The organism is Ruminiclostridium cellobioparum DSM 1351 = ATCC 15832 (genome assembly GCF_000621505.1).
GTDB classification, from domain to species: Bacteria; Bacillota; Clostridia; order Acetivibrionales; family DSM-1351; genus Ruminiclostridium; species Ruminiclostridium cellobioparum.
Map to the genome: position 1 here is coordinate 1 of NZ_JHYD01000026.1, position 57,671 is coordinate 57,671.

The window sequence follows — 57,671 nt, forward strand, 5'->3', positions numbered from 1 at the left end:
TTTATATTTTTTTAGTATTTCAGGAGCTGTATACTTTCCGTTCAGATAATCATTGACAGCTGACTGTTTTAATACGGAAGAATATCTACTTGCTTGACTACTTGTTCTTAATCCTTCAAATCCAAAAGCATTGTATAGACGGATCCAACCCTTTAGTGCGCCTTGACTCATTTCGTATATACGACATAATTCTCGAAATCCATAAGTGTTGTTAAGATATTCAATAATAATTTTCTCTTTTTCAGCGTAGGAATATTTGTGTTTAAATGCCATAAAATATACTCCCTCCTAAGTGACAAGTTTTTATTATTTTAATTGTCTACCTAGAAGGGAGCATATCATTTTACGACACTCCCAAATAACTTTGTACTTTCGGTGAAAAACAAGCATTTTTGCCGTTAAATTGACAGGAGGTCAATTTGAGCAGCATGCGAGACCCGGATGGTCGAGTCGCTGCGACGGCAACAAAATACTTGCTTTGAATCGTGCTATTTCTTCAAGCTTTCCAGCCTTTCAACAACCTTCAGATACATATCCTTGTATTTTTCTCTCTTTGCCTTTTCTTCTTCAATAACCTTGGCTGGCGCTTTTGCAACAAATCCTTCGTTATTGAGCTTGCCCTCGACTCTCTTCAGCTCACCTTCCAGGTTTGCCTTTTCCTTGTTCAGTCTCTCGATTTCCTTCTCAATGTCTATAAGTTCATCCAGGGGAATAAATATTTCCGCACCTGCTATGACAGTGCCTACGGCATCTGACGGAATTCCCGCCCTGTCGGCCTGAACCATGACCTCCGATGCCCCGGCAAGTCTCTGGAAGAAGGAGGTTCCCTCCAGAAGCGTGGCCCTCTCGGTTTCTCCGGCTGCGACGAATATCATTTTAGCCTTTCTTGAAGGCGGAACATTCATCTCGGCGCGGATATTTCTGGTGCTCCTGATGGCGTCCATAATAATATTCATTTTTGCTTCATCGGCTGCAGAGTTCAGTGCCTCATCATATACAGGCCATTCTGAAATCATGATGCTTCTGCCGTCATTTACAAGATGTGTATATATCTCCTCGGTGATGAACGGCATATATGGATGCAGCAATTTCATGGCATTGCCCAGAACAAAGTTCAGAACATACTGTGCCTCCAGCCTGCCTTCGCTCTCCCTGTCATAAAGTCTCGGCTTGACCATTTCAATGTACCAGTCGCAGAACTCCTCCCATATGAAGTCATAAACCTTCTGCAAGCCCAGTCCCAGCTCAAATTTATCTATGTTTTCCGTTACTTCCTTTGTTACGGTGTTGATCCTGCTCAAAATCCATTTGTCGGCAACAGTAAACTTGTTTTTATCAACCCTGCCGAAGTCCAGATTCTCGTCAAAGTTCATGAGAACAAACCTTGATGCGTTCCAGACCTTGTTTGCAAAGTTTCTGGAGGCTTCGACCTTTTCGGTGGAGAATCTCAGATCATTTCCCGGTGAATTGCCTATGGTCAGTGCAAAGCGCAGGGCATCGGTGCCGTACTGGGCAATGACCTCCAGCGGATCAATGCCGTTTCCGAGGGATTTGCTCATTTTCCTTCCCTGGGGGTCTCTTACTATACCGTGTATGAATACATACTTGAAAGGCTCCTGCTTCATATGCTCCATACCTGAGAATATCATTCTTGCGACCCAGAAGAATATGATGTCATAGCCGGTTACCAGCACATCGGTAGGATAGAAGTACTTGAGATCCTCTGTCTGCTCAGGCCAGCCCAATGTGGAGAATGGCCACAAAGCCGAACTGAACCAGGTATCAAGGGTGTCCGGATCCTGTTCGATCCTTGTGCTGCCGCACTTTGGACATACATCTGGATCGGTGCCCGTTACCATCATATGTCCGCATTCCTTACAGTAGTATGCAGGAATTCTGTGTCCCCACCAGAGCTGTCTTGAAATACACCAGTCCTGAATATTTTCCATCCAGTTGAAATATATCTTTGAAAATCTCTCGGGTACGAATTTAATGGTTCCGTTTCTTACAACGTCCAGGGCAGGCTCAGCCAAAGGCTTCATGCGAACATACCACTGTTTTGATATAAGCGGTTCAACAACAGTCCTGCATCTCTGACAGGTACCTACATTGTGGGTATGACCTTCAATCTTGACCAGTAAACCCAGTTTTTCCAGATCCTCCACCATTTTCTTTCTGGCTTCGTATCTGTCCAGACCTTTGTATTGACCCGCATTGTCATTCATTATTGCATTGTCGTCCATAACCCTTATCTGAGGAAGGTTATGTCTCAGACCTACCTCGTAATCGTTTGGATCATGGGCAGGTGTTATCTTTACACAGCCGGTGCCAAATTCCTTGTCAACATAGGAGTCGGCAATAACAGGTATTTCCTTGTTTACCAGAGGCAAAACCAAGGTCTTTCCTATCAGATGTCTATACCTTTCATCTTCAGGGTTAACTGCTACGGCAGTATCTCCCAGCATTGTTTCAGGACGGGTGGTTGCAACGATGACAAATTCCTCGCTGTCCTTTACAGGATATTTGATATGCCAGAAATGTCCCGCCTGCTCTTCGTATTCGACCTCTATATCGGATATGGAGGTATTGCATTTAGGGCACCAGTTGGTTATTCTTTCACCCTTGTATATGAGGCCTTTATCGTAAAGTTTGAGGAAAACCTCCTGAACAGCTTTGGACAGGCCCTCATCCATTGTAAAACGTTCACGTTCCCAATCGCAGGAGCTTCCCAGCTTTTTAAGCTGCTCAACGATTCTGCCCCCATAAACCTTTTTCCATTCCCATGCCCTTTTCAGGAATTTTTCACGTCCCAGCATTTCCTTGGTGATACCTTCCCTGGCCATGGCATCAACAATTTTTGCCTCGGTAGCTATACTTGCATGGTCTGTACCGGGAAGCCACAGGGCACTGAAACCCTGCATCCTCTTTGTTCTTATGAGAATATCCTGCAATGTATTGTCAAGTGCATGTCCCATATGGAGCTGCCCCGTGATATTGGGCGGCGGAATTACAATAGTGTACGGTTTTTTATTGCTGTCCGGGACTGCATGAAAATAGCCATCTTCCATCCATTTACCGTATAACCTGTCTTCGACCTGACTGGGGTCGTATTGTTTTGCGATGTTTTGCTGTTCATCCATAGTCATATCCTCCATTTATTTTTAAACTGCCATCTCTTGAGATCAATAAAATCGATTTACACCTTAATAATGCCTGTAAACTTACAAATTATCTAAAACTGATGATAAACAAAATCAATCCGGGTATGGAAATTATCAGTCCCATTAACTTAATATTGAATACAGCCTTGCTGAGCTTATAGCTCTGTATTTCCTCTTCCGACATCTGACTTGCATTGACACATTTTTGTTTTTCAGCAAGCTGAAACTTTTTTACAATTAATTTTGCCGAATATACAACAGCAAATCCTATGGCTATAATGACCAACGAAAGTATTTCCTGTAAGTTCATATCTGTTCTCCTTTCCTTGCACCGGTGCAACATAAAAAGCCCCGTCCATTATTTGGACGAAGCTGCTGTTTCGCGGTACCACCAAAATTTCACAAGTTCTATATGACTAAATATGCCTAAAAACCGGTGTGAATCTCTCAATCGGATAACGTCCGAAAATCCGCTGCAGCCTACTTTGAAACCGGATATCATATAGTGGACTATATGGCAGGTACTTCTTTCGGTGCAGAGCTCCCAAGCTACCTTCGGCAGGCTGTTTTCCGGAACCTCTCACCCTGGGGCACTGTAACCCGACCGGTTCCTCTCTGTGGAAATCCAACTGCTTACTCCTCTTGCTCATCGCCTTTGTATTTATCTTCTTTTAATTTATCTTAACATTCTTAAATTATGATATAAAATCTGCCCGCTTCTGTCAAGAGCGCAGATCATTCCTGCTGTCATCATTATTGGCAGCGCCTTTATCCTGGTCCTTGACCATATCATTCTCGAGAGCTGTCTGTTCAATTTGGCTTTGGTCCTGAATTTCGTCAGGGGCTGCATTTTCTCCGGTGCCGGCCTTTTCATTCTTCCCGCTCTGATCACCGCGGCTGAACAGGAGTCCAAAAGCCAGTATCATCAATACCATGGCCACATTATCTACAACTTTTTGATCAACATTGAATTTAAAAAACTTGTCAAGCACTCCGTACAAAATCATGGCAGCAGCTATTCCGATGATTATCCTAAGCTTTAATTTTCTGGAAAGTTTCATACCGTCCTCCAACATGTAAATTTAGCACTGTCTAAAGTATTGACTTTTAAAGCTCAAAATATGACCGGTGCCTATAGCAATATAATAATATGCGTGACTTCATTATGGCAAGGAGATTTTGTGCCGGTTGGTTTCTGCAAAATAATTTTTTTATTACGGGGTACTCCCGTTACAAGCTTCAACCAATAACTGACAAAATAACTTGATGCTTCAAAAAAACCAACAGGCACAATGCACTGCTCAAAATTTATACAATTATATCTATTACTCTTTTAAGTATTACCTTTATCATGGCTGTCACCGGAACCCCCAGAAGCATGCCCAGAATGCCAAAAAATTCACCGCCTATCAATACTGCTATTATAGTTGTTATGGGATGAAGCCCTAATTTACCTTCTATTATTTTAGGTGATATGAAGGCGTTGTCGATTTGCTGTACTACTATAAAAACCGCTGCCGCCAGCAGCGCTTTTGTAGGGGACTGGAGCAGTGCCAGCGCAACAGCAGGTATGGCCCCAAGCACAGGTCCGAAAAAAGGGATTATATTTGCTATTCCTCCGATAACACCGAGTATAAACGGATATTTGACATGGACTAGATAAAGTCCGATGGTCTCAAGCAAACCCACAATCAATGCCGTTATCAGCTGTCCCCGGATGAAATTTGTAATTATGGCATTGAGTTCCCTTCCCAAATTGATCAAATCGTTGCGCATTTTTTTCGGAGCCAGCATAAGAGTGGATCTTTTAATGTCTTCAATATCCTTGAGCAGGTAATATGCTATTATCATTGATAAAACTATATTCATGAATATGCCTATTGACGAGGCCAGTATGGCAAGTGACTTTTTCATAGCCCGTGAAGCATAATTCTGAACAAAACCGGTGCCCACGTTCAGCTCACCAAAAATCATATTTTTAATTTCATCAGGCCATCTGCTTGTTTTTATCCTGGAAATGTATGAATTGAACAATTCCCGGTATCTGCCCGCAATATCCGGCAGGGTATTGAACAGCTCTTTGGCATTGCTTATAACATGCGGCATTATAAATATAACAAAAAATGCGAGTGATAATGCTGCAAAAATATAGATTATTATGATCGCATAATGCCTTTTGACCCCGTTGCGCTCAAATCTGACAACCATAGGATAGATTGCATAGGCTATAAAGACAGCCATAAACAACGGAGACAAAATTTTAAAAATTTTATCACCGTAATAATAGGCAAACAATATCATACCTGCAACAAGCAATACCAGTATTATGTAAAATACTGTTTTCTTCATATTTCTCAATATGCAACCCTCCTTAAACCACTAAAAGCCAAACATAAACTGTTCGGCTTTTAGTGGTCTTCTCTCCTGATTATCTGAACATATGCATCATGTCACCAAATACATGGTTTGATCTGTGCCAAATCTTTCTTCCCGACTTAATCATCTTTCTTCTCATATGCGGGTCAACTATTTCAGGATTTGTCAGAACGCTGATGGACGCTCCTATTAACCCGCCTATCACAAGTCCTCTGGTAAAATTTCTCATCATAATATATTTCCTCCTTGTTATAAAAAATTAGGTTTCCAGCCGGCTTTTCAAACCGCCGCCCGTACTCATCATTTCCTCAACTGCTTCATTTTCCACCAATATATTGCTATTGCCAATTTCAATCTTTCCGAAAAACGGAAGTATGTTCCTGCCCATTATAATGTCCTGAACCAGTCCGTCCGATACCTGAACTCCTTCAACTTTTCCTGTTCTGTAGTCAAATAATACATCCTGCACTACTCCCAGATCTTCACCTGTATGTGTAAATATCTTCAGGCCCCTCAGATTTTTTCTTTCCTGAAGCTGGTATAATTTTTTAAACCGTCTGTATTCCAGCAGGTTCACAGGATCATCAACAATCACGGCATCGTTCCCGAGACTTATGATACTTCTGAGCAATATGACATTGCCCTTAACAGCATAGCTGCCTTTTTCCATAAGGAAGGCGAGTATGCCTTTATTATCCGCGCTGAATACCATATCCTTAACTGTTCCGATTTTTAGACCGTCTCTGGCTGAAATTACCGGCAGTCCTAAAACCCCGCTGTATTTTTTCAGCATCTCATCCCTCCTTTTAACAAATCTTTATACTAAAGTACAAATTCCAAATTCATAAACCGCCGATAATATTATTTGTAATTGTAGTGTAAAAAATTCAATTAAAAATTATTTATACTTTTTATTTTTTTAAACAATTTAAACAATGAAAATTGACTAAAAACAGAGATTAATGTAAAATTGTTGAATACATTGAATACATAAAGAAAGTATTGAAATTAATATTTGGGAGGTTAAAATGAGTAAGCTCATTAATACTTTGTCGAAATTAGGTGTACATATACCCCATATAATGCTCCCTGCAAAAAATGAAGCTTTGAATAAATGGGCTGTTGTAGCCTGTGACCAGTACACTTCCGAACCCGAATACTGGAAAGAGGTTGAAGAACTGACAAAGGGCAGCCCTTCGACTTTTAATATTATTTTCCCCGAGGTATATCTGGAAGGCGGCGACAGCAGCAGCAGAATCTCAGACATCAATGCCACCATGAAACAATACATCGACGGCAGAGTATTGTCCGAACTTGACAAATGCTTTATCCTCACAGACAGAAGGACCTCCCATGCACAATCAAGAAAGGGCCTGATAATTGCCCTGGACCTGGAATGCTACGATTATAACAAAGGTTCGAAGGCATTGATACGCGCTACAGAGGGAACGGTACTGGACAGGCTTCCTCCCAGGATTAAGGTTAGGCAGGATGCTCCCATAGAGCTCCCTCACATAATGGTGCTTATAGATGACCCCGGTAAGACAGTGATCGAGCCCCTGTTCCAAAAAACCGCCCGGCTGGAAAAGCTGTACGATTTTGATTTGATGATGAACGGCGGGCACATAAAAGGCTACAAGATTTCTGATGAAAAGGATATGAATTCAATAGCAGACGCTCTTTCAAAACTTGCACAAAAAGATGTGTTCTCCGGCAAGTACGGGGTTTCTGCAGACAAAGACCTGCTCCTGTTCGCCGTTGGCGACGGCAACCATTCCCTTGCCTCTGCAAAGGGACATTGGGAAAATCTGAAGAAATGTCTGACACCTGGGCAGCAGGAAAATCATCCTGCAAGATATGCCCTTGTGGAACTGGTCAATGTGCATGACGCAGGCCTTATATTCGAACCCATTCACAGAGTTCTTTTCAATGTCGGCGCAGATGATCTGTTACGGGAGTTCAGAGCCTTCTCCGGCAAAACGGCCTGCCAGGGTTCAAAATGTTCGGGCGGCACCGTCCATACCTTCAACTATGTGACAGCTGCCGGTAAGGGAACGGTGTCCATAGAAAACCCTGTCAGCAATCTGGAAGTCGGAACTCTGCAGGCATTTCTGGACAGCTATATCAAGGAACACCCGCAGGTCAAAATAGACTATATACACGGGGAGGATGTAGTAACAAAGCTTGGCTCACAAGCAGGAAATATGGGTTTCTATCTCCCGCCCATGAATAAGATCGACCTTTTCAAAACGGTTATACTGGATGGAGCCCTGCCCAGAAAGACTTTCTCCATGGGAGAAGCCGAAGAAAAGCGCTTTTATCTGGAATGCAGAAAAATAAAATGACACTCTGACAGGATTAAGGAATGGATAAATATCCGTTTATCCATTCCTTAATCGGCAACTATCCATAAACAGCAGTATGGGACTGCATATTGTAAATTTCATTTCTGATATTTTTGATTATACCTTCCAGATAATCACTTCCACAGGCCAGTATTCTTATTATTATACCGTATTTATATGTTGCAGATATTCCGGCTTCAATACCGTCATATGTTTCAATTACCGTAAAAAGCTTTTCCACAGCGGCTTCCCTGTCCAGAGCATCATAAAAATATGCCAGAGTAGCCTGATGAGTATAGCCTTCAAAAAAGCCAAGGCTGCTTAACGCTTGAGTTTCGGGCGTCAATTCCTGATTGTCAAGGAAAATCAACTGATTGCAGTAAAATACCCTGTTATAATTTTTGTATCTTCTGAAATGAAACTGTTCTCCGCTTTTTTCCCTTCCGCAGGATAATATTTCGGAATACAGGTATTTGGCTCCCTTATACAAATAACAGGTGCTCCCCGAAACAAAGTCCGAAGCTCCGAAGGGTATGACCGGCTTGGGATCATAGTCGAAAAACCCATCTTCCATAACTCTGAATATATTTTCCTGTTTTACATAACCTTCCGCCATTTTATGTATCTTGGTGTAGGATTGTCCCTGCAGCGATAATGCACAGGCTCTTCCAACTTCAATTTCAGTGCTGTAGCAGTCACCTTCCATTACACCGGCCGATGCACTCATAACCATGATTTCCGCCATATTGCGGTCATTATTGTAAAAGGGCTTCACAATCTTGAAGGGGGCTGTAAAGTAGGAGTCTTCAACTACTGTTCTGTTGTTTGAGAGTACGGTTTTAATATAAAGTCTGCTCTCGGACCCGAACATGTTAATCAAGGAATCCCCTCCAGAAGTACACTGCGCCTTATCCAGCCGATAACATTCTCCAAACCCTCATTGGTATTCAGATTGGTAAAAACAAAGGGCTTGCTGCCTCTCATCTTCCTGGAATCCCTGTCCATTATCTCCAGGCTTGCCCCTACATATGGTGCAAGGTCGATTTTGTTGATTACGAGCAGATCGGACCTGGTTATGCCCGGGCCGCCCTTTCTGGGTATTTTATCCCCTTCAGCCACATCAATGACATATATTGTGGCATCCGCCAGTTCTGGACTGAAGGTTGCCGACAGGTTGTCTCCTCCGCTTTCAATAAAAACTATCTCTATATCCTTGAATTTGTTTGTAAGTTCCTCAACGGCTTCCAGATTCATGGAGGCATCCTCCCTTATGGCGGTATGCGGGCAGCCTCCCGTTTCAACACCGACAATTCTCTCTGCCGGCAAAGCACTGTTTTTTATAAGGAATTCCGCATCCTCTTTGGTATAGATATCATTTGTAACAACCCCGATACTGTACTGTCCCGACAATTTTCTTGTAAGTCTCTCTATCATCGCCGTCTTTCCCGAGCCTACAGGCCCTCCGATTCCTATTTTAACGTATCCCATAATATACTGTTCCTTTCAAGAGATATAAATTCTGGTATATAGTCTCTCATGCTGCATGGATCTGATATCAAAGCCTATGCTGCACATGCCCGTATCCTCCGGCTTCAGTTTACCGGCTTTTTCAACCAGCTCTTCAATAAACGCCTGTGCCTCAAACAGTATTTTTTGACCGTCCATCTGGCTGATGGGTATCAGTTTTGCACAATTGTTTATTATTGTTGAAGCCGTATTATATGAAATGGCAATCATAGACTCCTCTTTACCGATATTGAACAAATATGCCGCCATTCCGTATATAACACAGTAATTGCTTTCACATTTACCGGCTTTGACTGCCTCAAGATACTCAATAAACAAAGCCTCTCCGTTTAATTGAGTTTCAATAATTTTTATCAGCCGCAATCCCAGTTTTGTGCCGGCATTGCGCAATTCCCGCGGCCCTTTGGCCGCACATAATATATTGTTTAATTCAACAATTGCCTCAATATTGCTTTTATCTGCATATTCCCAGGCCAACCGCATGGCAAGCAGCTCATTATACAGAAAATTATGCCTCAAATAGGCTACCAGATATTTTTTCACCAGAGAACTGCTATTCACCAGTTCCTTCTGCACATATGTTTCAAGACCATAGGAGTGTGTGAAGCCCCCTATGGGAAGAAGCGGATCGCTCAGGTGCAGCAGATGCAGACATGACCGCAGCCTGGCCCTGCTTTTACCGGGTGGAATTTGAGAGCTCATATGATTGCCCCTGTTCATGTATGTGGTGTTGGTGTTTGCAAACAGTCTCATGCGTGTGTTCATGTCCATGGGAATGTCCGCTGTTCCCGCCGCCCAAAGGCCTTATCAGCCTGGCGGAACATTTGCATGCCACAAATCCGCATTTTTTCAAAGCTTCCAGCAGAGGCGGATCATATGGCATCAGCAGCCTCTCCTCCTGATAAAACAGAGGGGAATGTCTGTTGCCGATTTCATAGCAGGCCTTGCCCATGGCAGCCAAAGTTTGTGGCTCCAGGGCAATACATTCACACTCCGGAATTTCAACAATGATAGCACTGTTCCCCTCCATGTGCAGAATATCCCCATGTCTGAGGGCACGGTCAATATTCAGCTTTATTCCGACCTCCCTGCCTTTCTTACTTGTTTTATGAAGAATTTTTTTTGATACCTCATACCATTCCACTTCAACATAATCCATATCAAAACCCGTCAAGTCAATCTTTTCAGGTTTACTGCAAATAATACTGTCAATCAGCATGGCTAACCTCCTATACTCTAAAAAAGAAAATATCGCTGGGCAAGTGAAAGCTCTTTCAAAGGCCGGCAGGTTATATGCTCACCATCCACCCTTACCTCATAGGTCTCGGGATCCACCTCGATTACAGGTGTTGCATCATTCATTACCATATCTTTTTTGGTAATATTTCTGCAGTTGACCACAGGCACCAGCTGCTTTTGGAGCTTAAGGCCCTCAAGCATTCCCGAATCAAGCGACAGCTTTGATACAAAGGTCATACATGTAGCTCTTACGGCACTTCCGAAAGCTCCAAACATGTTCTTATAAATAACAGGCTGCGGAGTGGGAATAGATGCGTTGGCATCTCCCATTTTACTCGCCATGATAAACCCGCCCTTTAATATCATTTCGGGCTTGACGCCAAACATGGCAGGTTTCCATAAAACTATGTCAGCCAGTTTTCCCCGTTCCAGAGAACCCACATATTGTGATATTCCATGGGTTATTGCCGGATTTATGGTATATTTTGCAATGTATCTTTTAATCCGGTTGTTGTCATTTCCGCTGCTGTCGGGTTTCAACGGGCCTCTCTGCTTTTTCATTTTATCTGCCGTCTGCCAGGTCCTGATTATAACCTCACCCACTCTTCCCATTGCCTGTGAGTCGGAACTCATCATACTGAAAACTCCCATATCATGGAGGATATCCTCTGCCGCAATGGTTTCAGGCCTGATCCTGGAATCTGCAAAGGCCACATCCTCCCTGATCTTGCTGTCCAGGTGATGGCAAACCATGAGCATATCAAGATGCTCGTCAATTGTATTCACTGTAAACGGCATCGTAGGGTTTGTTGATGACGGCAGAACATTTTGAAATGCAGCTATTTTGATGATATCCGGAGCATGGCCTCCTCCGGCGCCTTCAGTATGGAAGGTATGAATGGTCCTGCCGTTTATTGCTCTGACGGTATCCTCCACAAAGCCGGCCTCATTCAGTGTATCGGTATGTATTGCAACCTGGACATCATACCTGTCGGCCACGCTCAGACAGGTATCTATGGCTTTCGGGGTAGTGCCCCAGTCTTCATGGAGCTTTAACCCTATGGCACCGGCCTGGATCTGCTCTATCAGAGGTTCCGGGGAGGAGGCATTACCCTTTCCCAGGAAGCCCAGATTCATCGGAAAGGCCTCGGCAGCTTCCAGCATTCTGAACATGTTGTATTTTCCGGGTGTGCAGGTTGTGGCATTGGTTCCGTCGGCCGGGCCGGTGCCGCCTCCTATCATTGTTGTGATTCCGCTGTACAGCGCAGTTTCAATCTGCTGGGGGCATATGAAATGTATATGGGTATCTATTCCCCCTGCAGTTGCTATAAGTCCCTCTCCGGCAATGACCTCGGTGGATGCTCCTATTACAAGTCCGGGAGTCACCCCTTCCATGATATCCGGGTTCCCCGACTTGCCTACCGCCACAATCCTGCCGTCCTTTATACCGATATCTCCCTTGACTATGCCCCAGGAATCTACTATTACCGCATTTGTTATCAGCATGTCCAGCGCCCCGCCGTCCCTTGAGACCGACGAGCTCTGACCCATACCGTCCCTGATGGATTTTCCTCCGCCGAACTTGCTTTCATCACCGTAAACCGTATAGTCCTGTTCTATTTCCAAAATCAGCCCGGTATCTGCCAGCCGTACTCTGTCACCTGTGGTGGGACCGTACATGTCGGCATAATCCTTGCCCTTCATGCTGTAACTCATTTGTATTTCACCCCTTTGAATCCAAAATCGGCCGCTTTGGCCAAAGCACTTTCAAAGACACCCTTATCTTCAAGGCTGCCTGAAGTAAGTCCATTCAAGCCGAATACGGCTTTATTTCCGGCAAATTCAGTCAAGGTAACGGTTTTTTCTTCACCGGGCTCAAACCTGACGGCAGTTCCGGAAGGAATATCCAGCCTTTTCCCATAGCATTGCTCCCTGTCAAAATCCAGGCACCTGTTTACCTCAAAAAAGTGAAAGTGGGAGCCTACCTGGACCGGCCTGTCTCCCGTATTGGAAACTCTGACTGTAATTGTCGGTCTCCCGCGGTTCAAAGTAATGGTTTCATTCCGTACAATATATTCTCCGGGCTTCATAGTGAATTACCTCCTATCTTATGGGATTGTGCACCGTTACCAGTTTTGTTCCGTCGGGAAAGGTTGCCTCGATCTGAATTTCATGAATCATGGATTCCACTCCCTCCATAACATCCTCCGCAGTTAACAGGTGAGTCCCCAACCGCATAAGTTCCGTCACCGTCTTACCGTCTCTGGCGGCTTCCATAAGCTCGGCACTGATATAGGCTATAGCCTCGGGATAATTCAGTTTCAAGCCCCTGTCCTTTCTTTTTCCTGCCAGCTCCCCGGCAAAATGCAGCATAAGTTTTTCTGTTTCCTTTGGTGTTAAATGCATATGAACCTCCCAATCCATATAGTTGACACAAAATATTGATTAGGCCTCATCTAAATGGCCATCTTTTCCTGAATCTCATTTGGGTCTGTACCGGCTGTGCTCCCCTCCATTATTATCCTGCCCTTGTCGATGAGATAGAAATAGTCAGCCACCTCCAGCACAAACTCCAGATACTGTTCCACTATGATCATAGTCATATCGCCCTGACTTTTTAGCTGCTTGATAACCCTTGCTATATCCTGAATAATGGAGGGCTGAATTCCCTCCGTGGGCTCATCCAGCAGCAGCAGCCTTGGTTTTGATACAAGTGCCCTGGCTATTGCCAGCTGCTGCTGCTGACCACCGCTCAGATCTCCCCCCTTTCTGCTCAGCATTGTCTTTACTATGGGGAATAGTTCATAAATGCTGTCATCAATACCTCCTTTATCCGGGCTGCGTTCCAGACCCAGCAGCAGATTTTCATAAACGCTCAATTGAGGGAAAATATCTCTTCCCTGCGGAACGTAGCCTATTCCTTTTTTAGCCCTGCTGTATGCAGGCATTTTTATGATCTCTTCACCCTCCAGTTTTATGCTGCCTTCAGGAGTTTTAACAAGTCCCATTATGCTTTTCAGGAAGGTGGTCTTGCCCACTCCGTTCCTGCCAAGCAGGCAAACCACCTTTCCTTCTTCTATCTTCATACTCATGTTTCTTAAAATAACACTCTCACCGTAATAACTGCTCACATTTGTCAATTCCAGCATATGAACCTCCCATACCAGTCTTATTCTTCAAGTCTTTCCCGTTCTCCTCGGCCGAGATATACCTCTATTACCTTTGGATTTTTCTGGACAGATTCCATATCCCCCTCGTCCAGCAGCGCTCCTTCATGGAGCACTGTTACCGTGTTGGCACATTCCCTTACGAATTCCATATCATGCTCTACAACCACCACCGAACACTGCCTGGAGATCTGTCTGAGAAGTTCGCCTGTCTTTTCGGTCTCTTTTCTTCCCATGCCTGCCACCGGTTCATCCAAAAGCATTATTTCGGGCTGCTGGACCAGCAGCATGCCTATTTCCAGCCATTGCTTCTGTCCGTGTGAAAGCTTGGCGGGAAAATTATATCTATCCTCATATAAACCGATTGTGTTCAATACGGCTTTTATTCTCTCATTCTGTTCTTTGGTAAGCCTTGCAAAAAGCGAAGAATACAGGGACCTGACTTTTACTGCGGCCAGTTCCATATTTTCGTATATGGTAATGCCGTTAAAAACCGACGGTACCTGAAATTTCCTTCCTATACCCAGTTCGACTATCTCATGCTCTGAAAGCTTTGTAACATCGCTTCCGTCCCGGAAAATTATATTGCCGGCCGCCGGTTTGACTCTTCCGCATATTGCATCCAGAAGTGTTGTTTTTCCAGCGCCGTTCGGACCTATAAAAAAATGGATATCCCCTTTTTTCACCGCCGTGCTTAAATTATTAACAGCTTTAAATCCATCAAAGCTGACGGTTAAATCATTTATTTCAAGAACCGGACTCATAGCTATCACCCCTTATGCCGCTTCATTCCATCAGTATTTTGTCCTCAGCCGGATTGGCCGATTTATTTATTTTGATACTTTTCAGTTTGCTCTTTAATTTATTGAAAGCTCCCACCAGCCCGGACGGCATAAATATAACCACAACTACAAAGGCAATACCTATAAAATATGACCAAACCGCCGGAAACTTTTCACTGACACCGCTTTTCATGAGATTTACAAGTATGGCACCGATTATTGCTCCGTTCAGACTGCCCCTTCCTCCGATGGCCACCCATATTACCATTTCTATGGACGGAACTATTCCCATTTCAGCCGGTGATATTATGCCCACCTGGGGAACATATACGGCACCTGCCAGACCTGCCAGCGCTGCCGAGATGCAATATACAAAAACCTTGTAAATGGTTGGATTATAGCCCGAAAACCTGGCTCTGTTCTCCCCGTCCCGTATTGCGATCAAAACCTTACCTACTCTTCTGTTAATGATGAATTTACAGAAGAAAAATGCCAAAAGCAGAAAAACAACTGAAATATAGTACAACCAAAGTTTTGTGCTGCCGCTTGCCAAAGAAAAATGGAATATTGTTTTAAAATTTGTTATACCGTTGGTACCTCCGGTAAATTCCTGCTGTCCTACAAAAAGTACAACAAATATAATTGACAATGCCTGTGTTAAAATTGAAAAATAAACACCTTTGATTCTGTTTTTAAATGTCAGGTATCCTATAATCAGAGCGATCAGGGTTGGCAGTACCAAAGCCATTAAAACAGCAACAGGAGCTATTTCAAAGGGCTTCCAAAACCAGGGCAGTGATTCCCGTCCGCTCCAGGACATGAAATCCGGAAGTTTTCCGCCATCGGCCTCCAGCTTCAGATACATTGCCATACAGTACGCACCTATACCAAAATAAACACCATGCCCAAGACTTAATATGCCTGTATATCCCCAAATCAGGTCTATTCCCAATGCCAGAATCGCAAATGCCACAAATTTTCCGAGAAGGTTGGTTCTGAAATCTGACAGGAAAACCGGGGCAATACATAAAAGAAACATAATAATTATTATAGTAATATTATTTTTTCCTGCTTTATTTAAATTGCCGATTTGCTTCATGTTACCCCCTATTCTGCTGTTGTCCAGCAAAACAAATAGTCATAAAGCACTTGTGCAGCCTTCATTCATCAAGTGCTCTGCTGTTGATAGTAAAAAATCCCTGCGGTTTCCACTGGAGAAATATGATGACCATTAAAAAAACAAGCACCTTGCCCAGGGAAGCATTTGTGAAAAATTCAAAGGTTGTATTTCCTATGCCTATAGCTGCCGAACCTGTCACTGTTCCCACTATTCTTCCCACTCCTCCCAGTACCACAACCATAAAGGTATCAACAATATAGTTCGTTCCAAGAGTGGGGCCTATGGAGCCCAGCAGGGTCAGAGCACCCCCGGCTATACCCGCAAGACCTGCTCCCATGGCAAAGGTAATGCTGTCCACTTTTCTTGTATTAATTCCCAGGCTTTGAGCCATGGATCTGTTTTGCATAACAGCTCTTATTTTTCTCCCGTAGGCAGTGCGGTAGAGAAAAATATATACACCTGCGATACAAGCTATTACCAATCCGATTATAAACAGTCTTTTGTAGGGCAGCTGCGTTCCTCCCAGCACCAAACCGCCTTCCAGCCAGGCGGGACTTTTGACGTCCACATTGGGAGCACCGAAAATACTTCTGGCCAGCTGCTGCAGGATGAGACTGACTCCCCATGTGGCAAGCAGGCTGTCCAGCGGCCTTCCGTACAACCTTTTTATAATGGATATTTCAAGCAGATATCCCACCAGCGCTGCTACCACAAAAGCACCCGGCAGAGCGATAATATAATATAAGCTGAAAATACTCTTATCAAAATACTGTATGAATATATTCTGAATAACATAAGTAACGTAAGCTCCGATCATGATCAGTTCGCCGTGTGCCATGTTAATGATTTTCATAAGCCCGAAGGTTATGGCAAGACCCAGCGCGGCCAGCATTAAAATGGAACTTACGCTTACACCGTTAAAAATCTGCAGTAGATATGTGCTCATTGAACAGCTTCCCTCCTTTTTATTGTTATTGTATAAAAGTGCAACTTACGTAAATGGGAAGCTTTGTTAAAGTTATTTGTTTGAGTTTGTCGGTTAAGCATAGAGGTTTTTACCGGAAAACCTACACGACGTAGGTTTTAGCGAAACGCTGAAGCATGGATGCTGAATGTGAGCGACGGTAAAATAATCTATGATTAAACGTTACAAAATCATCAAATAACTTGTAAGCAACCCATTTAGGTAAGTTTGCGCCGATGTACAATAACACTAATTACTTAGTCCTTTTGCCCAATCATAGGATTTCAGGTATGGATCAGGCTTTACGCTTTGGGCAGTACTCCAGATTTCCTTGATAAGTCCGTCGGGCTGAACTTCGCCTATCCTGACCGGCTTCCAGAGGTGCTGATTTTCACCTTCGATTTTCACTGTTCCTTCGGGAGCTTTGAATTCAAGCCCTTTCGCAGCTTCCTTAACTTTTGCTGTGTCTGTTGATCCGGCCTTTTTAACAGCCTCCGCCCACAGATATACATTTATGTATGCGGCTTCTATGGGGTCATCAGTTACTCTGTCGGCACCGTATTTAGCCCTGTACTTTTCAACGAAGGCCTTGTTCTCAGGAGTATCTGTTGTTTGATAATAGTTCCAGGATACAAGGTGGCCTGCCATATTATCTGCACCTATGCCTCTGATTTCTTCTTCGGCAACGCTAACCGAGCAGGTTGTAAGGTCATTTGAAGTTATGCCCGAAGCCTTTAATTCCTTGAAGAATGCTACATTGCTGTCACCGTTGAGGGTATTGAACACAACGTCGGGTTTGGCTGCCTTGATCTTGTTTACAATTGTGCTGTAATCCGTATGTCCAAGCGGAGTGTATTCCTCTGCAATCAATTCACCGCCCTGGGCAGCCAGCTGCGCCTTAATGATTTTATTTGCCGTTCTCGGGAACACGTAATCCGAGCCCAGCAGGAAGAATTTTTTGCCCTTGTTTTGCAGTAGCCATTCTACAGCCGGCACGATCTGTTGATTTGGAGCAGCTCCCGAATAGAAAATATTCGGAGAGGATTCCATTCCTTCATATTGGACCGGATACCACAGAAGCCCGTTATTTTCCTCAAATACCGGCAGGACGGCTTTTCTGCTTGCCGAAGTCCAGCAGCCGAACACAGTTGCTACCTTGTCATTCTGTAAAAGTTTCTTTGCCTTTTCAGCAAACTTCGGCCAGTCGGATGCACCGTCTTCCACTACAGGCTCGATCTTCCTGCCCAATACTCCGCCTGCCGCGTTAATCTCTTCTATTGCCATCATTTCCGCATCCTTAACCGATACTTCACTTATAGCCATTGTGCCGCTCAGAGAATGAAGTATTCCCACCTTGATGGGATCTTCCGAAACTGTTTCGGCTGATGAGGCCGCTGCTTCGGATGAAACCGCAGCCGATGCCGAGGATGCGCTTGATCCGGCTGCAGTGCTGCTGCCGCAGCCTCCCAGCAGTGCGGATAATGCTATTGATATACTTAAGCCAAGTGCCAGCCATGTCTTTTTCATAATTTTGACCACCTTTCCGAATTGGATATTTTAAATAATAACTGGTATTAAGTGTAAGAATGATTAATACAAATACATACAATTTATGGCCATAAACGTATAAACTCTTTGCCGCAGCTGTCGTTTATCCCCAATGAACAGTGTTATTGATTTTATTGGACGGATTAAACAAAAAACGCTATAAGCTATGGATTTACGGCAGACATCAGGTCTGCGCGCAAGATCTCATTTCTTATAGCGCCCTAGCTACTTAACCTTGTTAAATTTTATGAACTCCGGTTTTATATACCGTCGTGTTCCTTACACATTAATAATACAGCCATATGTAAAATTAAAAAACACCAAAAAAAAGTAATTTTACCCCTCAAATCTGCAATTCTGAAATTCAAAAATTGCTTTTCTTGTATTCCATGGGTGTAAGTCCCGTATAGTTTTTAAATAACGATGAAAAATAATCCGTCTTTTTATATCCAAGTTTTTCACTTATTTCATAATTTTTGTAGTCCCCTGATACAATTAAATATTTTGCATGTTCCATCTTTATTTTTGTCACGTAATCATTGAAATTGCACTCCACCTTCTGCTTAAAAAGCTTACCGACGTAATCCCTGCTTATATGCACCTCATTGGCGATAACTTCAAGATTGATTTCCTTTTCTATATTATCAATTACACACTGGCATATCTTCCTGATTATGCTGTCAGGATGATTGAGCTGATATTTCCGGACTTTCTCCAGCATTTCCCTGAGCCGTGCCATAAATTCCAGTCGGATGGCTTCTGTTCCGGTCAATTCCTTTATATGTGAAAAGGCAGCTGTTCCTTCAATTTTTGCAAGCCAGGGAAACCTTTCATCAATTTTTGTCCGGATATTGAATAGCAGTGTGTTTGCCAGAACCCGTACTTTTGCGGCATCATAGTCATATAGGGTGCAAATTTCAGTAAATGCTTCATTTGCAGTATTCTCAAGCTCTGTGTCGGCATTTATGATTTGTAAAATAATCAGTTTTTCATGCTCCCCGGGGTAATACGCCTTGTTATCCTCCTCATAGACCTTCTCCAGATTATTAATTCTCTCTTCCTGTTCTTTTTTGGCATCAATAAACCTTTTTGCCCTTGTTAAAATATCCGACAGGGCTGATTCTTCCAGTGGTTTTGTCATATATTCAAATACCCCGAATCTGATACCCTGTTTTGCGAACTGAAAATCACTGTGTGTGCTTAATAAGATTACGCAGATATCAAGGTTTTGTGCTCTCAACTCCTGAATAAATTCTATCCCGTCCATACCGGGCATCTTGATATCGGTTATTATAAGTTCATACCTGGTTTCAGCAAGCTTCTGCAAGGCCTCTTTTCCGTCACAGGCCTCTCCCGCAATAAAAAAACCGTATTGCCCCCAGTTTTTAAACCTTTTAAGCATATATAAAGTTGCAATATCGTCGTCAACAATCAATACCCTGTACATTCCCCTTTAACCTCCCAATCAATGATAACTGCAAACAAAACTAAACGTTTGCAGTTATCATGTTCAGATAAATTTCAGCCTGTTCAAAATCAAACGCCACTATGGACTTCCTGAGCTCCAGATAAGTACCTTCGTCAATGTTTTTCATTAAAACCCTTTGGTTTTCCTCAAAGTAATCTTTTGCATCGGAGTCAGCAATGACCACGTAATTATGAAGAGTAGTTATAATTTCATGGAAACTGCCTGCAGTTTCTAATGAATCTTCTTTAATTCCTTCTGTTTGACTGCCCGTATACCCGGCAGCCTCATCGCACAACCTGTGCAGCCCTTCCATGATACCAATTATCAGGTTCTCAACCTGCTGGTCAAGCCTGTCTCCTTTTATGATTTTTTCCAGATCCCTGCAAAGCCCGAACAATCCTGTTGCGCCAAGATTTCCTGTCAAACCCTTGAGCTTGTGAACCATATCTCCCATTGCAGTAAAATTTTTTGCTTTAAACAAATCCTGTATTTGCTCTCCGTCCCATTTGTGCCCATCGATAAACTGCTTGAGGATCCCGGCATATTTTTTCCTGTTTCCCCCAAGTTTTGCCGCTCCCTTTTCAAAAACGGAATATGCCGGTTCATAACTGTAAATCTCCTTATAGCCAGTATCATATGTATAGCCGGAATCTTCCGCCCCGTCGTCACCGGTACCTGTAAACTTTTTTATCATTCTTGAAAGCTCTGCGGGATACAAGGGTTTGGTCAGGAAGCCGTTCATTCCTGCCAGCTTTGCCTTTTCCTCGACACCGTCAACTGCGTCTGCGGTAAGAGCAATTATCACGGTATTCCTTCCTGTTTCAAGCTCCCTTATGGTTTTTGTTGTTTCATATCCGTCCATATCTGGCATACGTATATCCATAAGTATAACATCAAACAAATTCTCTTTTACAAGCTGTATTGCGGCATGTCCGCCGGCAGCCGTATAAGTCCGGAAACCCAGAACCTTCAATATTTCTCCCGTCATCTGAAGGTTGATAGCATTATCCTCCACCAAAAGTATCTTTTTGTCTTCAAAAGCCCTTTCGGAAAGATTTTTCTCCATTTCCCCCCTGAGAAGAGCTTTGCCTGTAACTACTTCAAGCTGCGCTGTAAATACAAAACAGGAGCCCTTTCCCTCTTCGCTTTCAACACTTATTGCCCCGTTCATCAATTCGGCTATGCTTTTGCTGATTGCCAGACCGAGACCGGTACCTCCATATTTTCTTGTGATAGAAGCATCTCCCTGTGTAAAATGATCAAAAATAATTTTTTGCTGTGCTTCCGATATCCCTATGCCGGTGTCTTTTACACTTATAGAGGCAATTATCCGGTCATCTTCAATGGGTATATAATCCAGACTGATGGTTATTGAACCCTTTTCGGTAAATTTTATGGCATTTGACAGCAGGTTCAGTATTACCTGCTTTACCCTTGTGACATCACCCGACAGCACCCCGGGAATATGGTCATTTATATTTAAACTTAGTTCAAGTCCCTTTTTTGCGGCTTCCACACCCACCATACCGTATATATCCTGAACTGCCTTTACTATGTCAAATTCTACCTCCTCCAGAAACATTCTGCCTGCCTCAATTTTTGAAAAATCCAATATACCGTTGATCAGGCCCAATAAATTATTGGCAACCATCCCGATTTTATCACTGTACTCTTTTTGTCTTGTTTCAAGATATGTATCGTTCAGCAGAAACTGATAGCCTATTATGGTATTCAACGGCGTCCTTATCTCATGGGACATGCCGGCCAGAAATTCGCTTTTTGCATTATTTGCAAGTTCGGCCTCTTCTTTTGCTGCTCTCATGGTTTTTTCGGCTTCCATTCTCTTCTGAAGCTCATCATGAAAGGAAAAATACAGTTCATTAAATGTATTTGCCAGCTGCTGCAGCTCCAATGTCCCTTCAGGATTGAGGCTGAACCTGTCATCCTCAAAGGAAAATTTTCTTAGCAGCTTGGTATAGCTGTTTATGGGGTTGGTAACATATTTGAAAAGAATGCTGATCAGTACGGCTATGGCACCGATTATTATCAGGGCCAGCACTATCTGCACCGCAGCAGCTGTGGAGGTGGCATCCCTTGCTGCTTCCAGTTCGTTTTCCAGTCGTGCATTCATGACCTCCTGAAATTTGGCTATGGGATCCATGATGTCTTTTTTATCGGCGTCATATTGGGAATCAAACATTATCTCTCTGGCCTTATTCAGTTTTTCTGCATCTCCAAGTTTTCTGTCCTCCGGCTCCAGCCCGAAGGATGCCACCTCGGGCACCATATCCTTCTCCGGTACCTTCAAGGCCTCCAGCACCAGCCTCATGGACCTTCTTTCAGTATTTACAAGAGCATCGGAATGCTGCTTTGCATTTGCCAGCAGTTCCAGTTCTTCTTCGGGAGATTCCAATTCTTTTACCTTTAATATTACCTTGTCCCTTGTCTGTGTATCATTGATCTCCTCCCAATATTTCTGGAGGTGCAATATATCGGTAGTGATGGCATATTTACGCGCCTCATCTGTCAGATAATCGGAAGCGTCTGCCAGATCCATGCCCAGCTGTTTAAATTCCATCCTCCGCCGTTCGGCCTCCTGCTCCGACTCTATACTGGAGCGCATATAAACAATGCTTCCGATGAGTAAAACAGATATTAAAAAAAAGATTCCAAGTATAAGACTGCTTATTGTCGATTGTTTTATTGCTATCCGGGATTTCAAGCGTATCACCTCCTGCCGTATACATCATCCTATCGGATAAAAACGAAAAAAGCGCTCAAGTCAATGCAAATGTGCAATAACCTAGCGCCGTTGCCGTTCTGATTTTTAATTATATTAATTATACAAGCTTCAGAATTTCCTGTCGACTACTTTAATTAATTATTATAAAATGTTTTACATGGTTTTATTTCTTGCATCTACCGAAACCGATTATATTATTAAGGAGACTGTATTAAATGAACAGAGGCAGCGCAATTGATAAATACGAAATCCTGATAGTTGACGATACTCCCGAACAGATTGAAATGGCCATGCTGGTATTGAAAAACAACAATTACAAGGTTCGAGTTTCCACAAAGGGTGAAGCAGCACTCAAACTGCTGGAACGGCAAAAGCCGGATTTGATCCTTCTGGATATTTTTATGCCTGAAATAGACGGTTTTGAAATGTGCAGAATTATAAAGCAAAATGATGAGTTTAAAAATATACCGGTCATATTTCTCACTTCAAGTGATGATGAACAAAGTATAAAGAAAGGTTTTGAATCAGGCGCACAGGATTATGTAACAAAACCCTTCAACGCAACCGAGCTGCTTGCCAGAGTGAACACTCATATCAAACTTAAGGAACAAACCGAATCTCTATATCTTGCCAACAGGGAGCTTGACAGTTTTTGCTATTCCATAGCCCACGACCTTAAGGCACCTCTCCTGTCAATCAGCAAACTCATAGAATATCTTTCCCTTGATTACTATGATAAATTGGGAGATGACGGAAACAGCCTGATAAAAAACATACAAAAAAAGTCCACCGAACTCACGGCAATCATAAACCATCTTCTGGAATTCTCCCGCATGTGTGAAATGGATATGAAGTTGGAACCAATAAATCTGAATAATTTGATACAAAGTGTTTTTGATGAACTTATGCTGGCACAGCCTGAACGGACAGCAGTACTGGATATGCCCCGGCTTCCCGAAATAACAGGTGACGGCATCATGCTTGGAATACTTGTAACCAACATATTGTCAAATTCACTTAAATACACTGCCCGGCGGCAGCGGGCCGAGATATCCGTTGAATACACCGAGCACCAGTATGATTATATATTTTGCATAAGAGATAACGGAGCCGGTTTCGATATGAAATACTCCTCAAGACTCTTTCAGGTATTTCAGAGGCTGCATTCCTCAAAAGAGTTTGAAGGCTCGGGCGTTGGGCTGTCCATATGCCAGAGGATATTGAAACGGCATAACGGAAAGGCCTGGATGACAGGTGAAACAGACAATGGAGCTTCCTTCTACTTCAGTTTTCCTAAAAACAATAAGTAAACTCCTTTGGCAACTATAACAACCAAAAGGCGCACAAGTCGTTTATGACCTGGCGCCTTAAGTATTGACAATTTGTTTGGCAATCCTGTTTATCTTTCTCTTTTACGAAGCCTCTGCCTCTTCAAACTGGCTGTTGTACAGTGAAGCATAGAAACCGCCCGAAGACAGCAATTCTCCATGTGTACCCTGCTCAACAATATCTCCGTTTTTCATTACAAGTATCAAATCCGCATCTCTTATGGTTGAAAGCCTGTGTGCTATTATAAAGCTTGTTCTGTCTTTCATCAGATTTTCCATAGCCTTCTGTATAAGAACCTCGGTTCTGGTATCGACCGAGCTGGTTGCTTCGTCCAGTATCAGTATCTTCGGGTCTGACAGTATGGCGCGTGCGATGGTCAAAAGCTGCTTCTGACCCTGGGACACATTGCTGGCCTCTTCATTGAGAACCATATTATATCCATCGGGCTGTGTCTTGATGAAGTGGTGGGCATGTGCGGCCTTTGCAGCCTTTATTACCTCTTCGTCAGTGGCATCCAGTCTTCCGTAACGGATGTTTTCCATTATTGTACCGTTAAACAGCCAGGTGTCCTGGAGCACCATGCCGAACATATCTCTTAAATCATTTCTCCTGAAGTCCTTTGAATTTACACCATCAATAAATATGTCCCCGCTGTTGAGGTCATAGAAACGCATAAGCAGTTTTACAATTGTTGTTTTCCCTGCACCGGTCGGTCCGACAATGGCCACCCTCTGACCCGGCTTGATGCTGGCCGAAAAATCATTGATTATTATACTTTCAGGGTTATATCCGAAATGGACGTTTTTAAATTCAACCTCACCCTTTACATTTTCAGTACTTGCCGGGTTTTGGGTATCTTTTGGCTCTTCAGCCTCATCCAGGAAGGCAAAAACCCTTTCCGCAGCTGCAGCCGTTGACTGCAGAATATTTGCAACCTGGGCCGCCTGCCCTATAGGCTGCTGGAAATTCCTCACATACTGAATAAAAGAAACGATATCACCAACCTTTATAGTACCTTTTATTGTAAGCCAGCCTCCAAGAATGGTTACAAGCACATAGCCGATATTGCCTATGAAGCCCATGATGGGGAACATCATACCTGAGAGAAACTGTGATTTCCATGCCGATTTATGGAGCTGGTCGTTAATGCTGTCAAACTTTTCTACCGCCTTTTTCTCTCCGTTAAAGGCCTTCATTATGTTGTGTCCGCTGAAAATCTCCTCGACATGCCCATTCACCTGTCCAAGAGATTCCTGCTGGGTTTTGAAATATTTCTGTGACTGCTTGACAATTATACCTATGAATATTATTGACAGAGGAACGATTGTCACTGATACCAGAGTCATCATCCAGCTGATTGTCAGCATCATCACAAGTGCTCCTATGAGCATTGTAAAGGAGGTTATCATCTGGAACAAACTCTGATTCAGGGTCTGGCTCACAGTATCAACATCGTTGGTAACCCTTGACAATACCTCTCCGTGTGTCATCCTGTCAAAGTATTTGAGAGGCATACGGTTTATTTTCTCGGCAATCTCTCTTCTGAGGTTGTAGGATATTTTTTGAGCAACACCCGACATTATATAGCCGCCGATAAAGGAAAACAAAGAGCTTGCAGCATATAATACAATCAAATATATTAATGTTCTTCCAATAAAGTCAAAGTCTATTGAACTGCCGGCAGCCTTGCCGACCAAACCTTCATAAAGTTTTGATATTGCATCTCCAAGGATCTTTGGACCTCTTATTCCCACTATTACGCTTCCAATGGCAAATATAAATACAATTATTATACGGGGTATGAACGGCTTAATATATGTTAACAGCTTTTTCATAGTCCCCTTGAAGTCTTTAGGCTTCTCAACCTTCATACCCATTTGACCGCCGCCCATGGGACCGCGGCCTCCTCTTCTGGAAGCATGTTGTTTTACATTTTCATTTTTACTCATGCCAATTCCTCCTTTGACAGCTGTGATAGAGCTATCTGCTGGTAAACCTCGCAGTTTGCAAGGAGTTCCCTGTGTGTACCCATACCAACAACCTTGCCTTCGTCCAGAACCAGGATCTTATCAGCATTCATAACGGTACTGATTCTCTGAGCGACTATCATTGCTGTAACCCCTTGAGTTTTAGCCTTCAAGGCCTTTCTAAGAGCTGCATCGGTTTTATAGTCAAGTGCCGAGAAGCTGTCGTCGAATATGAATATCTCCGGCTTTTTGACTAAAGCTCTTGCAATTGACAATCTCTGTTTCTGACCTCCCGATACATTTGTACCGCCCTGTGCTATTTCTGTTTTATAGCCGTCTTCTTTTTCGCTTATAAATTCCGTCGCCTGAGCAATATCGGCCGCAAGCTTCAGATCTTCTTCACCTGCCGATTCCAAACCATATTTCAGGTTGCTTTCAATTGTACCTGAGAAAAGAATTCCCTTTTGAGGAACATAACCGATTCTTTCTCTCAATTCCTTCTGCGGTACTTCTCTTATATCAACACCGTCAACCAGTATCTGACCTGCCGTAACATCGTAGAAACGCGGTATAAGGTTTATAAGCGTGGATTTGCCGCTTCCGGTACTGCCTATGAATGCAACGGTTTCACCCGGATTTGCCGTAAAGCTTATATCTGAAAGTACTTCATCTTCAGCTCCGGGATATTTAAATGCCACATCCCTGAATTCAACCTTGCCCTTTAAGCTCTTGTTAAATTCCTTTTTGCTCTTTGGATCCAGTATGGAGCCCTTTGTATTGATTACTTCTGCTATACGGTTGATTGAAACCGACGCACGGGGCAGCGTAATGGAAACCATTGAAATCATAAGGAAAGCAAATATGATCTGCATTGCATACTGCATGAAGGCCATCATATTACCGACCTGCATATTTCCCATATCCACCTGGTGTGAACCCACCCAGACTATCAACAGCGTTACGCCGTTGAGTATGAGCATCATTAACGGAAACATTGCCGTCATGATCCTGCTTACAAAAAGGTTTGTATTTGTTAAGTCTGAATTGGCCTTCTCAAATTTCTCCTCTTCCTTCTTCTGTGTGCCGAAAGCTCTGATTACCAGCATACCTGTCAGGGACTCACGCGTAACCAGGTTCAGCTTGTCGATAAGCTTCTGGATGCTCCTGAACTTTGGAATTGCCACTGCAAACATTACAAGCACCAGGCTGAGTATGGCAAGAACTGAAACACCTATTACCCAGGACATGGAAGTGTCTGTGTGCATTGCTTTCAGGAAGCCGCCTATCCCAAGGATGGGAGCGTAAAATACCAGTCTCAGGAACATTACCATGAACATCTGCACCTGTTGAATATCGTTGGTGCATCTGGTTATAAGCGATGAAGTTGAGAACTTGTCAAATTCGGTATTTGAAAATTCAACAACATTTTCAAATACATTCTTTCTCAGGCTTCTGCCAAGGCCAGCCGACACTCTGGCTGCCAGCAGTCCCACAAGTACTGCGGCAATCATGCCTGCAAGTGCGACACCCAGCATTTTTAATCCGGCAAGCAGTATAAAGTTGGACTGCATTTTTCCCGTATCCCTGCCGAGAGCTTCGTATTCACCCTTTACATAGACTACGGCACCCTGGCTTATGATACTGCCCGGCATTGCTTCAAATTTCTTATCAATGGCACTTTGCATGGCCTTAAGCTGCTCCGGAGGCAATTTTGCCAAAAGTGCAAACGGATCTGTGTCCTTCGGAAGCTGTGCCAGACTCTTTGAAAACTGGTCATTACCTTCATTGCCGGCCTCCTGGAAGGCTGCAATACCCTTCGTTTCCAGCGTGTAAGCCATTAATTCCGGCTTGCTAAAGGCTTCAATCAACTTATCGGTAGTTTCTTTTTCAATGTCATTAAGCTTATATACATCGTTATTTTTTATTTCAGGATATTTTTTTGAGTACTTGTCTAAATCCTCCTGAGAGATATTAGACTTTTCGACCAATGTATAATTGTCGAGTACCAATTTTTTATCCGCATCGTTCATGAAAAAGGTCAGTTTATCCATTTCACTTTTTCTGATCATATCGGGAACTGCATTTTCAATACCATTCTGTTGAATACCCACATTAACAATATTGGACATATAGTCGGGGAGTGACAGGTCACACACCGCCTGCAAAAGTAAAAAGGCTATTATTCCAATAATGGCTGCAACATGCGGCTTCAAATGTTTCAATATCTTACCCATGAATTACTCCTTCCTTCTTTAAAAAGCAGCAAATTTAGTAGTAGTCTGTAACATATCAATTCAAGTCAAAGACCATTAATTTTCAGAACCTATTTAATTATAAATACATAACTATTATATGTCAATAATAATTTTGATTGTATAATTATTATAAATAGTGTATTATAATAATGATATCAAATATTTTTCCTGTATCAGGTTCAGCAATTTATAATACATACAGAAAGTATTGCCACTTAATTAACAAGCTAAAGACTAACTATAATATACGCTTAACTTGTTACTAAGTCTTATTAAAATTATATAATTTTTGTTATCAACGGAAAGGGAGTTTTAGAGATGTTTACCAAGGAAGCTTTGCTTGAAATATCAAATAACATGTTTTTTTTGTTTCTGTCATTAAATCATAAAATGATAAACCGGAGCATTATGTTAAAAGGGCTGTCGGTACCGCCTTCTCATATGAAAGTAATTTTTTACCTGACCACCAACGGTCCCAGTCCCGTATCGAAAATTGCCAATGATCTTGAAATATCAAAGCCCAATATGACACCTATTATAGACAACCTGATTTCCGAAGGTTATGCTGTCAGATACGACGATCCCAACGACAGGCGTATTATCAATATCAAGGCCACTGAAAAAGCCTTTAACACTCTAAAACAGAAAAAGCAGGAAACCGTTGAGCTAGTCTCTGAAAAACTTTCGTCTCTCAGCGATGAGGATATTGAGTTATTGATGGACACAATTCCGCCGTTGATCAAGATCCTTGGAAAGATAAAGTAATTGTTTTTCTTGACTCTCCTTATAACAAGAACTATAATATATAGTAATAAATTAATTTAATAGTGTCGGATGATTGATGGAGGAGAGTTCCTTTTGCATGGCAAAGGGCACCGAAGGAGTAGCACTCTCAGGTAAAAGAGGACTTCATCAGGACGGATCTCTGGAGAGACCAATGTTGGCGCCGAAGGGGCAGTACGGATAATTCCGTCAATCTCTCAGGCAAAAGGACAGAGTACGCATTATAGCTATTTTTATAATAGTTTTATTTTGCTTTTCTTTGCAATTCGGAGGTCAAATCACACAGATTTGGCCTTTAAATATTTTTATAATAAATAAAGGAGTGTTTTTATGAACAGAGTTTATAATTTTTCTGCTGGCCCCTCAATGCTGCCGGAACCTGTTTTGGTCAAAGCTGCCGAAGAAATGTTAGATTACAATGGTACAGGCATGTCTGTGATGGAAATGAGCCACAGGTCAAAAGTGTACACTTCCATAATTGAAAATGCTGAAAGTCTCCTTCGCAAGCTGATGAAAATAGACGATTCCTATTCGGTATTATTTTTGCAGGGCGGAGCTTCAACACAGTTTTCCATGATACCGCTGAACCTTTTCAGTAAATACAGGAAGGCTGATTTTATCAATACCGGAAACTGGTCCAAGAAGGCTATCTCCGAAGCAAAACTTTACGGTACGGCAAATGTTATCGCTTCTTCCGAAGAAGCAAAATTCACATATATCCCGGAAGACTACAAGCTTTCAGAAGATGTGGACTATGTTCACATCACCAGTAACAACACACTTGAAGGCACACGCTTTGTGAGTTTCCCTGAAACCGGCAATATTCCTCTTGTTGCCGATATGTCAAGTGAAATAATGTCCAGGGAAATTGATGTCAGCAGGTTTGGCCTTATTTATGCCGGCGCCCAGAAAAACCTCGGTCCGGCCGGACTTACCATAGTCATAATAAAAAATGACTTGATAGGCAAGCATCTGAACATTACGCCTACCATGCTGAGATATGAAACACATTCCAAAGAAAAATCCCTTTACAATACTCCGCCCTGCTACAGTATCTATGTTGCCGGCCTGGTGTTCAAATGGCTGGACGACATGGGCGGTGTTAAGACCATTGAGAAAATCAATAATGAAAAAGCAGCTATCCTCTATAATTTCCTTGATGAGTCGGAGATGTTTGTAAACAAGGTAAACAAGAAGGACAGATCATTAATGAACATTCCTTTTGCTGCTCCGACAGACGAACTGAATGAAAAGTTCATAAAGGAGGCTGAACAGGCAGGTCTCAGCACTCTTCGCGGCCACCGTCTCATAGGCGGTATGAGGGCAAGCATCTACAATGCCATGCCTGTTGAAGGTGTTATAAAACTGGTTGAGTTCATGAAGAAATTTGAGCTGGAAAACAAATAATTGCATGTAATTGCATGGAAGGATGGATCACTATGTACAAGATACAAATGTTGAATAAAATCGCCAATTGCGGATTGGAACTGCTGCCGGCCGAAAACTACGAGATATGTAACGAGGAAGTCAATCCCGACGGTATACTTGTAAGAAGTGCGAATATGCTGGAAATGGAACTCCCCAAAAATCTCAAGGCCATTGCCAGAGCAGGTGCGGGAGTGAACAATATTCCCATTGAAAAATGCACCGAGAGGGGCATAGTAGTTTTCAACACTCCGGGTGCAAACTCCACCGGAGTTAAAGAACTGGTCATTGCCTCCCTCCTGCTTGCTTCAAGAAAAATCACAAAGGGTATAGAATGGGCTCAAACCCTGAAGGGTAAGGGTGATGAAGTTCCAAAGCTGGTTGAAAAGGGAAAGTCCCAGTTTGAGGGACCCGAGCTCATGAATAAGAAAATAGGCGTAATAGGCCTTGGTGCCATAGGCGTAATGGTTGCCAATGACTGTGTATCCCTGGGCATGGAGGTTATGGGATACGATCCGTATATTTCGGTAAAGGCCGCATGGGGACTGTCAAGCTCGGTTATCAGGGCTACCAGTCTGGACCATCTCCTGTCCACCTGTGACTATATAACAATTCATGTGCCTCTGACCAACGAAACCAAAAATACTCTGAATAAAGAAAAATTTGAGATCATGAAGAAGGGTATAAGAATCATAAACCTTGCCAGAGGCGGACTTGTATGCAATAAGGATTTGCTGGAGGCCATAGGCAACGGCACTGTTGCCTGCTATGTAACCGACTTCCCGGAGGATGAACTGCTTGGTATTGATGAAATAATAGCAATACCGCATCTTGGAGCCTCTACTCCCGAATCGGAGGAAAACTGCGCAGTTATGGCCGTCAATCAGATGAGGGACTATCTGGAGACAGGTATGATCAAAAACTCTGTGAACTTCCCCGACTGTGACATGACACCCACCGACAAGACCAGGATAATTACAGTTCACCGCAACATCCCCAACATGATAGGTCAGATGACCACCATCCTTGCCGCATATAAGATCAACATTGCAGATATGCTGACACGTCACAAGGATACCATCGGCTATAACGTAATTGATATAGAAGGCGACCTGAATGAGGAAGTCATAGAAAAGATAAAGGCTATCGACGGAGTGAAAACAGTCAGAGTCATATGACAGAAACAGGCACTACCCGGGCAGTATCAGCCGTATCGATATAAGTGTCTTTTTGTACCAAAATAAAAAAAAGGAGTGTTGTGCCACTCCTTTTTTATTTGGTTTTTAAGCTCTCAAGTTTTGGAGTTAATTTTTCTATCATACCCTTAGGAGCTTTCTCTTTAAACATTTTCAAGCATAAGTCCTCAGTTACTACATTGACATTATTTTTAACTATCCAATCTTCAATTTCATGTTTAACCAAACCTGAAAAAATTGAAGGAACAGCATCCATAACCAGAGCAAACATTTTTTTGCTGTTGCCCTCCCAGGTTAAATTCTCCAGAACAGAACCTCTCATATATTGCCTCCTAAATTTTACAAGTAAGTTTATAGGATATCATTATATACTATGGCAATGATATGGATTTTGTTCACATATTGGTTAAATTTTTATCCCGCTTACAGCAGTTTTTTTATTAATTCCAGGTTGCTGGCCGGTGACAAATATGACAGCGGAACATCAAATACAGTTTTTGCCCCTGTGTTTGCTTCCCTGTTCATTCTTACAGCCGCCCTGGCAAATGCCACCAGCACATTTGCCGTAAACTCAGGGTTGCTGTCAAGCTTTAACGAAAATTCTATGATCTGATTATTGGAGTTATCGTTACCTGTTTTACCGCTTCTGAATACAAATCCGCCGTGAGGCATTTTTGAATGGTTTTTCTTTAGCTCTTCCCCGGTAATAAAGTGAACTGTCGTTTCATAATCAGAGAAATAGTTTGGCATGTTCTTTATGTCAGCCTCAATCCCGGCCTTATTTGCACCTTCTTCAGCAACGACAAAGCACTCTCTCAAATGCTTCTGCCTTGTTGTCAATTCAGGATTGCTGCCATTTCTTACACTTTCAACAGCTTTATCAATCGGGATAGTATATTGAATACCGTTTTTAACTCCCGCCACTCTTCTGATTGCATCTGAATGACCCTGGCTTACACCCCTGCCCCAGAAAGTATAGTCATTTCCCACAGGCAGTATGGCGCCTGAAAGCATTCTGATCATTGAGAACAAACCGGGATCCCAGCCCACAGAAATTATACAGGTCTTTTTGGAAATGGCAGCTGCCTTGTTTACCTTTTCAAAATATTCAGGTATTTTGGCATGTGTATCAAAGCTGTCAACAATATTGAACATTGAAGCAAATTCCGGTCCCTGCTCAGGCAGGTCTGTTGCAGAACCTCCGCAGAGGATCATCACATCGATGTCATTTGCATAATCCTTTGCCCTACTTATATTAACTACCTTTGCACCAGGCGTGTTTAATGAAAAGCTATCGGCAGCTCTTCTTGTAAAAACAGCTGCAAGTTCAGTGTCCGGATTTTGCTTTATGGCAGCCTCAACTCCTCTGCCTACGTTTCCGTATCCTACTATTCCAATTCTTATCTTACTCATGTAAAAATCTCCTCTACTATGCTTTAAACATTAAATGGTGCAATAAGATCTTCAAAGGTATCCCTTCGTCTGATCAGTATTGCCTCCCCGTTCTCCTTTATCATGACTTCGGCAGGACGCAGCCTCATATTGTAGTTTGAACTCATGGCAAAACCGTAGGCACCCGCATCCATGATTCCCAATATATCCCCTTCTTCTATCTCGGGGAGCTTCCTGTGCTTTGCGATAATATCTCCGGTTTCACATATATTGCCTACAACGGTTACCTCCCCGGTGGCACCCTGATTCCGTGGCTGTCCGTTCCTATATACCTCAATGTCATGATGGGAATCATACATAACGGGTCTTGCAAGTACGTTAAATCCTAAATCTGTCCCTACATATGTGTTCCCGTAGTTGCTCTTGGTTGCATACACCGTACCAAGCAGTATTCCGCTTTCAGCGACGATATACCGGCCGGGTTCGGACTTGAATAATATTTTCTTCCCATATTTTTCAGTCCACTGTACAAGAACAGCCGACAGTTTTTCCCTGAAGCCTGACAGGTCAAGCGCCGCCTGCCCCTCCTGCTTCCTGTAGGGTATTCCGAAACCTCCGCCCATATCCACAAAATCTATGTCCTCAAACTGCTCGGCTACCGAGAGTATCGATTTCACACCTTCAATATATGAATCACCCTCCATGAACAGTGAGCCTATATGCTGGTTAATTCCTGAAATTTTAAGATTATATTTATTTGCAATCTCCTTAACCTGTGGTACACAGTCAATATTAACCCCGAATTTGGTTTTCTTGCCGGCAGTTACAACCTTTTCGTGGTGTCCTGCACCCACGCCCGGATTAAATCTTACGGCGGCCTTTCCTCCCGGATTTATTTTACCCAGCAGCTCCAGCTGTGAGAGTGAATCCACACTTACCAGGACTCCATTGTCAACTGCATACTTAAGTTCGTCCTTCGAAACATTGTTCGGCACAAAGAACAACTCTTCAGGCTTGTAGCCTGCATGGAGCAAAAGCCTGATTTCACCGGCCGACATGGCATCGGCTCTCAAGCCCTCTTCCCTTATGATTTTTATAATGTGCAGATTGGAATTTGCCTTAATGGAATAATTGGGGACAAAGTGAGGGTAATCCACTAAATTTTTCATGTCTCTGCACTTTTGCCTCAATATTTTTTCATTATACACATATAAAGGACTTCCAAATTCCTTTATCAGCTTCTCAGGGTCCGAGTTCCCGAAAAATTTCATTTTAGTTGAATAGTATTCAGTCATAACATGCCTCCGTTATTGTTTAGTATTTATATTTATAAGTCTTATCTCATTAGTAAGGGAATCCTTGATCAGGTCCACCATGTTTGAGTTCCTTGAAAACAGGCTTGTAGGATTTGTTCCGTTAAGCTGACCCGTCAGGACATTTTCCGAGTCGGTAATGAGCCGTACACTTCCGGACTGCTTATTGGAGATATAACAAATCATGCCTTCGGTTCCGGGCTGCTCGGAAGTTATTATTACCACCTTCAGCCCTCTGTCCCTGGCATCGGAAAGTTCATCCATAACAAACTCAAGCTGCTCTCTCGATGTGGAGATATATACCCTTTTTTGTGCCTGAAGTATCAGATTTTTCATTTTATCAAGTATCTGCCGGGTACCTTTTATTGTGACAAAACTATCGCCCGAAGCATTAATCTGAGGGATTTCCTCCTGAATAACCTTCATTACCCCGTCAAATTTTCTTTTTAAATTCCGAACCAGTTCTTCAGGGTCTACAGCAGTATATCTGGCTGCTTCGCCGTTGATCCTGTAAGCACCGCCCTTATCGGAGAGACCTGCAAGTCCGAGATATGCGTTTGATCTTGGAATACCTGTTAATTTGGAAGCTTCATATCCTGTAAGCTCACCTTCTCTGCACAGTGTCACATAAAGCATGGACTCATGTCTGGTGAAACCGGCTTGCATCAAGGCATCGATTATATCCACAAACGCACCTCCCAATTGGCAAAAATAATAGTGGTTCTATATAAAACCACTATATACTATTATTAATTTACTGTCAACAAAATGAAATGAATTTAACGCGTTGTGCTGATTGAAATTTTGTTTTTGCTTTACAGATAGATTTAATCAAAATCAACTGGTACACGAGTACAACTTCATGAAATAAAATGCACAGTTAAAAACAATTGCGGTAAATTGTCGATGAAGGTAAAGTGGTTTTGCCGGCAAAGCGACAGGACGTTGCTTTGAGCTTCAAATCGAGACAGGAGGTCGAGTTTGAGCGACGGCAACACCGCTTTAAATGAGGCGATACAATTTTCGCAATTGTTTTGGGTGCGTACAGGTAAAGTATAAATTAAATTAATTAGCACAACGCGTTAACTTATCAATACGCTAATCTTCCACGTATATTTTAAGAGATTTTATCTCCAATTCAGTGTCGGAAATCCACAGCTTTTTCAACATCATAATATCGTCATGGACCCCTTCCCTATTATTTCCGTTCACAACGTATTTTCTATTTCCGTTTCCGCTGTTTCTATATAAAATATTTATCCTGCAGCCTTTAACTGTTATCTGAAAGTTAAATTCTTTAAATGGAAGCTGTCCGGCGGGTTGAATCCAAAGCCCGCCAAATTCAGGCTCAAGCCCGAATACATATCTTATCAAGGTTTTCAGAACTACATTTGAACTGCCTGTCTGCCAGTCCTGCATTGATTGGCCGTCAATCTGTTTTTCTGGATTATATCCGTAGGAATTGGGCATCACAAAGGGTGAACAGGATATCTTTTCATGGGTAAACGGCAGCAACTTAAACAATTGCTGCCATGCCTCCCCGGAGCAGCCTATGCGGAAAAGTGCCATTACTGCAAAGGCGGATGCATGTATGTAGGCAGCCCCGTTTTCGGCAGTACCGGGAGGAAGCTTTTTGATACGCCCCACACCCTGGGCATGGGAACCGAAAAATGGGTCAAAGGTTTTATAACCGTATTTGCCGTCCAATTTATTAAATGCATCCAGTATGGTATCCTTAATGCCCGGATCAAGCTGGTACATTTTACTTAATATCCAGAAAGCATTTGAGGTTAATCCCACTCTGGATTTACCATCGGGATCATTAAATCCTCCCACAATATATGATCTCTTGTCCCCCCACCCGTGCACTATACGCTTTTCTCCATTATCCCCGGTGACAATTGCATATTCCTGCAATGCATTTTCAAGTGCCCGGAGAGCGGTTTTATAGGAGGTTATTTGTGAGAAATATTTGCTCGAATTGATTTTATTCAGTATTTCAAGCATCTCCTGCAGATTTTGATATACCTGAAGGGTGGCCATAACGCTTACCCCTGTCCCGTATTCCTTTTCCGGGCCGCTGCTGACGCCCAAACCATCCAGAGCATCATTCCAATCGCCGTATAGGGCTCTGATGCAACCTGTTCCTTCAAAGTCCCTGTTGGACAGCAGATAATTCATTATTTTAAGAAGATGCTCCAATACACTGTCTCGAATACTGCTTTTTTTCACAAGTGACTTTTTCTCATCAACTATTTCATAATATCCGCATTCTTTATTAAGAAATTCAAAATCATTTGTGAATTTCAGGTAGGTTGTAATGGTGGATATGACCCATACTCCCTGGTCGATAAACGGCCTCAGGTCCATTTTGGGAGCAGTGCCCTCTCTGACCGGAAGTGTATATTGTCTTGGGCATCTGCCGTCAGGGGAAATAAAGCCAAGGGCCTCCAGCATTTTTTCACGTGCAGCTGCAGGGTTCCAGAAAAGCAAGCCTTCAACTGCCTGGAAAACATCCCGTATACCTATCAAGGAGCCTTCAAACAGCTGCACATATCCTTTTATCAGAGAACAAAATTCAACCTGCTTTTTCAGGTGCTCAAAAAAAGTGTTGAAAACAGTATCCTTTACAGGACCCTCCACTGTTTCTCCAACCCGGCAGCTCAACAGTCCTCCGTTTTCCTTCTCCTGCATTTCACTCTCTTCAATTTTTGTGTCCAGCTTCTCTCCGGTTATTCTTTTTTCAAACAGTTCCGCAGCTCCGGTATCATCGCTGCAATGCTTTAAAAAGTCAAGGGACAGCTCATATCTTACCTGCCCGTGCCTGCCCATATCAAGATGAAGTATATCCCCTATAATCCCTGTTTCGGTAAAGGTACATATATGTCTGGGAGTTCCAAAGCTGCCCGACCTGAGTGCAGCGGGAGTATGCAGGCTGCTTCTGCTGCCTCCCACAAACTGGTAGCGCGAAGTAGTCTCCTGGTGCCGGGTTAGCCGGCTGTTTTGATCCGGCTGGATATTTCTAAGGACCACACCTATATTGGATACCGACGTAGTTCTGTCCAGATCTTCATTCACCTTTATTATAAAGCTTCCCAGCCTGTCCTTTTCATTGCCGCCTTCTTCATTAATGTCTTCAATGTACCTGATCTCCCGAAACCATTTGTTTTCGTCATTCTCGTTGATATTGTGCGAAAGAAAGGGGTTGAGATATGCCGATACAAACAGCTGCCTGTTTTGTGCGGTCGAGTTGCGGATAAGTACTGAAAAAAACATCCTGTTGGCTTCATCCACAAATACCCTGACTGCAAACTTCATATCATCCGTTTCAGTGACATAATAAGTGCAGCTCCTGGTAAAAACCGTATATCTCTCAACTTTTTTCCCGGAATTGTTTTCTATGAAAGGTACCGGCAGCAGAGAAATGACCTGATAATTTTCACTGTCACCGGGAAAACCGGCAAAAAAAGCTATTTTGGGTTCTTTTCCCTCATTTGCCTTTAAAAACGGAGAAAACAGCCCTTCATTGCAGTGCATATAACCCGAGGTATACGCCCAGAAATTAAAGCCGCCTTTTCCGTACGGATACCTGCTGTCTCCGTCGTCACGGGGAATACTGATTATATAATCGCCGATTGCATATACATCTCCGGGCATTTTGTATTTTTCGGCATATGAAGAATTGGTTTTCAACTTAAAATATTGTTCGGAAAAGTAATCTATTGTTCCCTGAAATAAATCCATTTTACCACCGCTTAATTATATATTTAAAAACTCTTTCATTTTTTCACAGATAATACTTGCCTTCTCTTCACTATCCATCTCTGCAAATACCCTGAGCAGGCTTTCTGTTCCTGAAAAGCGGACAATAATCCACCCTCCGTCTTTGAAATATACCTTTACCCCGTCGGAATAACTAACCCGGTCTGCTTCATATCCGAAATCCGGCAGCAGTTTGTCTGTAAACAGGGTTTTCATCAACTCCGTTTTTTTATCCTGGCTGAATCTGAAATCATTTTCCACCATATGAAAATATCCGTATTTTTCGTGTATTTCTTTTAGCAAATCCGATAAACTTTTCCCGGTAACGCTCAGCATCTCAACCAGCAGACCGGCTGCAAAAATCCCATCCTTGCCTTTTATATGTCCCCGAATGGTCAGTCCCCCGCTGCTTTCTCCTCCGATCAGGGCATTCCGGGCTTCCATCATGGAGCTTATATGCTTGAAGCCCACAGGAACCTCATGGCATTCTTCACCGAAATCACGGGCTATCTTATCCAAAAGGTGGGTTGTGGCCAGATTTCTCACTGCTCCGCCCTTCCAACCCTTATACTTTAAAAGATAGTAGTACAGCAGTGCAAGAATGTTATTGGGGTGAATGAAATCACCGTTTTTGTCTATAATACCCAGACGGTCGGCATCACCATCTGTGCCTATGCCTATGTCATAGCCTTTTTCCACCACCATATCCCTTAAGCGCTGCAGTGTCTGTGTATTGGGTGAAGGCAGTCTGCCGCCGAACAGGGTGTCGTGCCTGTCATTTATAATATCCAGCTCACATCTTGCCGTTACAAGTACGGCCTGCAAACAGGTTCTTGAAACGCCATACATGGGGTCCAACAGGATTTTCAGCCTTCTTTTTTTGATTGCCTCGATGTCAAGCATACCTAGAACCGTATCGATATATGTATTAAAGGGATCTGCAATCTGAATCCTGCCGTTGTCGACACCCTGACCGAATTCAATACTCTGTATGTCCTCTTTTATTACCCGCGCAATATAGTCTTCAATAACTTTTGTAGTGTCCTCGGTTGCATCTCTGCCGCCTCGGGTAAATATCTTGATCCCATTGTAGTCGGCCGGATTATGGCTGGCCGTGACAGCAGCTCCATATTCGGCTTCGGCCCTGTTTACCGTAAACATTATTAAAGGTGTAGGGGCAATTTCATTTACAAAAAGCACCTTTACCCCATTCCCTGCCAAAACCTCTGCAATCCACCTGGCAGCCTTGTCCGACAGAAATCTCCTGTCATAGCCAACAACAAAACCTTTGTTTTGGCAATTTTGATCTTTTATGATATTTGCCATTGCCTGAGAGAGGAGCTGTACATTTTCCCTGGTGAATTCCTCACCGATCAATGCTCTCCAGCCGCCTGTTCCAAATTTGATCATAACTCCGTTCCCCTTTTTGCTATAAAATTTGACTGATGCTTTCCGGTGTTCCCACAAGATATTTTAATGTTTCTGCGTCTTTAAAAAACTGTTGGGGACTGTTATCTTTAACAAACTCAAGCATACAATACCTGACTGTATCAATTTTACATATTACTTCCATATATTTTTTCCATTCGCCGGCTATTTCTGCTAGCTCTGTCCTTTGATTGTTTACCATGCTGAAGATATGGACATTTACAAGCCACGGTGCTATGTCCCTTAACTCTTCCAGCCTTTCAGCCGGGCTTGTTTCCATATGCGTCTGCCAATAGCTGCGCAAATTGCTGTTGTTGACTTCCCTTAACAGCCTGCATGCAGACCCCGGTGTATCTGTCAGTGTATCTTCGTGGTACTCCAGGGCAACCTGTACACCCGACTTTTGAGCAAGTCCGGCAATATTGAACGCATCTTCCGCAACCACATTCCAATAGGCTTCATCTGCTTCGGCAGATGCCCTGTTCCCTGCCCATACCCTGATAACCGGAGCCTTGAGTTGGACTGCGGTTGCAAGTATCCTGTCAAAACCGTCCTTGTTTTCCCGGCCGCAGCCCAGCCTGTAGTATGACCCGTAGGAAGACACTTCCAGACCTTCGTCCATGGTCATCTTAAGCACCTCATTTGCCTGTTTGATGTCCCCGGAAGGCACATGTATGTCCCCGCCCCATTCGATTCCATCCAAACCCGCCTTACCAACCAGCTTCACTATCTCAGCAGGTTTCAGCTGCCGAAATGCAACCGATGCCAATCCTGTTTTCATATGAATCCCCCTATATTTGCTGTTCCTTTTCCCTGGTCATCATTTTATACCTTTCAAAGGTAATTTCATGCTCCAGAGGAATATTCTGAATCAGCCGTTTTATTTCCTCTATAACGGTATAGGTCATCTGTTCCTTTACAGGTGCTCCTGCCACATGAGGAAACAGTATGACATTTTCCAGCCGCCTTAAGGGACTGTTCACATCCAGAGGTTCATTATTGTAGACATCCAGTACTGCCCTGATCCTTCCGCTCTCCAGTTCCTTTACAAGTGCAGCTTCATCAACGATCTGTCCTCTTGCGGTATTGACAAACAGAGTGCCGTTTCTTATGAGCTTTAATTTTTCTTCAGTAATTAATTTTTTTGTCTCCTGTGTCAGTGAAGCATGTATTGAAATGATATTTCCCCAGGACAGCACCTCATCAAGGGGACAGAGCTCCACATTTGAATAACCCGCCAGGCTGTCCCTTGAAATATACGGATCAAACAGCTTTATCCGCACATCAAAGGGTTTCAGAAAATCCAGGAGATACCTGCCTATGGTCCCCAACCCTATCAGGCCTATCCTTTCGCCTATAAGTGTCCGGTTTTCCACAACACGTCTGGACCATTCCACCCGGTTTTTCATATCCCTGTCGTATTCCGTGACAAGCCTCAGGGCTGAAAGCATGTATGTCAGAACGCCTTCGGCTACATACCTGGCCATTAATCTGTTGGCACTGCATACTTTTATGCCCTTTTCAAAGACCATATCGGTGGCAACATCTGCAACACTTCCCGCCGCATGTGCAAGCATTTTCAACCTGCCGGCATTTTTCAGAACTTCTCCCGTAAAGGAAGGGCATGCCCAATGGGTTATACATACATCAATATCCTTTATGCGCTCGCAGAGTTCCTTTTCTGTAAATGGTCTGCTGTTTTCATTAAGTAAGACGTTTCCAAGTTTTTTAATTTCATTGATTACTTCATCCGGAAAATAAATATCTCTTTCACTGCCTTTTTGCATGGTGATTAAAATGTTCATGGAATCACTCCCCAACTCATAATTTGCCGGACCATTTTTTAAAGGTCTCCTGCAAGCGGTAATAAGCCAGTTTGGGTCTTCTGAAATAGTCCGTCACACCTTTGTGGTTTATTCCCATAGGCCTGAAGCGGGCATAATTACCGCTCTCAAGTACCCACGGACTGACTCTGAAGTCGTTGAAGGTCCAGACGATCTGTCCCACAATATAATCCTTTGATATATACATGTCGGTCAGATCGTCAAGATAGTCCGCCTGTGACTCCTCGGACCACTTGGTTTTGGCAGCATATGAGTGGAAGCCGAACATTCCTTCCCAGCCTCCCGAAGTTATAAGCACCGGCTTATCAGGATACCTTGCTGCAATAGTATCCATAAGCCTGCTCCCTTCCTCGACAGTCTGGCTTATATACCATCCCAGCCAATAGTTGACTCCTATAATGTCAAAAAACTCATAAGTTCTGTCCTCGGTGGGAATGTCCGAGGCGTGTACGGTAAATCTTGTAGAATCCAATTCCTTTGCAAGCTTTATATATTTCGGTACAAAATCTACAGCCGAATCCTCATAGGTTTTACACTCGATAAACAGACTCCAGAACATTATGCAGGTCTCATTTTTATAGTACTTTATGGTTTCCTTCAATTGATTTACGGCCAGTTCCATCAGTTCAGGATTTGAAAACTGCTCCTTCTTGAAATTCACATTAGGTACTTCGGCTATTACAAGCATTCCCATCTCACTTGCAATTGCGTACTCCCTGATATGGTGCGGATAATGACACAGCCTTAAAAAGTTGGCATTGCCCTGCCTGCACAGCTCATAATCCTTTCTGAGGATGTCAGGTGAAAAAGTCCTGCCCATAAGCGGATAGTCCTCATGCTTTGAGTATCCCCTGAGAAAGACAGGTTTGCCGTTCAGCTGTACTTTTCTGTCCTTGATTGAAAACTCACGTACACCTATTCTGTGTTTCCATATATCCATCGTTTTACCATGTTTGTTTTTCAATATCAGCTCGAAATCATACAAATACGGGTCCTCCGGAGACCATAGCTTTACATCGGGTATAAAAAGCTTCAGCAGCTCAATGTTGGTCAGTATATTGTGGGAAGAAACAAGTATGGGCTCTGTACCTTCCTTTTCAGATATTTTTATTTCCAAAGCAGCTCCCCGATCAGCAGAATAGTTTCCTATATCAAGTTTTACTCCTATTTCGCCGCTGAGCTTTGTTGTTATTGTGACATCGTCCAGCCAGGTCCCGCCTGTGCCGACCAGTGATACCTCCCTGTATATTCCCCCGTAATTGAACCAATCCACGCCTTTGGGAGGTGAGGTCATATTGTCGATGGTACTGTCAACGCGTACCGCAATAAGATTTTCCCCGTTAACATTCAGATAATCCGTCACATCCAGCTCAAAGGGTGTGGAACCTCCTGTATGCCGGCCTGCTTTCCGCCCGTTGAGCCAAACCTCGCATCTGTAATTTACCCCCTGGAAAAATAACACCTGCCTTTTCCATTCGGGGTTCTCCCGGTAATAAAAAGTCTTGTAGTACCAGGCTGTTCCGTCATAATAGAGCAATTCCTCCCTGAGCTCGTTCCAGCAGGAGGGTACCCAGATATTTTCAGTATTGTCGGGTACGTGATCAAACCATTTGTTTTCCATTCCTTCGTTGTCTTTATCGGTAATAAACTTCCAGTATGCGTCAAATGAAATATTCCCCAGCATCTTACCACCCTTTCAACAAAAATTGTATTATTTAAAAAATCTGCCTGTTTCAGCCCATAATCCAAGGGCCGGATTACTTATGTAGAAAATCTCCTCACCGTCCTCCAGGATATTAAAGCCCTCTATAAGGCGGTCAGGACGGTATTTATCACATGCTTCACTTAAAGGCATGTATTTATAATTGACCTGCTCGATTTCTTCCTTTGAAAGTTTTTCACAGGCATATACTATATGATACCTGTCATCCGAGGACCCATGGATCAAATGGGCTGCAACCGACAAATTATTTTTTAAATCCTCACATTCCCGGCATATTTCCAGTATGCGTTCTCTTCCCGTATATCCGTATTTCCTGATGACGCGGTCGTTTTCATGGTCTTCACCGAATTTTCGCACTCCCGGTGCTATTATTATTAACTCCCCACCGTCGGCCATGGCCATTTTGGTCCTGTAAACAGCCTTATTGCCCAGCCAGGTGCTTTTAAATTCCTTTTCCCCCAGGTACACAACCACTTTTTTTAACGGCTTCCCGACAAAGCTGATATTCAGCTCCTGACTTAAAGCAACTGCTTCTTCAAAAATGCTTCTGTCCCGTCCAATGAATACCCCGTGCATCACCGTCCTTTCCTCCTCCTGGGAGGTCACCGTCAGGACGTACAAAAGCGGTATATCCTTCAGATATTTGTTCTCGGCATAGTCAAAAACCTTGCGCACAGGCGAGTGATCTCTCCCCATGATTTTTTCCATTCCATAAAATGCCCCCAGCATGTGGGTCTGGTTGATCATGCTCTTTCCTCCGCAGCCCACAAATATGTTTTTGCTGTAATTGGCCATTCCCGCCACTTCATGGGGAACTACCTGTCCCACCGATATTATAAGGTCATAACTTTTGTCAAGCAGGCGTTTATTCAGCTCAACATCTATAGAGTTATCCACCAGCCCTTCCGAAATCTCCCTGACAAACTCACGGGGAACTTCACCGATTTTTTTGACATCTGTTTTCCAGTTATGATTTATAATACAGTCCCCGGGGACGGAATCTCCGAACATCGCGGCACATTCCCGGCGGCTCATGGGTTCATGGGTGCCCAGAGCAGGCATAATATCAACAACACAGGTATCTTTCAGCAAGGAATAATACATAGCGGTTATTTTTCCCGCACCCGAATGGGATCTTGTAAAATCGGGCGGTATTATCAGTACCTTTTTATAGCTGCTGCAATTTCCAAGAGATTTTTTTATTGATAAGAACAGTTCATTATCAGTTATCCCCGTCACTTCCGATTCCTTCAAAATAATTTCCTTCACAAACTCACCCCATCAATTATCAATCAGGGAGATGCGGTTAAACCGGATCTCCCTGAGTAACATACTGAATATATTCTTAGTTAATTCCTGCTTCCTTTGCTTTTGCATTTACTTCATCTATCATCCTGCTCAAGCCTTTTGCCTCGTATTCCTTTTTCACATTTTCCCACATTTGGCCTACAGGCTTGTTGCCCATCATTATGTTGAGCAAAAAGTCATGATCCATTATTGTAAACTTGTCTTTGGTAGGTGTTGAAACATATGTGAGTTGGGGCTGGTACTCAGGAATTTTAGTCTCTTTTCTTACAACTTCCATATCCTCTCTTCCTATTTCAACAACTCTCGGGTCCAGAGTGAAGTTATTAGGGTCATACTGGAACTGGTTGTCAAACTCGACCAATCCCTGTATTACCTCCAGGCTTGGCTGCTTCTTTTTAAGTTCATCAAGACTGATCAAAGTCTTGATCTTATCGCCTTCCTTTGCATAATCCACATCCTTGACGCCAAACCTGTAGGACTCCTTGGTTTCCGGTTTAAGGAAATAATCATACAGCATCAGTATTCTATCCAGCTTTTTGTCATCGATTTTGCCGCTGAAATAGCTTTCGGACCAGAATGTCCTAAATACTGCATGGTACTTGGTTCCATCGGTTGCAGGGAAGTATTTGACTCTCTTTACCGAATCCAGCATATGTGTATCTGGATACAGTTTCTTCCATCTCTCATTCATCTTTGTGCTTACATTGTCATATCCTACCTCAAGAAGAGCGGCAACTTTACCCGATGCAAACTTGTCATAGCCTTCCTGCCCTTTTACAAGTGCGATATCCTTGTCGATCAGGCCCTTTTCATACATATCTCTGGCATTTTCCAGGGAGGGAAGTGTATTTTTTGAAAATGCTGCCGGAATATACCTTCCGTCTTCCTTTATCCACTTGAAATCGCTTCCGCTTCCGTCGCTCATTGCTGCCGGATTGCTGTAAAGCCAGAAGAAACCGCCCAGCTGTTTAACATTTACAGCTGTCATGCCACCGATTTTTTTCTTTTCAGGATCTGCCTTTACAATGGCAGTCAGCATACTTTTGAATTCCTCCCAGGTTTCAGGCTCTTTGGTTATACCTGCTTTTTGTGCCAGATCCCAACGATACCAGACATTCCTGTCGTGAGCACAATAATCAAGGGAATCATAAAGACCACGGGGAACACAGTATAATTTGCCATCCTGTTTCAGAGCCTGGATATCTGGATTGCTCATGTATTTTTCCAGAGTCGGGTATTTTGAAAGATCCTCCGGCAGAGGCTTTACAACCCCCTGCTGGGTCCAGTTCCTGTAATACTGGGTTCCTATGGCATCTATGGAGAATATGTCGGGGAGCTGACTGGATGCCGCCCACATCTGGATTTTTTGTGAATAGTCATCCCAGGTTATGTTTATGGGCTTTAAAGTTACATTTAAATCCTTTTGTACCTTTTGAATAAATTGATCCTTCTCTGCATTGGCAAGTGCCTGGTCTATATCCCAGAAGGCTACCGTCAATGTCATAGGCTCTTTAGGTATTGATCCGCTTTCTTCTTTTGAAGTATCCTGTTGCTGGGCATTACCTGCTGCAGTACTTGCTGCAGTACTTGCCGAAGTATTTGTCTGCTTTGAACCTTCACTGCCGCTGCCGCATGCTGTCACCGCAGTCATCAGTACTGCCGCCGTTAACAAGACAGCCATCAGTTGTTTTACTTTTTTCATGTTATTCCTCCCTTATTTTGTTTAATTGATTATGTAATAAAGAAAAAAGCCATAAGCTTTATTCCTTTATCGATCCTATCATAATACCTTTTGCAAAGTGCTTCTGAAGGAATGGATAGATGCAGAGCATCGGAATTGCCGAAATTACAATAGTAGCCATCTGCGTGGTCTGAACAAAAATACTTCGTGATTGGTCAATAACCGCCTGTGCCGAAGAATTGAGCTGGGTATTGAAATTGATCAGCATTTCTCTCAGAAATATCTGTAACGGAGCCTTGGCCGTGTCACTTATGAATATGAGGGCATACCACCAGTCATTCCAGCGGTCCACCGCATAGAACAGGAGAAAGGTTGCAATAAAAGGCTTGGATATGGGCAATATTATTTTTATAAGTATTACCAAGTCATTTGCCCCATCAATTTTGGCTGATTCTTCAATACTTTCAGGCAATGTATTAAAATAGTTTTTCATTATTATCAGATAGGTGGTTGACACTCCTGTCGGTATTATCATTGCCCAAATACTGTTGACCAATCCCAGGGATTGAACTACCAGGTAATATGGTATCAAGCCTCCGTTGAAAAACATGGTAAAAAGTATGGCTCCCAGAAAGATATTCCTTCCCGGCATGCCCTTTTTTGACAGAGCATAGGCTCCGGACACTGAAAGCAGCATATTAAAGCTGACTCCAACCACAGTAACAATAACCGAAATCAAAAACGACCGGTAAAAGCTTTCTTCCTTTATAAGGTTAACATATCCTGTCAGATCAAAGGCATATGGCAAAAGGTACAGACTGTGCTCCGCCAGGGAATTCATACTTGCAAAGGATACAATTACAACATTATAAAAAGGAAAAATTGTGATTACTGCCAACACTCCGATGAACATAATAATCAATATATCACTTATACTGTGCGATTTTTTTATTTTAACGGTATTTTCCATGTATTTCATCCTTTCTTTCTGCTCCAGTTAAACTGTTTTCAAGGTTATAAATCCAATATTCTAAAACAAACCCTGCTCTCCTGATTTTTTTACTATGGTATTTGCCGTATAAATCATTACAAGATTTACACTTGATTTCAACAGTCCAAGGGCCGTCATATAGCCGAAATCGGCTCCTGTAGTAAAGGTTGTACGGTAGATAAAAGTATCTATGGTGTCTGCAACACTATATACCGGCGAGCTGTAAAGGTTTAAAATCTGGTCGAAGCTTCCTCCTATATTTAGCATGTTTCCCACATACAGAATCAGCATAATTGCCACGGTCGGCCTTATTCCCGGCCAGGTCACATTACAGATTTTCTGCCAGCGGTTTGCCCCGTCAATATCCGCCGCCTCATACAGATCCGGGTTTATTCCCGCAAGAGCCGCCATGTAGATAATGGAATCCCATCCCATCTCCTTCCAGATGTGTGTAATATATATTACGGGTCTGAAGGTATCGGGATTGGATAAGAAGTTTACATTTTCCATTCCAAAATGAGTAATAATTTGATTAACTACTCCGTTTTGGCCCAGAATATTTGTAATTATTCCTGCCAGTACCACCCAGGAAACAAAATGAGGAAAAGTCAGTGTTGTCTGGAAGAATCTTTTGGCTCGCTGTTTGGTAATCTCGTTCAACAGTATTGCAAGTATTATGGGTATGGGGAAATGTAGTATCAGCTTGCCGAAACTTATAATAAGAGTGTTTTTAACAGCAGAGATATATTGAAAATCCGACAGAATTTCTTTAAAATGTGCAAAGCCTATCCAGGGGCTCCCGACGATTCCCTTGCTGTAGTTATAGGTTTTAAATGCAAGTGTGGTCCCATACATTGGTGCGTAGCAAAACACTATATACCAGACTAATATCGGTATTAACATTATGTAAAAATATTTGTAATTCAGAATTGCTTTAAGAAGGGATTCCCTCTTTTTGGACTTCAGGTACTTTCTGTTTGCAGGAATAGCTGCTTTATCCAACATTACGTTCTCTCCTCGTTTATTTATTGTGTATGCAATTCCCAATGGTGTGAATAACATAACGCTTTGTTCCATGGTAAGAGTTTAGCAAATATCCCTCTCTATTCAAATAAATAGGTTTTATGATAAAAATAGAATATTTTTAGAAGATAGGCATTTCAGGTGCACCGGATAACTTTTGACAAGCCGAACCAAAACCAAACCTAAAATTAATCCATACACAATATAAAAATTTTACATGTTCAATGTTTACTTTAATATTAATAATATAATTAAGCATTGTATCCCAATAAGTTTACGCTAAAAAAGGAATGTAATATAATTGATTACAGAAGTATATTTTTCGACATAATATGCATAAATAATACAAGTATTAAAAATGGGGGTTGTATGAATTTTTTCAAGAAATTCTCCATAACTACACAATTAGTTATTAACGGTTTGCTGACAATCTTGATTTTTGTATCTATGATCCTGCTGACTTATTCTCAGATCAACAATATTATTATAAAGAAAAACAGGAACTATACCATAGAAATCACCTCTAATATCAAACAAAATATGACTACATATTATGGTGAGATAAAAAGTATGATGAACAACCTGGCATACGACCCCATGATTCAAAATTACATAATGGAATCCGATCCCTATGAGCTTTATCTGGCAAATAAGGATCTTACCACCATATGCAACAATGCCATAACCGTGAAACAGGAAATAATAGATGTAGTATTGTTAAGTGATAACGGAAAGTACTTCAGCCTGAGAGGAAGAAGCGAAGTTGCCAAAAGCCTCAGAGATACATCATATACTGATGGAAAAGTTCACGTGACCAGTCTGCAGACACTGCACACACCCAGTTCATATGACCCCATATTCATTCAGTTCGGAATGAATATTTATTCTGCATCAAGTTCAAAAAATTACAGGCAGAAAATTGGTTACATTGCCGTACTGGTTGATATGAAGCCTATTTTTAAGGAAATAAACAAGTTTTCCTCAAATACCGAAATCAAGTACTACCTTGTTGATAAAGCCGGCGGAATCTATTCTGAAAATGACCCGTTAAATATCAATGACAAGCCCTATATATTCAAGGATGTTATCAATAATAAAAATAATATTGTAAACGGTAATAAGGTCACAGACATAAACGGTTCCAAAAACCTCGTGCTGGTATATGACATTCCTGAAATCGAATCAAAAATAATCAGCTTTGTTCCGGAAAAGGAATTGTTTTCAGAGGTATCCGAAGTCAGGAAAAAAGTCATCTTTTTTCTGGTTATTGCCAATACCCTGCTTGCCGTCCTGTTTTTACTCATTATAAGGAATATCACACAGCCTGTTAAAAAGCTGGTAAACTTTATGAACAGTGTTAAATCAGGTAACATAAGGAACATGAAAAACAAGGTACAGCTGGAGGGTTACTCCGAAATACATGTCCTGTCCCATGAGTTCAACGAAATGATGGGGGAAATATCAAATCTGACACATAGACTGCTGGAGACAAGCTCCAAGCTTTATGAAGCCGAAATAGTCAAGGAAAAGGCCGAGCTTGCCTTTCTCAGAAGCCAGATCAATCCCCATTTCCTTTATAATACCTTCGAGGTAATCAAAGGTATAGCTTCGGAAGAAAACAACGAGACAATCTATGAAATGACCAGAGCCTTGGCAATGATATTCAGATACAGTGTAAACGGGTCAAATGAAGTGCTCCTGGAGGAAGAAATTAAAATTATTCAGGCTTATGTGCATATAAATAAAATCCGTTTCAGTGAAAGAATTGACATTTTTTATGAATTTACCAAAGAAACCTTGAATGTCACAGTCCTAAAAATGATTCTTCAGCCCATAGTTGAAAATGCCATATTTCACGGGCTGGAACCAAAAATGGTCAAGGGAAGGCTGTGGATCGGAAGCAGGATTTCCGAAGGAAAGGTTATTATATGGGTTAAAGATGACGGAATGGGTATTGATGCCGAACAGCTTCAAAAAATGCAGCTGCAGTTTAAAAATCCATCTGCGCTGGAACAGCCCGGGACAAGCAAAAAATCAGGAATCGGCCTGTGCAATGTAAATAACAGGATAAAACTCACGTATGGTAATGAGTACGGTCTTTCCATCAGCAGCATGCCGGATACCGGTACTGAGGTTAACATTACTATCCCTTTAAGGAGGTAGCAAAATGTATAAGATATTTATAGTTGACGATGAGGAATATGTTATAAAAAGCCTTATAAAAAGTATTCAAAAAATACAGAGCGGTTTTGAAGTAGTGTATACCTCAAATAACAGTATAAATGCACATGATGCCATACTTAAGACAATGCCCGACCTGGTTTTTACGGATATCAGAATGCCGGGTATGAACGGTTTGGAATTGATAAAAAGCGTTAAGGAGGTGCTGCCCGGTACCATCTTTATTGTAATAAGCGGATATGCGGAATTTGTATATGCTCAAAAAGCAATGAACTATGGAGCTATCGGCTACTGCCTCAAACCCTTTGATGATTCTGAAATAACCGATTTACTGAAAAAGGCAAAAGGCATGCTGGACATGTCAAATTCCCAGCCGGAAGAACCCGACCTGATTTCTCTGATTGAAGAACCCAACGATAAAAGCGGTCCGGTTATCAATCAATACTTTGCAGACAAGGGTATAGATATTTCAAAGAAAGTGGTAATAGCTGCTTCAATGGGCTACAAACAGCTGGCCTTTGAAAAAAATGTAAAGCATGTGCATATAAAAACCGGAAATGCAAAGCACTTATATTTTTTCCAGTACTCAGGAGAGTCCGATATCCGGCAGTTATTTTCAGGGAAATTGCATGACGGTATCAAAGGCATCGGTATCTCAGGTTCCTTTAATACTATCGACGGTATAAAAAACAATATTGAGGAAGCAACAAGTCTGGGATACCAGTACTTTATCACCGGAAAACACAGTCTGTATTTCAAGCCCCAAACAGATAATTCCCATATTGACGGCCTGCTGAGAAAGCTTGAAAAAAACATATCAAATCCCGATATTTTTGAAGTCAACAAGACTCTTACAGAGGTTAGGACTATTGTGGCCAACGGACGGCTTAATGTCAAACAGGCTATGAAAATATACAATTATTTTATCAGCCTCTCAAACAACCTGGACTGTGAATATTACGGAGAATATATATACAGCATCGAGGAACTATGCTCTGCCTTCAAGGATGTAAATGCCATGCTAATGCAGCTGGAATCAATGCTGCTGGACGCTTCCAGTAAAAAACGGGGAGATATGAAGGACGAAATAAAAAATAAGTATTTTCTCAAAATACTTGATTATGTAAATTTAAATTTTCACAGTGAGATTTCAATACAAAGCCTGGGTAAGATCTTTTCAATCAACCCCAGTTACATCAGCCAGCTTTTCAGAAAAGAAGTATCCATGACCTTCACGGATTATATTACAAAATTGAGAGTTGAATATGCCTGCAGTTTACTTCATAGCACCAAATACACTATCGAGGATATTGCAAATAAATGCGGTTACTCCGATTACTTTTACTTCATAAGGGTTTTCAAAAAGTCAACCGGTGTCACACCGGGACAATTCCGGAAATCCTGAGATTAGACTGCTGCTGGCTAAGACCTGCATGCAGAGTAAATTATCAGAGGGAGTTGACAGAAGAATGATCAAAGGAAATTGTCAGACTAAAAAGACAGAAGACACACTCTATCGGCCTCCTGTCTTTTTACCTTATGATTAAAAGCTGCTCAACAGCTTCCATATATTTTTGCATACAGGTTTTTAAAATTCCCATATGCATCCATATACACCCTATTGTTTTCTGTTATGGGTCTGATAATTTTCTGAGGGTTCATACATTTCAGCGGCTGCTTCAGGCTGTTAACGGCACCGACTGCAGCCATTGCAACATAAGCCGCTCCAAAGGCGGCGGCTTCACTTACCCCTGCCACGGCGATTTCCTTGTTGAAAATATCGGCCTGCATCTGCAGCCAAACCTCTGAGTTGGCATAACCTCCGTTAGCCCTTATCTGTTTTACGTTTGAAGTTATCTGCGTAATTACTTCATAGACTGAAAACATCCTGAACATAATCCCCTCCATGGCAGCACGTATGAAGTGCCTTTTACCATGCATAAGCCGCAGGCCGTGGATGGTGCCGGCTGCCGATGCATTCCAGTTGGGGGACCTCTCCCCCGTCAGGAACGGAAGGAAGATCAAGCCCTGACATCCAGGTGCAATCTGTGAGGCATATCTGTCGAACAGCTTGTAAATACTGTCCATACCCTGGTCCAGCATCTCTTTTTCATATTGGCTTTTATAGTCATCCCTGAGCCATTTTAAAACAATACCGCCATTGTTGATGGCACCGCCTGCAACCCAGGTATCTTTTGTAAAACAGTAGCACCAGGTCCTTTGCTCCGAATCCAGAAGCGGTTTCTCCGAGGCAATCCTCAAGGCCCCGCTGGTACCTATGGTACTTGACATTGAGCTGTCGTCAAATACTCCGCAGCCCACATTTGCCAGCATTCCGTCCCCAGAAGCCACGACTACCGGTGTACCGGCATTTATTCCCATGAGCACGGCGTATTCCTTTTTAATGTTCCTCAGTACATGAGTGCACTCCACAGGTGTTCCAAAATATCCGGAATCAAGCCCCAATACATCTTTTAATACCGATTCATCCCATTCCATCCGGTGAATATTGAAATACCCCATGGAAGATGCATCGGTAATATCAATTACATCCTCATTGAAAAGCCTGTGCACAATATATTGCTTTATTGTTATAAATTTTTTGACCTTTTTGAAAATTTCGGGCTGCGTATCTTTCAGCCATAAAATTTTGCTGATGGGATACATGGGGTGCTGAACCCTGCAGCCGGTGCGGTTGTATATTTCCCTGCAGTCAAAATTCTCCCTTATCCTTTCAGCATGCCTTATGGACCGGTTGTCGGCCCATGTAATCAGATTGGTAAGACAGTTTCCGGCTCCGTCCACGGCTAAAAAGCTGAAAAGCTGGGTAGACAGGCCAATGGCTGCAATGTCATTTTTATCTGCACCGGCCTCTGCCATGCATTCTTTAACTACCTGGAGCAATGAACCGAATATTTCATCGGGGTCCAGTTCAGCCATTCCCTCTTCATGGCATTTCATCAGATATTCCTGATGATACAGGCTTTTCTGATTTCCGTCCATATCAAAAAGTGCCGCCCTGACACCCGAAGTTCCTATATCTACACCCATAAACAGATATCCCATACCTGCACCCTCCGTCCGGTCTTCCTAAATGATTTTTGCAGCACTGTCCATATCTGTATATAAGGTTGCATTGTTATGGATCTTTAAGATTGAAGCAGGACATTTTTCAGATATGTCACCGGTAACAGTATCAAATACCGCCTGGGCTTTGGTGCTTCCCGGAACCATACAAAATATGCAGTCAGCCGCTGCAAGCGCAGGTATTGTAAGTGTCAGCGCATGAGTAGGAACATTTTCCAGACTTTTGAAACAGCCGTCGTTCACCTGCTGCCTCCTGCATTTTTCATCCAGTTCAACCACCTTTACCAGCTCGGGATCGTCGAAAAATGCCACATGAGGGTCGTTAAAGGCTATATGTCCGTTTTCGCCGATTCCCATACAAACAATATCAGTGGGAAATTGCTTCAGCAGCCCGGCATATCTTTTGCATTCTTCATCAATATTGCTTACGTCGCCCTTAAGATAATTTACAGACTTGAACTGCTGCTTCTCAAACAGCCTGTCTCTGAGAAAATTCCCAAACCCCTGAGGTGCTTCAGGATCCAACCCGATATACTCATCCATATGGCAGGCGTTGATTCTGCCCCATTCTATTTCCTTATTGTTTGCCAGCACATGTATAAATTCATTTTGTGAAGGCGCTGCTGCAAATACAATGTTTATTTCACTTTTTGTTTGCAGCAGTTGCTTTACTCTGGCTGTAAATTCTTTGGCAGCCTCCTCGCCAAGTGCTTTCCTTGTGTCATAAATATTTACTTTCAATTTATCCGCTTGAATTGTTTTTATAATTCCCATTGCAATATCCTCCCTTATACTCCTCCAAAACTTGAAAAACCGCCGTCCACTGGAACCGTGATGCCCGTCACAAAGGCTGAAGCCCTTGAAGACAGCCATATCAGCGTTCCTATAAGATCACCGGGGTCTCCGAACTTACCCATGGGTGTATGCTGTATCACCTGCCGCCCTCTTGGAGTCAACTCTCCGCTTTGGGCATCAGTCATTAAAAATCTGTTCTGATCTGTCAGAAAAAAACCCGGAGCGATGGCGTTAACCCTGATTTTATCCCCATACGCCTGCGCCATATAGACGGCCAGCCATTGCGTAAAATTACTGACCGCCGCTTTTGCTGCCGCGTATCCCGGTGTACGTGTCAAAGGCCTGTAATAATTCATGGAAGAAATATTTATTATCACTCCTCCAGCTGCTTCAGCCATTACACGTCCGAATACCTGTGAGGGCAATACCGCTCCGGCCATTAAATTCAGGTCAACCACCTTCTGCAAGGCATCAGCTGAAAGATCAAAAAATGAGAGGGCGTCGGAAGTTGTTGCAGCCTGCATATTTCCGCCCACGGCATTTACAAGAATATCTATATGGCCGAACTCCTTCCCGATCCTGCCGCACACCTCCCTTATGGAATTTATGTCCATGGCATCCATCTGATAACCCTCTGCCTTTACATTATGCACCTGTACGGTACCAGCCACCTTTTTGGCCATTTCCTCCCTTAAATCACAAACTGCAATGCAGGCCCCTGCCGAAGCCAGTCCCTGTGCCATGTCGGTGCCCAAAATTCCACCGCCGCCAAGAATTACGGCGTTCTTCCCCTTTAAGTCGAATAACTCCATTTTAACTTTATGCCTCCCCTTATGATTCATTTTCCAGCATCCTGAGCAAATTGACAGCCGATGCCATAGCCATCTTCTCATTGGCTTCCTTTGTAAATGCTCCTATATGTGAAGTCAGTATGAAATTGTCCAGGGATAAAAGCCTGTGTTCCCCGGGCGGTTCCTTTGAAAAAACATCCTCTGCCGCGCCTGCAATAACCCCGTTGACCAGGGCATTATACAAATCATTTTCCTCCACCAGCTCTCCCCTGGAAGTATTTATAAGATATGCCGCCGACTTCATTTTCTCCAGAGCTTTCCGGTTGATCATATGCTTTGTTTCATCAGTCAGAGGCATATGCAGAGTAATAAAGTCGGAGTTTCGGAGTATTTCCTCAACTCCGGTCATCTCTATTCCATATCGAATAATATTTACGTCATTTGCATTCACAAACGGGTCATATGCTGAAATTTTCATGCCAAGGCCATCAGCCATTCTTGCGACCTCCCTGCCTATGCAGCCCAGCCCCAGTATCCCCAGAGTTTTACCGGTAATTTCAACGCCTTTTTTTCTATCCCAGCCGCCTTTTCTGGTGCTGCCTGCCGAATAGGGAATATCTCTGGCAAGAGTAAACATCAAACCTATGGCCAGCTCTGCTACAGACGTGGCATTGGTTCCGGCAGCTCTTTCCACTGATATTCCAAGCTTCCTTGCGGCCTCCAGATCAATGTTGTCAAGCCCTGCACCATATTTTGACACCGCCCTGAGTTTATGTGAACTTTTTAAGACCTTTTCGGTTACAGGATCAATGCCTACAATAATCCCGTCAGCACCGGCACATTTTTCAATCATCTGTTCTTCTGTAAATGCCATCCCGGTGTCATTGATTATTGTTTCAAAGCCCCGTTCCTTCAAAAGCCTGCAAGCAGGTATACCTGACTCCTGAAACGACCTGGGGGTAATAAGCACTTTTTTCACCATCTTCACCTACTTTACAATGATTTTCTTATTGATCATTCTGATATTTTTGTTGGGACAGCGGTTAAAACACATTCCGCAGGCTACACATTCTTCACTGTTGATTTCGAGCCTGTCGGGTTCTCCGACACCGATTGCAAACTCACCGCAAATGGATTTACATAAGCCGCAGCCTTCACCGCAGCCGCAGTTCAGGCATTTTCCGGCCTCAGCTACCGCTTCTTCTTCACTGAGTGTTTTTGTGTTGAGTTTGCTCTCATCCTTGAAATATCCGGTTCTTTTCAAGACATACTTTTTGGAAATCACGGGGTATTCAGGTTCAAACTCGAGCACCGCAGCCTCTTTTGCCAGAAATTTATCTATTGAGCATGCGGCACGTTTTCCATCTGCAATGGCAGAACTAACCGAATCAATCCCTCTGATATTTCCACCTGCAAAAACTCCTTCAATATTTGTCAGATTGGATTCTTTACGGCAAATCAGTGTTATATTTTCATCCAATTCCAGTTCAGCCGTACAATTGTCGTCATACCTCCTGTTACCGGTTAAAATAACTGTTTCACAGGGGATTTCATAGGAAGCAAATGCAGCCTTCTCCGTTTTTCTCCGACCGCTTTCATCAGGGCAGCACAATACCAGATTAGTCATATGTATTCCTGTTACTTTACCGTTCATAGTTTGAATAGCCTCTGGAGCCGAAAGATTCATAAGCCTTATGCCTTCCTCTTCGGCATGTTCAATATCCTCCTGTGTAGCCGGAATTTCATCTCTGGTACATTCATAAATGACATATACCTCTTCTGCACCCAGTCTTTTGGCTGTCCTGGCAGCATCCAGTGCAGTAAAATCATTTCCGGCGACAACCACTCTGCCCATCAGCTTATGAAGCTTCCCTTCAAATACATTTTTCATGAAGGATATGGAGGATAAAGCACCGTCGGCATCACGGCCCGGAATATTTCCTTTTACTCCGGTTCCGGCTCCCATTCCAAAAAATATGGCTGCATAATGCTGCTTCTTAAGTGACTCCACGGTGTAATCCCTGCCCAAGGCCTTTCCGGTAACAAAATTCACTCCAAGGTCTTTAAGCATTTCGATTTCAGCATCCAGAATTTCATGGGCCATCTTAAATCCGGGCGTACCATATCTTAACGTTCCGCCGGTATAGCTCTCCTTTTCAAACACAGTTACAGCATATCCTGCCGTAGCAAGATAATATGCACAGGACAGTCCGGCCGGCCCGGAGCCTATAACCGCAATATTTTGATTTTTTTTATCCGCCGTTGGTTTTCCTGACACCCATCCGGCTTTTTTCCCATAATCCAGTACAAATCTTTTTATTTCGCGTATATGCACCGGCTGGCCCATATCTCCCCGTGTACATGCAGCTTCGCATGGATGATCGCATATGTGGGCACATACCGATTGCAGGGGATTCTTACCCATTATCAGGTCAAAAGCCGCTCTGAAGTCTCTTTGTGCCACTTTTTGTATGTAAGCCTGTGCAGGTACATGAAGCGGACATGCTGCTTTACACGGTGCTGCCAGGTTGGGTTTTGATATTTGGGCATATCCGTCATACAGCGTCAGCTCAGGTGCACTTTTTACCTCGGGTACAATGAGATCGCGCATATCTCCCGCTGCTTTATATCCGTTTTGAAGCATGAATTTTTTCAATGCAGCTATTTGCCCCTCAATAAATCCAAACCCGCTTATGAGCGTTTCGGAACATATACCTACCAGATCTGCTCCCGACATGATCATCTCGGCAGCATCCTTATAGTTTCGTACTCCGCCGGCCTGCATGATTTTGCCTTCAGGTCCCAGGGCTTTCCTCATTTCATATGTGTCCCTTAAAGCAAGGGGCTTCAGCCAGGCTCCGGAATAGCAGGACATACTGATCTCCTCCTGCAGATGGTAAGCCGACTTTTTAGGGTCTTTCAGGTTGATGGGGGGAATTCCGAGACGGTTTGAGGTT

Annotated in this window: 48 protein-coding genes and 1 riboswitch (1 of these 49 running past the window's edge); of the genes, 7 read left to right on the top strand and 41 right to left on the bottom strand. The window is 42.9% G+C overall.

The window, feature by feature from the left end:
- The 7 genes from T344_RS0110770 to T344_RS0110800 all read right to left on the bottom strand — a co-directional run.
- A partial coding sequence (locus T344_RS0110770) for a helix-turn-helix domain-containing protein (protein ID WP_027628713.1) occupies positions 1–273 on the bottom strand: 273 nt, incomplete at its 3' end.
- Between the two features lie 215 nt (positions 274–488).
- On the bottom strand, positions 489–3,140 hold the full coding sequence (locus T344_RS0110775) for a valine--tRNA ligase (protein ID WP_027628714.1): 2,652 nt from the start codon (positions 3,138–3,140) through the stop codon (positions 489–491).
- An 88-nt stretch (positions 3,141–3,228) separates the two neighbouring features.
- A complete protein-coding gene (locus tag T344_RS0110780) occupies positions 3,229–3,471 on the bottom strand; it encodes a hypothetical protein (protein ID WP_027628715.1) in 243 nt (80 codons plus the stop codon).
- A 412-nt stretch (positions 3,472–3,883) separates the two neighbouring features.
- The gene (locus tag T344_RS29700; protein ID WP_051571754.1) at positions 3,884–4,222 is read right to left on the bottom strand and encodes a hypothetical protein; all 339 of its coding nucleotides are present in this window, start codon (positions 4,220–4,222) and stop codon (positions 3,884–3,886) included.
- Between the two features lie 247 nt (positions 4,223–4,469).
- Positions 4,470–5,510: an AI-2E family transporter gene (locus tag T344_RS0110790; RefSeq protein WP_169738701.1), complete on the bottom strand. Its 1,041-nt coding sequence runs from the start codon at positions 5,508–5,510 to the stop codon at positions 4,470–4,472.
- A 79-nt stretch (positions 5,511–5,589) separates the two neighbouring features.
- Positions 5,590–5,769: a hypothetical protein gene (locus T344_RS0110795; protein ID WP_004630817.1), complete on the bottom strand. Its 180-nt coding sequence runs from the start codon at positions 5,767–5,769 to the stop codon at positions 5,590–5,592.
- Positions 5,770–5,796: 27 nt separating this feature from the next.
- Complete coding sequence (locus T344_RS0110800; RefSeq protein ID WP_034861132.1) at positions 5,797–6,330, bottom strand: PRC-barrel domain-containing protein; 534 nt, start codon at positions 6,328–6,330, stop codon at positions 5,797–5,799.
- Positions 6,331–6,565: 235 nt separating this feature from the next.
- Here T344_RS0110800 and T344_RS0110805 point away from each other — a divergent pair, with 235 nt between their 5' ends.
- Positions 6,566–7,882: a DUF1015 domain-containing protein gene (locus T344_RS0110805; protein WP_027628718.1), complete on the top strand. Its 1,317-nt coding sequence runs from the start codon at positions 6,566–6,568 to the stop codon at positions 7,880–7,882.
- 58 nt (positions 7,883–7,940) lie between these two features.
- Here the strand turns inward: T344_RS0110805 and T344_RS0110810 are convergent, their stop codons facing one another.
- The 14 genes from T344_RS0110810 to T344_RS28020 form a co-directional block, all read right to left on the bottom strand.
- A complete protein-coding gene (locus tag T344_RS0110810; protein WP_242842062.1) occupies positions 7,941–8,753 on the bottom strand; it encodes an urease accessory protein UreD in 813 nt (270 codons plus the stop codon).
- Between the two features lie 5 nt (positions 8,754–8,758).
- Positions 8,759–9,370 carry an urease accessory protein UreG gene (gene ureG / locus T344_RS0110815; RefSeq protein WP_027628720.1) on the bottom strand — a complete coding sequence of 204 codons (612 nt, stop codon included), beginning with the start codon at positions 9,368–9,370 and terminating at the stop codon, positions 8,759–8,761.
- Between the two features lie 15 nt (positions 9,371–9,385).
- Positions 9,386–10,111: an urease accessory protein UreF gene (locus T344_RS0110820; protein WP_051571757.1), complete on the bottom strand. Its 726-nt coding sequence runs from the start codon at positions 10,109–10,111 to the stop codon at positions 9,386–9,388.
- On the bottom strand, positions 10,086–10,628 hold the full coding sequence (locus tag T344_RS28015) for an urease accessory protein UreE (RefSeq protein WP_242842058.1): 543 nt from the start codon (positions 10,626–10,628) through the stop codon (positions 10,086–10,088). Before T344_RS28015 ends, T344_RS0110820 begins: the two co-directional genes overlap by 26 nt.
- Positions 10,629–10,645: 17 nt before the next feature.
- The gene (ureC, locus tag T344_RS0110830; protein ID WP_027628722.1) at positions 10,646–12,364 is read right to left on the bottom strand and encodes an urease subunit alpha; all 1,719 of its coding nucleotides are present in this window, start codon (positions 12,362–12,364) and stop codon (positions 10,646–10,648) included.
- Positions 12,361–12,738, bottom strand: coding sequence for an urease subunit beta (gene ureB, locus T344_RS0110835; protein WP_027628723.1), 378 nt, complete (start codon positions 12,736–12,738; stop codon positions 12,361–12,363). Before ureB ends, ureC begins: the two co-directional genes overlap by 4 nt.
- 13 nt (positions 12,739–12,751) lie before the next feature.
- Positions 12,752–13,054, bottom strand: coding sequence for an urease subunit gamma (gene ureA / locus T344_RS0110840; RefSeq protein WP_004630932.1), 303 nt, complete (start codon positions 13,052–13,054; stop codon positions 12,752–12,754).
- Positions 13,055–13,104: 50 nt separating this feature from the next.
- A complete protein-coding gene (gene urtE / locus T344_RS0110845; RefSeq protein WP_027628724.1) occupies positions 13,105–13,797 on the bottom strand; it encodes an urea ABC transporter ATP-binding subunit UrtE in 693 nt (230 codons plus the stop codon).
- 20 nt (positions 13,798–13,817) lie between these two features.
- Entirely contained in the window at positions 13,818–14,579 is a 762-nt protein-coding gene (gene urtD / locus T344_RS0110850) for an urea ABC transporter ATP-binding protein UrtD (RefSeq protein WP_207641831.1), read from the bottom strand.
- Positions 14,580–14,601: 22 nt separating this feature from the next.
- Positions 14,602–15,696 carry an urea ABC transporter permease subunit UrtC gene (gene urtC / locus T344_RS0110855; protein ID WP_027628726.1) on the bottom strand — a complete coding sequence of 365 codons (1,095 nt, stop codon included), beginning with the start codon at positions 15,694–15,696 and terminating at the stop codon, positions 14,602–14,604.
- Positions 15,697–15,757: 61 nt separating this feature from the next.
- A complete protein-coding gene (gene urtB / locus T344_RS0110860; protein ID WP_027628727.1) occupies positions 15,758–16,663 on the bottom strand; it encodes an urea ABC transporter permease subunit UrtB in 906 nt (301 codons plus the stop codon).
- A gap of 267 nt (positions 16,664–16,930) precedes the next feature.
- Positions 16,931–18,208 carry an urea ABC transporter substrate-binding protein gene (urtA, locus tag T344_RS0110865; protein WP_027628728.1) on the bottom strand — a complete coding sequence of 426 codons (1,278 nt, stop codon included), beginning with the start codon at positions 18,206–18,208 and terminating at the stop codon, positions 16,931–16,933.
- A 385-nt stretch (positions 18,209–18,593) separates the two neighbouring features.
- Positions 18,594–19,676 (bottom strand): response regulator transcription factor, encoded by a 1,083-nt coding sequence (locus T344_RS0110870; RefSeq protein ID WP_027628729.1) that lies wholly within the window; start codon positions 19,674–19,676, stop codon positions 18,594–18,596.
- Between the two features lie 40 nt (positions 19,677–19,716).
- Positions 19,717–22,419, bottom strand: a complete 2,703-nt coding sequence (locus tag T344_RS28020; RefSeq protein ID WP_242842059.1) for an ATP-binding protein — start codon at positions 22,417–22,419, stop codon at positions 19,717–19,719.
- Between the two features lie 236 nt (positions 22,420–22,655).
- Here T344_RS28020 and T344_RS0110880 point away from each other — a divergent pair, with 236 nt between their 5' ends.
- Positions 22,656–23,750 (top strand): response regulator, encoded by a 1,095-nt coding sequence (locus T344_RS0110880; RefSeq protein WP_027628730.1) that lies wholly within the window; start codon positions 22,656–22,658, stop codon positions 23,748–23,750.
- 102 nt (positions 23,751–23,852) lie between these two features.
- On the opposite strand, the gene T344_RS0110885 is transcribed toward T344_RS0110880, so the two are convergent.
- Positions 23,853–25,718: an ABC transporter ATP-binding protein gene (locus T344_RS0110885; protein ID WP_027628731.1), complete on the bottom strand. Its 1,866-nt coding sequence runs from the start codon at positions 25,716–25,718 to the stop codon at positions 23,853–23,855.
- On the bottom strand, positions 25,715–27,970 hold the full coding sequence (locus tag T344_RS0110890; protein ID WP_027628732.1) for an ABC transporter ATP-binding protein: 2,256 nt from the start codon (positions 27,968–27,970) through the stop codon (positions 25,715–25,717). Before T344_RS0110890 ends, T344_RS0110885 begins: the two co-directional genes overlap by 4 nt.
- A gap of 339 nt (positions 27,971–28,309) precedes the next feature.
- Between T344_RS0110890 and T344_RS0110895 the strand changes: the two genes are divergently transcribed.
- The 3 genes from T344_RS0110895 to T344_RS0110910 all read left to right on the top strand — a co-directional run bounded on the left by T344_RS0110895 (position 28,310) and on the right by T344_RS0110910 (position 31,377).
- A complete protein-coding gene (locus T344_RS0110895) occupies positions 28,310–28,756 on the top strand; it encodes a MarR family winged helix-turn-helix transcriptional regulator (RefSeq protein WP_027628733.1) in 447 nt (148 codons plus the stop codon).
- Positions 28,757–28,906: 150 nt separating this feature from the next.
- Positions 28,907–28,997: riboswitch (glycine riboswitch) on the top strand.
- 107 nt (positions 28,998–29,104) lie between these two features.
- Positions 29,105–30,181, top strand: a complete 1,077-nt coding sequence (gene serC, locus T344_RS0110905; RefSeq protein WP_027628734.1) for a 3-phosphoserine/phosphohydroxythreonine transaminase — start codon at positions 29,105–29,107, stop codon at positions 30,179–30,181.
- A gap of 32 nt (positions 30,182–30,213) precedes the next feature.
- A complete protein-coding gene (locus tag T344_RS0110910; RefSeq protein ID WP_027628735.1) occupies positions 30,214–31,377 on the top strand; it encodes a phosphoglycerate dehydrogenase in 1,164 nt (387 codons plus the stop codon).
- A 94-nt stretch (positions 31,378–31,471) separates the two neighbouring features.
- Here the strand turns inward: T344_RS0110910 and T344_RS0110915 are convergent, their stop codons facing one another.
- From T344_RS0110915 to T344_RS0110975, 13 genes are all read right to left on the bottom strand, one after another.
- On the bottom strand, positions 31,472–31,717 hold the full coding sequence (locus T344_RS0110915; protein WP_004630838.1) for a hypothetical protein: 246 nt from the start codon (positions 31,715–31,717) through the stop codon (positions 31,472–31,474).
- A gap of 101 nt (positions 31,718–31,818) precedes the next feature.
- Positions 31,819–32,808, bottom strand: a complete 990-nt coding sequence (locus T344_RS0110920; protein ID WP_027628736.1) for a diaminopimelate dehydrogenase — start codon at positions 32,806–32,808, stop codon at positions 31,819–31,821.
- A gap of 23 nt (positions 32,809–32,831) precedes the next feature.
- The gene (lysA, locus tag T344_RS0110925) at positions 32,832–34,082 is read right to left on the bottom strand and encodes a diaminopimelate decarboxylase (RefSeq protein WP_027628737.1); all 1,251 of its coding nucleotides are present in this window, start codon (positions 34,080–34,082) and stop codon (positions 32,832–32,834) included.
- Positions 34,083–34,094: 12 nt separating this feature from the next.
- Positions 34,095–34,787, bottom strand: coding sequence for a TrmB family transcriptional regulator (locus T344_RS0110930; RefSeq protein WP_027628738.1), 693 nt, complete (start codon positions 34,785–34,787; stop codon positions 34,095–34,097).
- Positions 34,788–35,198: 411 nt separating this feature from the next.
- The gene (locus T344_RS0110935; protein WP_027628739.1) at positions 35,199–37,844 is read right to left on the bottom strand and encodes a GH36-type glycosyl hydrolase domain-containing protein; all 2,646 of its coding nucleotides are present in this window, start codon (positions 37,842–37,844) and stop codon (positions 35,199–35,201) included.
- 15 nt (positions 37,845–37,859) lie between these two features.
- On the bottom strand, positions 37,860–39,272 hold the full coding sequence (locus tag T344_RS0110940; RefSeq protein WP_027628740.1) for a phosphoglucomutase/phosphomannomutase family protein: 1,413 nt from the start codon (positions 39,270–39,272) through the stop codon (positions 37,860–37,862).
- A gap of 19 nt (positions 39,273–39,291) precedes the next feature.
- Positions 39,292–40,071, bottom strand: a complete 780-nt coding sequence (locus tag T344_RS0110945; RefSeq protein WP_027628741.1) for a sugar phosphate isomerase/epimerase family protein — start codon at positions 40,069–40,071, stop codon at positions 39,292–39,294.
- Between the two features lie 10 nt (positions 40,072–40,081).
- Complete coding sequence (locus tag T344_RS0110950) at positions 40,082–41,095, bottom strand: hydroxyacid dehydrogenase (protein WP_027628742.1); 1,014 nt, start codon at positions 41,093–41,095, stop codon at positions 40,082–40,084.
- A 16-nt stretch (positions 41,096–41,111) separates the two neighbouring features.
- Positions 41,112–42,818 carry a glycoside hydrolase family 2 protein gene (locus tag T344_RS0110955; RefSeq protein WP_027628743.1) on the bottom strand — a complete coding sequence of 569 codons (1,707 nt, stop codon included), beginning with the start codon at positions 42,816–42,818 and terminating at the stop codon, positions 41,112–41,114.
- 27 nt (positions 42,819–42,845) lie between these two features.
- Complete coding sequence (locus tag T344_RS0110960; RefSeq protein ID WP_242842060.1) at positions 42,846–44,126, bottom strand: nickel-dependent putative hexonate epimerase; 1,281 nt, start codon at positions 44,124–44,126, stop codon at positions 42,846–42,848.
- Between the two features lie 76 nt (positions 44,127–44,202).
- Positions 44,203–45,867, bottom strand: coding sequence for an extracellular solute-binding protein (locus T344_RS0110965; RefSeq protein ID WP_027628745.1), 1,665 nt, complete (start codon positions 45,865–45,867; stop codon positions 44,203–44,205).
- Between the two features lie 58 nt (positions 45,868–45,925).
- Positions 45,926–46,816: a carbohydrate ABC transporter permease gene (locus T344_RS0110970; protein WP_051571759.1), complete on the bottom strand. Its 891-nt coding sequence runs from the start codon at positions 46,814–46,816 to the stop codon at positions 45,926–45,928.
- Positions 46,817–46,876: 60 nt separating this feature from the next.
- Positions 46,877–47,842 carry an ABC transporter permease gene (locus T344_RS0110975; RefSeq protein WP_027628747.1) on the bottom strand — a complete coding sequence of 322 codons (966 nt, stop codon included), beginning with the start codon at positions 47,840–47,842 and terminating at the stop codon, positions 46,877–46,879.
- Between the two features lie 387 nt (positions 47,843–48,229).
- Between T344_RS0110975 and T344_RS0110980 the strand changes: the two genes are divergently transcribed.
- Both T344_RS0110980 and T344_RS0110985 read left to right on the top strand, forming a co-directional pair.
- Positions 48,230–50,023: a cache domain-containing sensor histidine kinase gene (locus tag T344_RS0110980; RefSeq protein ID WP_027628748.1), complete on the top strand. Its 1,794-nt coding sequence runs from the start codon at positions 48,230–48,232 to the stop codon at positions 50,021–50,023.
- A gap of 4 nt (positions 50,024–50,027) precedes the next feature.
- Positions 50,028–51,446, top strand: coding sequence for a response regulator transcription factor (locus tag T344_RS0110985; protein ID WP_027628749.1), 1,419 nt, complete (start codon positions 50,028–50,030; stop codon positions 51,444–51,446).
- Positions 51,447–51,595: 149 nt separating this feature from the next.
- Here the strand turns inward: T344_RS0110985 and T344_RS0110990 are convergent, their stop codons facing one another.
- The 5 genes in view from T344_RS0110990 to T344_RS0111010 are tightly spaced (at most 24 nt apart) and all read right to left on the bottom strand, a layout consistent with a single transcriptional unit that may run on beyond the window.
- Positions 51,596–53,107 (bottom strand): gluconokinase, encoded by a 1,512-nt coding sequence (locus tag T344_RS0110990; protein ID WP_027628750.1) that lies wholly within the window; start codon positions 53,105–53,107, stop codon positions 51,596–51,598.
- Positions 53,108–53,131: 24 nt separating this feature from the next.
- Positions 53,132–53,902 (bottom strand): glucosamine-6-phosphate deaminase, encoded by a 771-nt coding sequence (locus T344_RS0110995; protein ID WP_027628751.1) that lies wholly within the window; start codon positions 53,900–53,902, stop codon positions 53,132–53,134.
- A gap of 14 nt (positions 53,903–53,916) precedes the next feature.
- The gene (locus T344_RS0111000; protein ID WP_027628752.1) at positions 53,917–54,735 is read right to left on the bottom strand and encodes an SDR family oxidoreductase; all 819 of its coding nucleotides are present in this window, start codon (positions 54,733–54,735) and stop codon (positions 53,917–53,919) included.
- Between the two features lie 19 nt (positions 54,736–54,754).
- Positions 54,755–55,696, bottom strand: coding sequence for a phosphoglycerate dehydrogenase (locus T344_RS0111005; RefSeq protein ID WP_027628753.1), 942 nt, complete (start codon positions 55,694–55,696; stop codon positions 54,755–54,757).
- Positions 55,697–55,702: 6 nt separating this feature from the next.
- Positions 55,703–57,671 carry the 3' portion of an FAD-dependent oxidoreductase gene (locus T344_RS0111010; RefSeq protein ID WP_027628754.1) on the bottom strand. 635 nt of this gene lie beyond the right edge of the window, so 1,969 of the gene's 2,604 nt are visible here — the last part of the coding sequence; its start codon lies beyond the right edge, outside the window; its stop codon occupies positions 55,703–55,705.

Coding starts and splice junctions, on each gene's coding strand:
- T344_RS0110910 (WP_027628735.1), top strand. CDS start 30,214: ATGTACAAGATACAAATGTTGAATAAAATCGCCAATTGCGGATTGGAA.
- T344_RS0110810 (WP_242842062.1), bottom strand. CDS start 8,753: ATGTTCGGGTCCGAGAGCAGACTTTATATTAAAACCGTACTCTCAAAC.
- T344_RS0110915 (WP_004630838.1), bottom strand. CDS start 31,717: ATGAGAGGTTCTGTTCTGGAGAATTTAACCTGGGAGGGCAACAGCAAA.
- T344_RS0110870 (WP_027628729.1), bottom strand. CDS start 19,676: ATGTACAGGGTATTGATTGTTGACGACGATATTGCAACTTTATATATG.
- T344_RS0110880 (WP_027628730.1), top strand. CDS start 22,656: ATGAACAGAGGCAGCGCAATTGATAAATACGAAATCCTGATAGTTGAC.
- T344_RS29700 (WP_051571754.1), bottom strand. CDS start 4,222: ATGAAACTTTCCAGAAAATTAAAGCTTAGGATAATCATCGGAATAGCT.
- T344_RS0110965 (WP_027628745.1), bottom strand. CDS start 45,867: ATGAAAAAAGTAAAACAACTGATGGCTGTCTTGTTAACGGCGGCAGTA.
- T344_RS0110970 (WP_051571759.1), bottom strand. CDS start 46,816: ATGGAAAATACCGTTAAAATAAAAAAATCGCACAGTATAAGTGATATA.
- T344_RS0110885 (WP_027628731.1), bottom strand. CDS start 25,718: ATGAGTAAAAATGAAAATGTAAAACAACATGCTTCCAGAAGAGGAGGC.
- serC (WP_027628734.1), top strand. CDS start 29,105: ATGAACAGAGTTTATAATTTTTCTGCTGGCCCCTCAATGCTGCCGGAA.
- T344_RS0110820 (WP_051571757.1), bottom strand. CDS start 10,111: ATGAGCTCTCAAATTCCACCCGGTAAAAGCAGGGCCAGGCTGCGGTCA.
- T344_RS0110805 (WP_027628718.1), top strand. CDS start 6,566: ATGAGTAAGCTCATTAATACTTTGTCGAAATTAGGTGTACATATACCC.
- T344_RS0110955 (WP_027628743.1), bottom strand. CDS start 42,818: ATGCTGGGGAATATTTCATTTGACGCATACTGGAAGTTTATTACCGAT.
- T344_RS0110795 (WP_004630817.1), bottom strand. CDS start 5,769: ATGATGAGAAATTTTACCAGAGGACTTGTGATAGGCGGGTTAATAGGA.
- T344_RS0110775 (WP_027628714.1), bottom strand. CDS start 3,140: ATGGATGAACAGCAAAACATCGCAAAACAATACGACCCCAGTCAGGTC.
- T344_RS28015 (WP_242842058.1), bottom strand. CDS start 10,628: ATGCTGATTGACAGTATTATTTGCAGTAAACCTGAAAAGATTGACTTG.
- T344_RS0110940 (WP_027628740.1), bottom strand. CDS start 39,272: ATGATCAAATTTGGAACAGGCGGCTGGAGAGCATTGATCGGTGAGGAA.
- urtD (WP_207641831.1), bottom strand. CDS start 14,579: ATGAGTCCGGTTCTTGAAATAAATGATTTAACCGTCAGCTTTGATGGA.
- T344_RS0110800 (WP_034861132.1), bottom strand. CDS start 6,330: ATGCTGAAAAAATACAGCGGGGTTTTAGGACTGCCGGTAATTTCAGCC.
- T344_RS0110780 (WP_027628715.1), bottom strand. CDS start 3,471: ATGAACTTACAGGAAATACTTTCGTTGGTCATTATAGCCATAGGATTT.
- ureC (WP_027628722.1), bottom strand. CDS start 12,364: ATGAGTTACAGCATGAAGGGCAAGGATTATGCCGACATGTACGGTCCC.
- T344_RS0110990 (WP_027628750.1), bottom strand. CDS start 53,107: ATGGGATATCTGTTTATGGGTGTAGATATAGGAACTTCGGGTGTCAGG.
- T344_RS0110995 (WP_027628751.1), bottom strand. CDS start 53,902: ATGGGAATTATAAAAACAATTCAAGCGGATAAATTGAAAGTAAATATT.
- T344_RS0111005 (WP_027628753.1), bottom strand. CDS start 55,696: ATGGTGAAAAAAGTGCTTATTACCCCCAGGTCGTTTCAGGAGTCAGGT.
- T344_RS0110980 (WP_027628748.1), top strand. CDS start 48,230: ATGAATTTTTTCAAGAAATTCTCCATAACTACACAATTAGTTATTAAC.
- T344_RS0110890 (WP_027628732.1), bottom strand. CDS start 27,970: ATGGGTAAGATATTGAAACATTTGAAGCCGCATGTTGCAGCCATTATT.
- urtA (WP_027628728.1), bottom strand. CDS start 18,208: ATGAAAAAGACATGGCTGGCACTTGGCTTAAGTATATCAATAGCATTA.
- lysA (WP_027628737.1), bottom strand. CDS start 34,082: ATGACTGAATACTATTCAACTAAAATGAAATTTTTCGGGAACTCGGAC.
- T344_RS0110935 (WP_027628739.1), bottom strand. CDS start 37,844: ATGGATTTATTTCAGGGAACAATAGATTACTTTTCCGAACAATATTTT.
- ureG (WP_027628720.1), bottom strand. CDS start 9,370: ATGGGATACGTTAAAATAGGAATCGGAGGGCCTGTAGGCTCGGGAAAG.
- urtE (WP_027628724.1), bottom strand. CDS start 13,797: ATGCTGGAATTGACAAATGTGAGCAGTTATTACGGTGAGAGTGTTATT.
- T344_RS0110975 (WP_027628747.1), bottom strand. CDS start 47,842: ATGTTGGATAAAGCAGCTATTCCTGCAAACAGAAAGTACCTGAAGTCC.
- T344_RS0110985 (WP_027628749.1), top strand. CDS start 50,028: ATGTATAAGATATTTATAGTTGACGATGAGGAATATGTTATAAAAAGC.
- urtC (WP_027628726.1), bottom strand. CDS start 15,696: ATGAAGCAAATCGGCAATTTAAATAAAGCAGGAAAAAATAATATTACT.
- T344_RS0110950 (WP_027628742.1), bottom strand. CDS start 41,095: ATGAACATTTTAATCACCATGCAAAAAGGCAGTGAAAGAGATATTTAT.
- ureA (WP_004630932.1), bottom strand. CDS start 13,054: ATGCATTTAACACCAAAGGAAACAGAAAAACTTATGCTGCATTTTGCC.
- T344_RS0111000 (WP_027628752.1), bottom strand. CDS start 54,735: ATGGAGTTATTCGACTTAAAGGGGAAGAACGCCGTAATTCTTGGCGGC.
- ureB (WP_027628723.1), bottom strand. CDS start 12,738: ATGAAGCCCGGAGAATATATTGTACGGAATGAAACCATTACTTTGAAC.
- T344_RS0110895 (WP_027628733.1), top strand. CDS start 28,310: ATGTTTACCAAGGAAGCTTTGCTTGAAATATCAAATAACATGTTTTTT.
- urtB (WP_027628727.1), bottom strand. CDS start 16,663: ATGAGCACATATCTACTGCAGATTTTTAACGGTGTAAGCGTAAGTTCC.
- T344_RS0110920 (WP_027628736.1), bottom strand. CDS start 32,808: ATGAGTAAGATAAGAATTGGAATAGTAGGATACGGAAACGTAGGCAGA.
- T344_RS0110790 (WP_169738701.1), bottom strand. CDS start 5,510: ATGAAGAAAACAGTATTTTACATAATACTGGTATTGCTTGTTGCAGGT.
- T344_RS0110945 (WP_027628741.1), bottom strand. CDS start 40,071: ATGAAAACAGGATTGGCATCGGTTGCATTTCGGCAGCTGAAACCTGCT.